This window comes from Streptomyces violaceoruber, from assembly GCF_033406955.1.
GTDB lineage: Bacteria > Actinomycetota > Actinomycetes > Streptomycetales > Streptomycetaceae > Streptomyces > Streptomyces violaceoruber.
The window spans coordinates 8,120,704-8,177,210 of record NZ_CP137734.1 but is presented as its reverse complement, the minus strand read 5'-3'; the positions used below and the strand labels follow the sequence as shown (position 1 = coordinate 8,177,210).

The window sequence follows — 56,507 nt, the reverse complement described above, 5'->3', positions numbered from 1 at the left end:
TTCCAGTGGTCGTCGTGCGTGTTCCACGGGCCGACGTCCCAGACCGGCGCCGTCTCGCAGCGGGCCGGCCCGCACACCTGCACCGAGTACTGGCCGCTGCCGTTCGGCGACAGGGCGCGGCGGGAGGGGAGTGCCACGAAGTGGTCGTTCGCCCCGATGACGTGACCGTTGGCGGTGGTGTGTCCGACGAGGCCCTCGCGGGTGGCGTAGACGCGGGCGGAGAAGGCGGCGGCCCTGGTGGCCGGTGCGGGCTCGGCGGGCGCGGTGCCCGCGTCGTCGGCGGTCAGGGTCAGCGCGCGCACGGCCGCGGTGGGCCCGCCCCTGGCGTTCCACAGGGTGAGCCGGGCCTGGACGTCGACCACCTCGCGGGGCAGTTCGGCGGGGGCGCCGGGCGCCGCCCGCCGCCACTCGGTCCAGGCGCCGTCGGCCGCGCGCCCGCGCACGTCGACCTCGACGCCCGCCGCGTCGGGCACCGTCGCGTCGAGGTCCACGGTGACCCGGTCGACGGGCCGGCCGACGTGGTGCGGGTCCAGTACGGCGGAGGCGTAGCCGCGGTCCCGGCCGAGGGAGGCGGGGCTGAGGGAGCCGTCCCGCACCCGCAGGGCGCCCGCGTCGTACCGGACGTTGACGTCGTCGGTGCCGGTCCTGGACAGGTCCGCGCGCCAGGACACCGGAGCGGGCGGCACGGGGTCCGCAGCCGGGGCGGGCGCGGCGGCGAGCGTCGTACCGGAGAGGGCGAGCAGGCACACCGTGCCGGTCAGGGCGCGTGCGGTGCGGGGTCTGCGCCGCGGGGCGGATCCGCGGCGCCGGGACGAGGGGGTCAGCATGTGGGCGCTCCTGGGGGCCGGGCGTCGTCGACGTCGATGAAGATGCTGGAGACGTAGCCGCCGTGGTCGGGCAGGTGCGACCAGGCGTCGTTGCTGTAGCCGTCGTACTCGACGAGGCCGCCGTGGACCTGGCAGGCCACGCGGACGGACGTCGGTCCGGGCGGACGCGCCACCCGTGCGGAGTCGGTCGTCGGCTGCTGACGGACGCTCACGTCGGTCTCCCTGGTGACGAAGGGGATGCCGGTGACGCCGTCGTCGCCCCGGGCCAGCCCGTGCAGCAGGCCCAGTCCCGGTCCGGGACGGGGAGTCCGACGAAGACGCCCGCGGATGGCGGGAGTTGTCCGCACACCGGTCGTCACATGGTGGACCGCCAGACTTGACGTGGGCAAGTCATTGCACTCTGCGCAAGAGCCTTCACGGCCACCCGTACGGGCCATACATACAGCCAAGGCTGTACAGTTCTGGCTGTGGACATTAGCCTGGAGGCATGAGCGAGAACGAGAGTCCTTCACCGTCGGCGGTCCAGGCCTCGCGGGAGGTCCGCGCGGTCATCAGCCGGCTGCGCCGACGCATCCTCAAGGCCTCCGAGGTCGAGGACCTCACCCTCGGCCAGTCCTCGGTACTGGCCCGGCTGTCCGACCGGGGGAGCGTCACGGCCAGCGAACTCGCCGCGATCGAAGGGGTCAGACACCAGTCGATGACGGCGACGGTCACCGCACTCGCCTCCATGGGGCTGGTCGAGCGGCGCCCCGACCCGGACGACGGACGGCGCCTGCTGATCACGCTGACCCCCGAGGGCGTCCGCCGCGTGGAGGAAGGGCGGCAGGTACGCACGGAATGGCTCGCCGAGCGGTTGCAGGACAGGTGCACCGAGGAGGAACGGCGCACCGTGATCGCGGCCATGGCCGTACTGGAGCGACTGAACCGTGACTGACGCGAAGGCGGGCTGCCCCGAGGCCGGCACGGACAAGCCCGGCTTCGACCGCGGACTGCTGCCGCCGATGCTGCTCGGTTCGGTGCTCAACCCGATCAACTCGACGATCATCGCGGTCGCCCTCGTGCCGATCGGCAGGGCGCTCGGCGCACCGGCCTCGCAGACCGCCTGGCTCGTCTCCGCGCTCTACCTGGCGACGTCGCTCGGTCAGCCGGTCGTCGGCAGGCTCATCGACGTCTTCGGGCCGCGCCGGCTCTTCCTCCTCAGTACCGGCCTCGTCGGCGTCGCCGGTGTCGTGGGCGCGCTGGCTCCCGGCCTGGGGTGCTGATCGGCGCGCGGGTCCTGCTCGGGTTCGGCACCTGCGCCGGCTATCCCGCGGCGATGGCGCTGGTGCGCAGCGAGGCCGAGCGCACCGGACGGGACAGCCCCGGCGGGGTGCTCACCGCGCTGGCCGTGGCCAACCAGACCGTCGCCGTCGTCGGCCCGCTGCTGGGCGGCCTGCTGATCGCGGTGGGCGGCTGGCGCGCCACCTTCGCGCTGAACGTGCCCCTCGCCGTCGCGGCCGTGCTGCTGGGTCTGCTGCGGCTGCCCAGGGCGAAGCCCGAAGCGAAGCCCACCGCGCGGTTCACGGCGAGGCCCACTGCGCAGTCCACGGCGCAGTCCACGGGCGGATCCACACCGCGCGGGAGCCTGGCCGCCCGGCTCGATCTGCCCGGCATGGGACTGTTCGCCGCGATGCTCGTCTCACTGCTGCTCTTCCTGATGAACCCGCACCTGCGCGACTGGTACCTGCTCGCGCTCGCCGCCGCCGCGGGAGCGGCGTTCGCGGTACGGGAACTGCGGGCGGCCACGCCCTTCATAGACCTGCGGGTACTCGGCGGCAACGTCCCGCTCCTGGCCACCTACGGGCGGACGCTCGTCGCCTACGTCGTCTCGTACTCCTTCCTCTACGGCTTCACCCAGTGGACCGAGGAGGGCTTCGGGCTGACCCCCTTCCACGCCGGCCTGGCACAGATCCCCATGTTCCTGCTGGCGACAGGGGTGTCCATCGTCTCGGGGCGCAGCACGAGCGTCCGGGGGAAGCTGCTGCTCGGCGCGGTCGGCCAGATCACCGCGTGCCTGGTGATCCTGCTGCTGGGCGGGGACAGCCCGCTGTGGATGCTGCTGCTGGTCGCCCTGATCTTCGGCGTCCCCCAGGGGCTGAACAACCTGGCCCTGCAGAACTCCGTCTACTTCCAGGCCGATCCGGAGCGCACCGCCTCCTCCGCCGGCCTGCTGCGCACCTTCGCCTACATCGGCTCGATGGTCGCCTCCGCCGCGACCGCGGCCTCCTTCGGGCAGCACGCCGACACCGGCGGCCTGCACCGGCTGGCCTGGGTCATGCTGGGTGCCGGCCTGCTCTACCTGCTGCTCACCCTCTTCGACCGCACGCTCGGCCGAACGGCGGGGACCGGCACGCGGGCCTCGCTCTGAGCAACCCCCGAAGGGGCAGGCCTGAGAGGCCGCAGGCTCAAGAACTGTGTCCCGCAAGTGCATTGACCACAAGGGTGTTTCTGCCTAACGTCCCGGTCAAGCTTCATTGAATCCTTTCAGCGCCCTGGCCGCACGCCCGGGCGGCCCCCACGCGACGTCCCGCGCACCCGCAAGACCGCCATGGCTGGACGCACCTGGTGAACGGTCTTCGGTCGCCGCCTGTCGACTCATCGAAAGAAGCACATGCACAAAACCCCCGCACGCCGTGCCTCCGTACTCGTCGCCGCCGTGTCCTCCCTCAGTCTCCTCACCGCCGGATGCGGCGACGGCGACGGCCCCGTGGACGACGACACGGCGGCGAACGCCAAGAACGCCGAGGCCTCCCCCAACGCGCCCACCAAGACGGGTTTGACCGTCGGCTTCCTTCCCAAGCAGGTCAACACCCCGTACTTCGCGGTCGCCGACCGGGGCGGGGAGCGTGCCGTCGAGTCACTGGGGTCGACCTTCAAGGAGGTGGGCACGGACCAGGGCGCCGACGCCTCCGGGCAGGTGTCGCACATCAACGGCCTCACCGAGCAGAAGGCCGACGCGATCGCCGTCTCGGCGCTGGACCCCGACGCGCTGTGCGACGCCCTCAAGAAGGCCATGGCAAAGGGTGTCAAGGTCGTCACGTACGACTCCGACACGAAGCCCGAGTGCCGCTACGCCTTCGTCTCCCCCGCGAGCGCCGAGGACATCGCCGTACGGCAGCTGGAGCTGCTCGGCGAGCAGACCGGCTACCAGGGCGACATCGCGATCCTGTCCGCCGCGCAGACGGCGACCAACCAGAACGCCTGGATCAGCAGCATCAAGAGGGAGCTTGAGGGTCCGAGGTACAAGGAGATGCGGCTGGTGGACGTCGTCTACGGCGACGACGAGGCCGAGAAGTCGTACCAGAAGGCCGAGGAACTGCTCCGGGAGCACGGGAAGCTGAAGGGGATCATCTCCCCCACCACCAACGGGATCAAGGCGGCCGCGAAGTACCTGTCCCAGTCGGAGTACAAGGGCGAGGTGAAGCTGACCGGGCTCGGCGCCCCCAACGACATGCGTCCCTACATCAAGGACGGCACGGTGGAGGCGTTCCTGCTGTGGGACCCGGCCAAGCTCGGCGAGCTGGCCGGTCACGCCGCGGTGGCCCTGGCCTCCGGGCAGATCACGGGCCGGGAGGGGCAGATGTTCCTGGCCGGGGACATGGGCTGGTTCCAGCTCACCGGGAACGGGGTCATCACCCTCGGCGAGCCGACGGTCTTCGACGCCGGGAACATCGACGACTACGACTTCTGAGGCCCGCGCGCAGCTGCCCGGACGGGTGCCGTCCGGGTGGGTGCCGCCGAGGGAGGCTGCCGGCGGGGCCCGGCACCGCGCTCACCGGCCGTCTCCTCCGGGCGGACCCGGTGCCCCGGAGCCGCCGGCGTTCAGGTGTTGCAGCGCCTCGACCAGCTCGTGGCAGGCGCGCTCCACCGACCGTCTGGTGTTGAGCTGTTCGCTGATCACCGCGGAGAGCAGGAGCGCGGTCAGCCCCAGGGTCCCGTTGAACGCCTGGAGCTTCATCATCGTCTCGATGTCGGTCAGCTTCCCGAAGGAGCCGGCCTCCTGCCGGGCCACGACGGTGGCCGTCACCGACACGAACAGGGCGCACGGGATGCCGCCCGCCAGCTGGAAGCGCAGCGCCGACCAGATCAGGATCGGGTAGGCGAGGAACAGCACGCTGACCGAGCTGTACATGATCAGCGGTACCAGGACGCACACGACCGCGGTGAGCCCGGCGGCCTCGGGCCAGCGCGCGGACGGGGGCGGCAGGCGGGCGCGGTACAGCAGGAGCAGCAGCGGGGTGACCAGGACGACCCCCATGGCATCACCGACCCACCAGGCCAGCCAGACGATCCCGAGGTGGTCGGTGGGGAGTTTGCCCGACAGCAGGAGCATGCCGATGCCCGTGCCCGAACTGATCAGCATCGCGGCCAGCGCCCCCAGGAAGACGAGCGCCAGTCCGTCGCGCAGCCGGCTCAGGCTCAACCGGAACCCCACCGCGCGCAGCAGCAGCCAGGCGCAGACGGGGGCGGCGGTGTTGCCCACCACGATGCCCGCGGCCTCGGGCCCGGGGGCTCCCAGGGAGACGATGACCAGCAGCGCGCCGAGGGCGATGCCCGGCACGCACCACGGTCCGAACAGGAGCAGGCAGGCCACCGCGAGACCGGTGGGCGGCCAGATGGGCGTGACGACCGAACCGTCGGCGGTCAGCTGCTGCGACAGCCCGAGCCGCCCCGCCGCGTAGTAGCAGCCGGCGAGCAGCAGCGTCGCGCAGGTGAGGACGACCGGTCGAGGCCACGCACGGATACCCACCACAGCAGCCATCAGACACCGGTGCCGCCGGGTCGGCGAGGCGAGGGGCGCCCCGTGACGCCCTACGGCGTAACGCCGCGTGCGAGGCCGCGCGTGGCGCCGCGCCCGTCATGGCCGACGACGAGCACGGCCGCGTCGTCCTCGTGACCGATCAGCTCGGCGTTCTTCAGCACGGCGGCCGCCAGCGCGTCCGCCTCCATGCCGACGGCCGCGGCGAGGCTCGCCAGTCGCACCACCCGGTCCAGGCCCTCGTCGACGCTCAGCGAGGGCCCCTCCACCACGCCGTCCGTGACCAGGACGAACACTCCGCCGGTGGCGAGCCGGTACCGGGTCACCGGGTACTCGGTGCCCTCCAGGACGCCCAGCGGGGGTCCGCCCTCGTCCCGGCAGACCTCCGCCCTGCCGTCCGCCGTGGCCCGCACGCAGGGGATGTGGCCGGCCCGGGCGCTCTCCAGCAGGCCGGTCGCCGGGTCGTAGCGCATGAAGGTGCAGGTGGCGAACAGGTCCTTGTTGAGGGACAGGAGCAGTTCGTTCGTGCAGGCCAGCAGGTCGCCGGGCTCGCTGGTCACGGAGGCCAGCGCCCGCAGGCCGACCCGGACCTGGCCCATGAAGGCGGCCGCGTCGATGGCGTGGCCCTGGACGTCGCCGACGGAGAGGCCGATGCGGCCGTCGGGGAGGGCGAAGGCGTCGTACCAGTCGCCGCCCACGTTGAGCCCGGCGTACGCGGGTGAATAGCACGCGGCCAAGTGGATGCCGGGGACGGCGGGCAGGTCCGCGGGGAGCATGTCGCGCTGCAGGGCGATCGCCAGCTCCACCTGCGACCGCCGCAGTTCGGCGAGCTCCTTCGCCCGTGTGGTCAGTGAGGCCAGCCGGGCGAGCAGCTCTTCACCGTCAGGTGCGGGACGCTTGCGGAACATCGACCACTCCCGGCCAGGCCGCCTCTCCCGGCAGGGGCCTCACGGCCCCCTGGACAGTGCAAGTCTGTCACCCGGGACGCAAAAGGTCATGCCGGGGCGGTCCGGGCGCGGTGGCGGGCGGGTGGCGGCGGCGCTCCGCGAGCGGGCGGCGTCGGTGTGCGCTCCGCCACGCCGGGGACGGCGGCGCGTTCCGTACCCTTGCCGCATGCGCATGCGCCCCACTCTGAGCTGGACCCCGGGAGCGGACCTGCCGCCGGGCACCACGGACCTGGCGCCCGTCGCCGACGCGCTGCGGGCCGGCGGGGTGCTGGTGCTCAGCGGGGCGGGCATCTCCACGGAGTCGGGCATCCCCGACTACCGGGGCGAGGGCGGCAGCCTGAGCCGGCACACCCCGATGACCTACCAGGACTTCACCGCCCACCCCGAGGCCCGCCGCCGGTACTGGGCGCGCAGCCACCTCGGCTGGCGCACCTTCGGCCGCGCCCGGCCCAACGCGGGACACCGGTCGGTGGCGGCGTTCGGGCGGTACGGCCTGCTCACCGGCGTGATCACCCAGAACGTCGACGGTCTGCACCAGGCCGCGGGCAGCGAGGGCGTCGTGGAACTGCACGGCAGCCTGGACCGGGTCGTCTGTCTGTCCTGCGGTGTCCTCAGCCCGCGCCGTGAACTCGCCCGGCGCCTGGAGGAGGCCAACGCCGGCTTCTCGCCGGTGGCCGCCGGGATCAACCCGGACGGCGACGCCGACCTCACCGACGAGCAGGTCGGGGACTTCCGGGTGGTGCCCTGCACGGTGTGCGGCGGCGTCCTCAAACCGGACGTGGTGTTCTTCGGCGAGAACGTACCGCCGCGCCGCGTCGAGCACTGCCGCGAGCTGGTGCGCGGAGCGTCCTCGCTGCTGGTCCTCGGCTCCTCGCTGACGGTGATGTCCGGGCTCCGCTTCGTCCGCCAGGCGGCCGAGGCGGGCAAGCCGGTCCTGATCGTCAACCGCGACGCCACCCGCGGCGACCGGCTGGCCGTCACCAGGGTCGCGCTCCCGCTGGGACCGGCACTGACCACCGTGGCGGACCGGCTCGGCCTCCGTGTGGGGGACGCTGCGACGGCCTGACCAGGCAGCCCGCGTCGCGCACGGGACCGGAAATCTCCCCGCGCCACCCCCTTGACCGTGGTCCCGCCACTCCATACAGTCCTCGCACCTCACGAGGTACATCGATTAACCAATCGTTAACCGCTTGGTTGGAGACCACCCCTGTGCGCTCATCGCTGACACGGCGCGAACTGCTCGCCGCCGGTTCCGGTCTGGCCGCGGCCGCTGCCCTGCCCGCTCTGTCCGGCTGCTCGTCGCTGGCGTCGGCGGACTCCGACCCGGACACCCTCGTCGTCCACACCCAGCTCGGCACCACCGCGCCGGGCTCCCCCACGTATCTCGCGGCCGTGGACCGCTTCCGCGAGGAGAACCCGGGGGTGAAGATCAAGAACCTCGTCAACGGCGACGACCTCGCCCAGGTCTACGAGACCTCACGGCTGGCCCGCAAGGAGGCCGACGTCGTGATGGTCAACCTGTACGACAAGACGCTGGCCTGGACGGACGTCGGCGCGACCGTCGACGTCAAGCCCTATCTCGACGACTGGGGGCTGCGCGGGCGCGTCCTGCCCGCCGCGCTGGCCGACTGGACGGACGACGAGGGCCGGGTCCGGGCCTTTCCCTACTTCGCCACCAACTGGCCCGTCGCCTACAACCGCGCCCTGCTCGACCGGGCCGGGGTCGACGCGATCCCCACCACGGGGGACCAGCTGATCGCCGCGGCCCGCAAGCTCCGCGCCAAGGGCATCGCCCCGGTGACCGTGGGCGGCAACGACTGGACCGGCCAGAAGCTGCTGGCGCAGATCATCCAGACGTTCCTCTCCCCGGACGAGGCCCGGCACGTCTACTCCACGGGGGACTTCGGCGTTCGCGGCGCACGCCTGGGCATCGAGTACTTCGCGCACCTGCGCGACGCCGGTGTGTTCGCGGACAAGGCCCAGGGCCTCACGTCCGACTCGATGACCACGCAGTTCAACACCGAGGAGGCGGCCGTCCAGTCGGCGATGTCCTCCGCCCTGGCCAAGGTGCCCGAGAAGGTGGCCGGGCACACGGAGGTCGGCGGCTGGCCGCTGGCCGACGGGGCGGCGCACGACGGTCCCACCGTCATCCGCGCCCACACCCTCATCGGCTTCTGGATCAGCCCCAACGGCGTCCGCAAGATCGAGCAGGTCGAGAAGTTCCTGCGGTTCATGTACCGCCCGGACGTCGTGGCGCGGTTCGTGACGGAGAGCGGGCGGGACATGGCCCTGCGCACGGACGCCGTCTCCACCGGCTTCCCGCTGGTCGGGGCGGCCCAGCGGCTGGGCTCCGAGGTGAGCCAGGTGCTGCTGCCCGACGTGTACGTGCCGCCCGCCGCCGCGCAGCCGCTGATCACCGCGACCAGCACCTCGTTCACCCGGGGCACCAGCCCGGCCCGGGTGCGCGCCGCTCTCGAGTCCGCGTACCGGTCCGTATGACCCGCCCGGACACCGACGGCTCCGCCGCCCGGCTCTCCCTCGTCCCCCTCACCCTCCCTCTCCCCCTCCCCCGTTCCACCCGTTCCCCGGGAGTCACCGCATGACGACGCTCACGACGACGCCGGACGGGAGCGCGGCCCGCAGGTCCGTTCCGCCGCCCTCCCCCGCCCCGGCCGCGGGCCGGCGCCGGCAGGGCGGCACCGTCCTCGCGGTGCCCGCGCTGGTCTGGTACCTGGTCTTCATGGTCGGGCCGCTGCTCGCGATCTTCGTGATCGCGGCCCTGCACTGGCCCGGCATGCTCCAGCCGGTGTCCTTCGCCGGTCTCGACAACGCCCGGGTGGTGCTGGACGACCCGGTGTTCTGGGACGCGGTCCGCAACACCGCCGTACAACTGGCCGTCGCCGTCCCGGTGATGATCGTCTGCGCGTTCATGCTGGGGTACTACGTGGCCCAGCGCCCGCCCGGTCACCGGGTCATCCGGTACCTGCTCTTCATCCCGGGGCTGATCTCGACGCCCGCGAAGGCGATGGTGTTCTACGCGGCGCTGTCGCCGGACGGCCTGCTCAACGGCGGGCTGGAGAGCGTCGGCCTCGGCTCCCTGGCCGACGCCTGGCTGGCCTCGCCGTCGACGGCCCTGGCGTGTCTGATCGCCCTGGACATCTGGGCCGGCATCGGCTTCACCGCCGTCCTGTTCGCCGCCCGGCTGGGCAGTGTGCCGGACGAGCTCGGGGAGGCCGCGCAGCTCGACGGGGCGGGGCACTGGCGGACGATGTGGTCGGTCCACTACCCCGTCATCCGCGACTACGTGGGCGTGGTGACGATGCTGCAGTTCCTGTGGACGCTGTTCGGCTCCGCGCAGCACGTGCTGCTGCTCACGCAGGGCGGCCCCGGCACGTCGTCCACCACGCTGTCCTTCCTCGTCTACCAGAAGGCGTTCATCGCCGCGGACCTCGGCTACAGCCAGACCGTCGGCGTCCTCCTCTTCCTCGCCGGACTCGTCGGGCTGCTGACGATCCGCCGCGTCTTCCGCCAGAACTACTGATCGGAGCAGCACTGATGAAGCTCGGCAAGCGCTGGCTCCCGGCCCACATCCTGGTGTGGACGTACGCGGTGCTGCTCGTCGTCCCGCTGTACTACTTCCTCGCCTCGGCGTTCAAGTCGAACGACGAGATCTTCGCGCACCCCTTCGCGCCGCCGTCCTCCCTGGGGCTCGGAAACTTCCGGACCGCGTTCGAGAGCGCCGACCTCGGGCTCGCGGTCGTCAACTCGGCGCTGGTGACGGTCTTCTCGCTGGCGCTGACCCTGCTGCTGGCGATCCCGGCCTCGTTTGCGCTGGCGCGTTCGACCGGGCGGCTGGCGGGCGCGGTCGAGAAGGTCTTCTCGCTCGGCTTCCTGATCCCGACGTTCGCGGCGCTCTTCCCCACCTTCCTGCTCGCGGCGGCCACGGGGCTGTTCCACACCCGGATCTTCATGGTGCTGTTCCTGCCCGCGACGGCGCTGCCGCTGTCGGTGGTGATCCTGGTGCAGTTCATGCGCACCATCCCGCCGGAGATGGAGGAGGCCGCCCGGCTGGACGGGGCGTCCACCTTCGCGGTGCTGCGGCACGTGTACACGCCGATGTGCCTGCCGGGCATCGCCACGGTGCTGCTGCTGAACTTCCTGACCTTCTGGAACGAGTACCTGTACTCGCTGGTCATCATCGGCCCGGACCCGGCGCAGCGCACGGTCCAGGTGGCCCTGCCCACGCTGAAGTCGATCACCGGCACGGACTACGGCGTACTGACGGCGGGCACGGTGCTGACCCTGGTTCCGGTGTGGCTCGTCTACACCCTGCTCCAGAAGCGCATGCAGCAGGCCCTGGTCAGCGGGGCGGTGAAGATGTGAGCGTCTCCACCGAGCGGGCCGGACGACGGCCCACGATCAAGGCGGTCGCGGCGGCCGCCGGGGTGTCGACCGCCGCCGTGTCCCAGGCCTTCAACAACAAGGGCCGGCTCTCCGAGGCGACCCGCCGCCGGATCCTGGACGCCGCGCTGGAGCTGGGCTGGTCGCCCAGTGCCTCCGCCGCGGCGCTGCGCAACGCCCGCACCCGCAGTCTGGCCCTCGTGGTGCGGCGTCCCACGGACGTGCTGGGCTCCGACCCGCACTTCAGCGAGCTGATCACCGGCATAGAGGGCGAGCTGGCGCCGCGCGGCTACGGACTGCTACTGCATCTGGTCAGCGGTCACCGGGAGGAGAACGCGCTGTACGAGCGGCTCGCGGCCGAAGGCCGGGTGGACGGCGCCGTGCTCACCGACGCCCGCGACGACGACGCCCGTCCCGCGCTGCTCGCCCGCCTGGGACTTCCCGCGGTGCTGCTCGGATCGCCCGACGACACGGCCGTCGTCCCGCGTGTCGGACTGCGTGACCAGGGCGCGGGGATCGCCGAGGCCGTCGCCCACCTGCTGGGCCTCGGCCACCGGCGCGTCGCCTACGTCAGCGGGCCGCCCGAGCTGCAGCACACGCGGGTGCGCAGGGCGGCCTTCGAAGGTGCCCTGCGCGAGGCGGGCCTGCGCCCGTTCGCGGTGCTGCCCACCGACTTCAGCGAGCGGCGCGCCGTCGGTGCCACCGAGGCACTCCTCGACTCCGCCGACCGGCCCACCGCGATCGTGTACGCCAACGACTCGATGGCGGTCTGCGGCATCGGCACCGCGCAGCGCGCCGGACTGGCCGTTCCCCGGGACGTGTCCGTCGTCGGCTACGACAACCTGCCGCTCGGTTCGTGGCTCCATCCCCGGCTGACCACGGTCGACCAGCAGGTGCAGCGGGTGGGCGCGGCGGCCGCGCGCATGCTGCTCGCCCTGTGCGGCGAGGAGGTCGAGGACACCGCCCTCGCCGAACGGCCGCGCCTGGTCGTACGCGAGTCCACGGGGCCCGCCCCCACCTAAAGCACCACCCGGCCGCGGCAGCCCGCGGCCACGCACCATCCGCACCCCCACCACCCGAGAAGGACCATGCGACGCCACAGCGCCCAGCTCATCCACCAGCCCGACGTCCTGCCCTGGCTCGGCGCCAACTTCTGGTCCCGCACCGGCGGCCCGCTGATGTGGCGGAACTACGACCCCGCCGTCGTCCGCGAAGAACTGCGTGTGCTCGCCGGCCACGGCCTCAACACGACCCGTTCCTTCTTCTACTGGCCGGACTTCCACCCGGAGCCCGGCCGCGTCGACGACGAACTGTGCGCGCGGTTCGAGGATTTCCTCGACGCCCATGTGGAGACGGGGATGGGGACCATACCGACGTTCATCGTCGGCCACATGTCCGGGGAGAACTGGGACCCCGTCTGGCGCGGCGACCGCGACCTGTACGAGGACGTGTGGATGGTGGGCCGCCAGGCCTGGTTCGTCTCCCGCATGGCGCGCCGCTTCAAGGACCACCCGGCGGTCACGGGCTGGCTGATCACCAACGAGATGCCCGGCTACGGGCGGATCTACCAGGTCGACCCGCCCTCCACCGACGTGGTGACGGCGTGGGCCCAGGCCATGTGCAACGCGGTCCGGGCGACCGGCGCGACGCAGCCGGTGTCGCTGGGCGACGGGGCCTGGGGCATCGAGGTGACCGGCCGCGACAACGGCTTCTCGCTGCGGGAGACGGCCGAGTACGTCGACTTCGTGGGTCCGCACGTGTACCGCTCGGACACGGACCGGCCGCGCCAGCACTACCGGGCCGCCTTCGAGTGCGAGCTGGCCTCGGTGACCGGACAGCCCGTCGTGCTGGAGGAGTTCGGGCTGTCCACCGACACGGTCTCGGCCGCCAACGCGGGGATCTTCTACCGTCAGACGCTGCACAACTCGCTGCTGGGCGGGGCGACCGGCTGGCTCGCCTGGAACAACACCGACTACGACGACCTGTGGGACCAGTCCCCCTACGACCACCACCCCTTCGAGATGCACTTCGGCATCACCGACTCCACCGGGGCGCCCAAGGAGCCCCTGCGGGAACTGGCCGCCTTCGCGGGGGTGCTGAAGGCGGTGGACTTCCCGCGCTGCTCCCGGACCGACGCGGACGCCGCCCTCGTCGTCCCCGCCTTCCTCGAACGGGGCTACCCCTACAGCCGTCCCGCCGACCGGCCGCTCATCTTCACGTCCCTGCACCAGGGTTACGTCACCGCGCGCGCCGCCGACCTGCCGGTGGCGCTCACCCGCGAGGCCGACGGGATGCCGGGCGAGGCGTCGCTCTACCTGCTGCCCGCCACCCGGCAGCTCACCACCCGCACCCGCAGGGAGCTGGCCCGCCGGGCCGCCGAGGGCGCCACCGTGTACCTGTCGTTCTGCTCCGGCGAACACCCGGTCACCCGCGGTCCCTGGTTCGACGACCTCGACGGGCTCTTCGGCGTGGAGCTGCAGTTGTCCTACGGCGTCGCCGAGCCGATCGAGGACGACGTACTGGAGCTGACGTTCACCGAGGACTTCGGCGACCTGCGGGCCGGCGAAGTGCTGCGTTTCCCGGTGGCCGGCAACGAGGACAGCCGCGCCTACCTGCCCGTCGTACCGCGTGCGGGGCGGGTCGTCGCGGTGGACGCCCACGGGCGGCCGGCCCTGGTCGTCCACGAGACGGGGGTGGGCCGGACGGTGCTGTCCACCTATCCGCTGGAGCACATGGCGGCCCGCACCGCGCGCGTCAACCCCGATGTCACGCAGCGTCTCTACGGCGCGCTGGCACAGCTGGCGGGGGTGCGGCGGCCCGTCACGGTCGCCGACCCGCACGTGTCGGCGGACGTCCTGGTCCACGCCGACGGCCGCCGTTTCGTGTGGCTGGTCAGCCAGAGTCCCGACCCGCTGGTGGTCCGTCCGGCCGCCGAGGGGAAGCTGCACGGCCTGGCCGACGGCGCCCCGGTGCAGGACGTGGCGCTCGACGCGTACGGCGTGGCCGTGCTGGAGCTGCGATGACCCTCCCGCGCTACCGCGACCCGGCGGCGCCGGTGCCGGACCGGGTCCGGGACCTGCTGGGCCGCATGACGCTCGCGGAGAAGGTCGGCCAGGTCAACCAGCGCATGTACGGCTGGGACGCCTACGAGCGCGCCGGGGACGGACACCGCCTCACCGACGCCTTCCGCGCCGAGGTCGCCGCCTTCGACGGCATGGGCGCGCTGTACGGGTTGCAGCGGGCCGACGCCTGGTCCGGCGTCGGCTTCGCGGACGGCCTGGACGCACGGGACGGGGCGCGGACGGCGGCGGCCGTGCAGCGGTACGTCATGGATCACACCCGGCTGGGCATCCCCGTCCTGCTGGTCGAGGAGATGCCGCACGGCCACCAGGCGCTGGACGGGACGGTGCTGCCGGTGAACCTCGCGGTCGGCGCCACCTGGGATCCGGACCTGTACGCCGACGCGGTGGCGGGGGCGGCCGCCGAACTGCGGGCGCGCGGCGCGCACATCGCGCTGGTCTCCGCGCTCGACCTGGTGCGCGACCCGCGCTGGGGACGCAGCGAGGAGTGCTTCTCGGAGGATCCGTACCTCGCCGCGCGGATGACCGAGGCGCTGGTCGAGGGTGCGCGGCGGGCGGGGGTGGCGGTGGTCCTCAAGCACTTCGCCGGGCAGGGCGCCACGGTCGGCGGCCGCAACAGCGCGGCGACGGAGCTGGGGCCGCGCGAACTGCACGAGGTGCACCTGGCGGCGGCCCGGGCCGGGGTGGCCGCCGGTGCGGCCGGGGTGATGGCCGCCTACAACGAGTTCGACGGCCTGCCCTGCGTCGCCAACCGGTACCTGCTGACCGACCTGCTCCGTACCGAGTGGGGTTTCGAGGGTGTCGTCATGGCGGACGGCACGGCGGTGGACCGGCTGGTGCGGCTGACCGGCGATCCGGTGTCGGCCGGGGCGCTCGCCCTGGACGCCGGGTGCGACCTGAGCCTCTGGGACGCCTCGTTCACGCGGCTGGGCGAGGCGGTGGAACGCGGTCTGGTGTCCGAGTCGGCGCTGGACGCCGCGGTGGCGCGGGTCCTCACGCTGAAGTTCCGCCTGGGCCTGTTCGAACAGCCCCTGCCTCCGGCCCGGTCCGAGACCGTGGAGCTCCCGGACCCCGCCGAGCTGGGCGAGCGGATCGCCCGTGCGTCGGTGACCCTGCTCGCCCACGAGGGCGGCGTGCTCCCCCTGTCCCGCGCGGTGCGGCGGATCGCGGTGCTCGGCCCGAACGCCGACTCCGTGGCGCAGCAGATCGGCGACTACACGGCGCCGCAGCGGCCAGGCGGCGGGATCACCGTCCTGGAGGGCATCCGGGCGGCGGTGGCGGCCGGCACCGAGGTGGTCCACGACCGGGGGTGCGCCCTGGTGGGTGACGACGTGTCGGGCGTTCCCGCCGCCGTCGCCCTGGCGGCCGGCTCCGACGTGGCCGTGCTGGTGCTGGGCGGCTCCAGCGCCCGCTCCCCGGACACGGTCTTCGACGCGAACGGGGCGGCCGTCACCGGTACCGGGACGCCGTCCGGCATGACGTGCGGCGAGGGGGTCGACCTGGCGGACCTGGCACTGCCGCCCGGGCAACGGGCCCTGCTGACGGCGGTGTCGGCGACCGGGACCCCGGTCGTGGTGGTGCTGGTCCAGGGCCGGCCGCACGCCCTGACCGAGCTGGACGCGCCCGCGGCGGCGGTGCTGAGCGCCTGGTATCCCGGGCCGCGGGGCGGGCGTGCCGTGGCCGAGGTGCTGTTCGGCGACGCCGAGCCGCGCGGCCGGCTGCCGGTCTCCGTGCCCCGGTCGGCCGCCCAACTGCCCGTCTACTACAACGGGAAGGACCACCGCTACCGCGGATATGCCGACCAGAGTGCCGGGCCGCTGCATGCCTTCGGACACGGTCTGTCGTACACGAGCGTCGTGTACGGGGCACCGCGCCTGTCGCAGGCCCGGGTCGGCACCCGCGCACCGCGCCTGACCTGTCGGGTCACGGTTCGCAACACGGGGTCCTGGCCCGCCGAGGAGACGGTCCAGCTCTACGTGCGTCGGCTGTCCGGGGGTTCGTCCTGGCCGCGCGTGCGCGAGCTGCGGGGCTTCGTCCGCCTGACCATCGCACCCGGCGAGGAGGCCGAGGCCGTTTTCGAGGTGGACCGTGACACGCTGGCCTCGGTCGGGCGCGACCTGCGGCTCGCCGTGGAGCCGGGGCTGGTCGAGCTGGAGACGGGCCCCGCGTCCGACCGGACGACGGGCGTCCGCCTGGAGATCACGGACTCGGAATCGAACGCAACTTAGGCTAGCCTTGCCTTCATGGCGAAGGTTCGGCGGCTCACGCCCCAGCATCCGGAGATGTTCCGCGCCCGCGTCGTGCGGACCCGGCGGGTCTCCCCGTCCATGCAGCGCGTCACGGTCACCGGGCCGGGGCTCGGCGGCTTCCCGTGGCTGGGGTACGACCACTGGTTCCGCCTGTTCCTCCAGCTCCCCCACCAACGGGACCTGCGCCTGCCGGAGTTCACGGGCTCGCAGTGGTGGCAGCCGTACCTCGCCATCCCCGAGGACGAGCGGCCGCACTGCGCCAACTACTCCGTGGCCGACTACCGCCGCGCCGCGGCCGAGCTGGACATCGACTTCGTCGTCCACCGCGGCCCCACCGGCGAGGTCGAGGGCAGGGCCGCGATCTGGGCCTGCGGCGCCCGGCCCGGGGACGCGCTCGCCCTGCTCGACCAGGGCGTCCTCTTCGACTGCCCGCGCGACGCCTCCGAGGTCACCGTGGTGGCCGACGAGACCGGCCTGCCCGCCACCGCAAGCATCATGCGTTCACTCCCCGAGGGCACCGTGGGACGGCTCATCCAGGAGATCCCCACCGACGCCGACCGCCGCGAGCTGAACGCCCCGGCCGGGGTGACGGTCTCCTGGGTGGTGCGGCGGGACGGCACCTCGGTCCCCGGTGCCGCCGCCCTCCGCGAGCTGCGCCGGCTGACCCGCGCCGACGCGTCGGGGTACGCCTTCGTCGTCGGCGAGTCGACCCTGGCCACCGAGGGACGCAGGCACCTGCACCGGCTGGGACTGCCGAAGGAGCGCATCACCTTCTCGGGCTTCTGGAAGCACGAGGCGATGGCGGCGGCCTGACGCCCGGCCCCGCTACACCTACGCCTGGGGCCCCTTGGCGCGCTGGTAGTGCCGCCGGGCCTTCATCCGGTTCCCGCACTCGGCCATGGAGCACCAGCGGGCGCTGTTGGGCTTGCTCCGGTCCAGCAGGAAGCGCCGGCACTCCGGGTTGCCGCACGGCTTGAGCCGTCCCGGCCTGGCCTCCTCGACGTGCGCCCAGGTCAGCACCAGCTCGACGGCCAGGCGATGCGCATCGGGGACCTGAAGCACCCATCGCAGTCCGCCGTCCTCGATGACCGGCAGCCTGCTGACGCCGTGGAGGAACCCGCCCAGGCAGGCGGGGTCCCGCCGGCCCCGGACGACGTCCTGGAGAGCGTCGCGCACGGCGACCAGATGGGCCACCTCCTCGTCCGACCCGGTGCCCCCGTGGCCACGCGCCCACGCGCGGCCTTCGGCAGGCGTCCCCAGGGCGTCGCTCACCGAGCCCCGTACGACGGGAGTCGTGTTGAGCAGCTCCAGGAGGACGTCCTCCGCGGCCCTGTCGGTCACCGCCGTCACCCCTAACCGTTTCATCGACATTGGCAGGTTACAACAACCTGACCTAACCCCTTAAGCGCGCTTGACAGGTTACCTCCGGAGTGCTGGACTCTACCTAACCATTAAAAGCGACCAAAGGGGTTTGCCATGAGCGTCACCGTGCACCACAGGACCGCCACCGTCGACGGCCTGGACGTCTTCTACCGGGAGGCCGGTGACCCGCGGGCACCGGCCGTCGTGCTGCTGCACGGCTTCCCGACCAGCAGCCACATGTTCCGCGGCCTGATCCCGAAGCTCGCGGACACCTACCACGTGATCGCACCCGACATGATCGGGTTCGGGTACTCGGCCATGCCCACGGTCGACGCGTTCGACTACAGCTTCGACTCCCTCACGGACGTGACCGTCGGCCTGCTGGACCAGCTCGGGGTGGAGCGCTTCGCGGTGTACGTGCAGGACTACGGCGCCCCGGTGGCGTGGCGGATCGCCACCCGGACCCCGCACCGCATCACCGCGATCGTCACGCAGAACGGCAACGGCTACACCGACGGCTTCGTCAAGGACTTCTGGGACGGGCTGTTCGCCTACACCGACGACCCGACCCCCGAGACCGAGGCTCCCGCCCGGGCCGCGCTGAGCCCCGGGATGGTCCGCTGGCAGTACCTGAACGGGGTCCGCGACCGGAGCCTGGTCAGCCCCGACACCTGGTCCCTGGACCTGGCCCTGCTGGACCGGCCGGGCAACGACGCCGTCCAGCTCACGCTGTTCCGCGACTATCCGACCAACGTCGGCCTCTACCCGCGGCTCCAGCAGTACTTCCGTGACACCCGCGTGCCGCTGCTGGCGGTGTGGGGAGCGAACGACGAGATCTTCGGCCCCGACGGCGCCCGCGCCTTCCGGCGCGACCTGCCCGACGCCGAGATCCACCTCCTCGACACCGGGCACTTCGCCCTGGAGACCCACCTGGAGGAGATCACCGGTCACATGCGGGACTTCCTCGCCCGGGCCGGGAAGTAGACCTCCGCGCGGTCACGACCCGGCCGGCCGGCCGAGGACGTACGGAGCGAGGATGTCGGCCACCGTCCGGTTGCGCGGCACGGGCACGTCCAGCCGGTCGGCGAGGTCCACCACTCCCCCGCTGAGCCAGGGCAGTTCGAGGCGGTTGCCCTTCTCCAGGTCGTTGTGCATGGAGGAGGTCATGGCCGCGGGAAGGGTGTCGCAGAAGGCGAGCCGGTCCTCGGCGAAGCCGCTGTCCAGCCGCACTCCGGACGCCTGCGCCACGGCCACCGTCTCGGCCATGACCTCGTACAGGAGGCGCCTGCTCCGCTCGTTGGCGCGGACGACTCCCACGGGCTGTCGGACGGTCGCCGTGGTGGCCGACAGGCCCACCAGGAACACGAACTTCTCCCAGATCGCCCGCTCGATGTCGTCGCTGCCCTCCGCGTCGATCCCGGCGTCGCGGAACGCGGCCAGCACGGCCCGGACGGTCGCCGTCGAGCCGGACCGGTACGGGCCGAGCACGACCTTCTGCAAGGGGCCGTTGTGCCGGACCACTCCGGGTTCCTCGATGAACGCGGAGATGAAGCAGACCCCGCCCAGGACCTGTTCGTCCGTCAGCCGGCCGCGCAGGACGTCGTCCTTGTGGACGCCGTTCTGCAGGGACAGCACCGGCGCCCCGTGCGCCGCCGAGGTCCGCAGCTCCTCGGCCACGGCCTCGGTGTCCCACAGCTTCACGGCGACCAGGACCAGATCCGTGGGGCCCAGCTCCGAGATGCTCGCCACGACCGAGTCGGGCGAGGTACGCAGCTCCCCCAGGGGGCTGTGGACGACCAGCCCGGACCGGCGTATGGCCGCCAGGTGCCCGCCGCGGGCCACGAAGGTGACCTCGTTCCCCGCGGCGGCCAACCGCGCCCCGAAGTAGCCTCCGACGCCGCCCGCCCCGATCACCGCGATACGCATGACTCCGCCCCCGCCTTCTTGGTAACCATCAGAACGGTTACTATAGAACCATGGACGCCATGCAGCACCAGCCGCCCCGCACAAGGGTCACCGCCCAACTGCGGGCGCTCCGCTTCGACGCCGGAACGTTGTGCCTGAACCTGGTGGCCACCGTGGGCCGCAGGCCCGGGGTTCCCGTCGAGCGGATGGGCGACGCCGAACGCCTCGAAGCCTGGTGCCGGGGCGTGGGGTTGACGCTGGCGGACGGGTACGACCCCCGGGACGTCCTGTCGTCGCTGCACGCACTGCGCGCGGCCGCCCACGACATCGCCTCCGGTGCCCTCGACGCGCACCGGCCTCGGCAGGAGTCGGTGGACCTGGTCAATCTCCTCGCGCGGCCCGCACCTCCGGCTCCCCGGCTGGAGGTGACGGCCGATGGTGCGTGGGTGGCGGAGGGGCGCCGGGCACTGAGCAAGGAGGCTCTGCTGTCGCTGGTCGCACGGGACCTGATCGATCTCATGACCGACGAGGCACGCCGGTCCCGGCTGACCGCCTGCGCCTCCGAGGTGTGCCGGATGCTCTGCCTCGACTCCGGTGGCGGCCGACCGCGCAAGTGGTGCTCCATGCGACGCTGCGGCAACCGGGCCAAGGCGGCCGGCCGCCGGCTGCGGGAGTCGGCGCCCTGAGGGATCCGGAGGGCGCCACGCGGCCCGGCGGGGCACTCGCTCACAGGCCCCGGGCCAGCAGCAGGGTGACGTCGTCGGGCGGGGGCGTGGCGGGCAGGGTGCCGATCACCGCCGTGCCCAGGTCCTCCAGGGAGGAGGCGCCGCCGGTCAGGGCGCGCCCCACCCGTCGCAGCCCGACCTCGATGTCCTGGTCGCGCTCCTCGACGAGCCCGTCGGTGAACAGGGCGAGCAGGCTGCCCGCGGGCAGTTCCAGCTCCGCGGTGGGGAAGGGCAGCAGGCCGACCCCGAGCGGCAGGCCGTGCGGAAGGTCGGGGAACGAGCAGTCACCGCCCCGGTGCACGACGGCGGGCGGCGGATGCCCGGCCAGGGCCAGCGCGCAGGTCCGGGTCGCGGGGTCGTAGACCGCGTAGACACAGGTGGCGCTCATGGTCGCGACCTCCCCGCCGCCCTCCTCCTCGTCCTCGGTCAGCCGGATGAAGGTCCGGTCCAGCCTGGTCAGCACCTCGCCCGGCGGCAGGTCGAGGTCGGCGAGCGTGCGGATGGCCATGCCCAGGCGCCCCATGGTGGCCGCGGCGTTCACGCCGTGTCCGACCACGTCGCCCACCACGAGGGCGAGCCGTCCGCCCGGCAGCCCGATGACGTCGAACCAGTCGCCGCCGACGCCTTCCTCCGCGTCCGCCGGCAGATAGCGGGCGGCCACCTCCATGGCCGTTCCACCGTGCACCCGGCGCGGCAGCAGGCTGCGTTGGAGGGCGAGAGCGGTGTTGTGCTCCCGGGTGTAACGGCGGGCGTTATCCAGGCTCAGTGCGGCCCGGGCCACCAACTCCTCGGCCAGCAGCCGGTCGTTGTCGTCGAACGGCGTCGGGTTCGAGGTGCGGACGAAGACCGCGACGCCCAGCAGGACGCCCCGGGCGTGGATCGGCAGGATCAGCAGCGAGTGCATGCCGAACTCGCGGATCTTCGCGGCCCTCGCCGGGTCGTCGGCCAGCCAGGCCTCGTGGGAGGGGTCGAGCACGGGGTGCAGGAGGGGGCGTCCCGAGGACAGCACCTGCATGAACGGCGAGGTCTCGGGGACGTAGACGACCTCGCCGTTCAGCCACAGGGACTCCGGTGAGCCGGCGTGGACCGAGGCCCTGCCCGCGCGCCGGAACTTGGGGACGCGCCCCTGGGAGCGGCCCAGCCGGTCGAGCGGCTCCTCGCCGAGCCGCACCGCCTCCGTCAGGTCGACGGTGACGTAGTCGGCGATCAACGGCACGGTGAAGTCGGCCAGTTCCTGTGCCGTGCGCATCACGTCCAGGGTGGTGCCGACCCGGGTGCCGGCCTCGCTGACCACGGCCAGCCGGTCGCCGGCCCACCGCCGGTCGGTGACGACCAGCATCAGCATGCACACACCGAGGATGTGGCCGCCGTCGTCGTGCAGGCGCACGAAGGAGGCCGAGAAGGCGCGGTCGCGGCGGCTGTCCGGCGCCGTCGGAACCCGGTACTCGCGGCCGGTGACACACCGGCCGGTGGCCAGCACCCGCCGTACGAGCGCCTCCAGTTCGCCGGTGTCCCCGGTCAGCGACTCCCGCGGGCGGCGGCCCAGCCGCCGCTCACGGGCGATTCCGTCGTAGCGTTCGAGGGCGCCGTTGACCCAGACGCACCGCAGGCCGGTGTCCCACACGGCGAGTCCGACGACCGAGTCCGTCAGCAGGGCACGCAGGGCCGCACCGGCCTCGCCCTCCGGAATCCCGCTCACGACCGCACCGGTGCTACGACTTCACGAAGGCCAGGAGGTCGGGGTTGAGGACCTCCGGATGGGTCGAGAGCATGCCGTGCGGAAGCCCTTCGTACGACTTCAGGGTGGCGTTCGCCAGGAGTTCGGCCGACTTCGGCGCCGCGTCCGCGTAGGGCACGACCTGGTCGTCCGTGCCGTGCGCGACCAGGACGGGGACGTCGATCCGCTTGAGGTCGTCGGTGAAGTCGGTCTCCGAGAACGCCGCGATGCATTCGTAGTGGGCGTTGGCCGCGCCCATCATCCCCTGGAGCCACCAGTGGTCGATCAGCCCCTGGGAGACCGTCGCGCCCTCCCGGTTGAAGCCGTAGAAGGGACCGGACGGCACGTCGATGTAGAACTGCGCGCGATTGGCGGCGAGAGCGGCGCGGAACTCGTCGAAGACCTCGAGCGGCAGGCCGTCCGGGTTGGTGTCGGACTTCACCATCACCGGCGGGACGGCGCTGACGAGTACGGCCTTGGCGACCCGGCCCGGCTCGGCGCGCGCCACGTAGCGCGCGACCTCGCCGCCGCCGGTGGAGTGCCCGATGTGGACGGCGCCCCGCAGGTCGAGCGCCTCGGTCAGGGCCGCGACGTCGGCGGCGTAGGTGTCCATGTCGTGGCCGGTCGAGGGCTGGTCCGAGCGGCCGTGGCCACGGCGGTCGTGGGCGATCACGCGATAGCCGTGGGAGAGGAAGAACAGCATCTGGTTGTCCCAGTCGTCGGCACTGAGCGGCCAGCCGTGGTGGAAGACCACCGGCAGGCCGTCGCGCGGGCCCCAGTCCTTGTAGAAGATGTTCGTGCCGTCGGAGGTCGTGACGGTGCCCATGACTGATCCTTCCGCGTAGGTGACTGATCCGCGCCAGCCACCTTACGCCGGAAACCGGCATACCTCATTTTTCACCCATAATGACTAGATCATGACGAAGCGGATGGCGGAGGAAGCAATGACGGCGGGACCGCACAGGGTGGTCGTCCTCGTGTTCGACGGCATGAAGCTGCTCGACCTGTCCGGTCCGGCGGAGGTCTTCAGCGAGGCCAACCGGTTCGGGGCCGACTACCGGCTGAGCATCGTCTCGGCGGACGGGTCGCCGGTGCGCTCGTCCATCGGCATGCTGGTGCCGGCGGACACGGACGCGCGGGCCGCCGCCGCCCACGACACGCTGGTCGTCGTCGGCGGCGACGCGCTGCCCGGCTCCCCCGTGGACCCCGTCCTCGGGGCGGCCGCGAAGGAGCTGGCGGAACGGGCGGGGCGCGTCGCCTCGGTGTGCACCGGCGCCTTCGTGCTCGGCGCCGCGGGCCTGCTGGAGGGCCGGCGGGCGACGACGCACTGGCAGCACACCGCGACGCTGGCCCGCCGGTGTCCGTCGACGCGGGTCGAGGCCGACGCGCTGTTCGTGAAGGACGGCAGCACATACACGTCCGCCGGGGTGACCGCCGGCATCGACCTCGCCCTCGCCCTGCTGGAGGAGGACCACGGCCCCGGCCTGGCCCGTCAGGTCGCCCGCTCACTGGTGGTGTACATGCAGCGGGCCGGCGGCCAGTCGCAGTTCTCCGCCTCGCTCCAGGGCCCGGCTCCCCGCACGCCGGTGCTGCGGCTGGTCCAGGAGGCGGTGCAGGGCGATCCGACGGCGGACCACGGCCTGGAGGCGCTGGCCGCCCGGGTGCGGGTCAGCCCGCGGCACCTGACGCGCATGTTCCGGGCCGAGCTGGACACGACGCCGATGAAGTACGTGGAGCTGATCCGCTTCGACATGGCCAAGGCCCTGCTCGACGCCGGGCACAACGCCACCGAGGCCGCCACCCGATCGGGCTTTTCGAGCTACGAGAGTCTGCGCCGGGCCTTCGCCCGGCACCTGGGACTGTCCCCCATCCGGTACCAGCAGCGCTTCGCCACCACCTCCCGGGAGTCGTGAAGCGCGGAAGTCATGACCGGTTCCGAGGGGTTCGTGGCCATCGGGCAGCGGACGCGGTCCGGCCGCCCGGCGCAGGGTGGTACCGACACGACAGGCAACCGTCCCGGGAGGACCACCATGACGGAGACCATCGCCGGAATCGGCATCCCCGACAGCTCGCTGGCGCGGGAGGCGACCGAACTCGTCCGTGACACCACACCGCCGCTGATCTTCCACCACTCGCGGCGCGTCTACCTGTTCGGCAGCCTCCAGGCCGCCGCCCTGGGCCTGCGGCCGGATCCGGAGCTGCTGTACGTCGCCGCGCTCTTCCACGACACCGGCCTGGTGCCGCCCTACCGCGGCGACGACCAGCGCTTCGAGATGGACGGCGCGGACCAGGCACGGGCGTTCCTGCTGGCCCACGGCGTGCCCGAGGCCGACGCGGACACCGTGTGGACGGCCGTCGCGCTGCACACCACCCCGGAGGTCCCCTACAAGCTGGCGCCGGAGATCGCGGCGACCACCGCGGGCGTCGAGACGGACGTGCTCGGTCTGCACCTGGCCCGCATCACCCGGGCGGAGATCGACGCGGTCACCGCCGCCCACCCCCGCCCGGACTTCAAGAAGCAGATCCTCCAGGCGTTCACCGACGGCTTCGGGCACCGTCCGCAGACCACCTTCGGCACGGTGAACGCGGACGTCCTGGAGCACTTCCTGCCGGGCTTCCGGCGCACGGACTTCGTCGAGGTGATCGAGAACTCCGCCTGGCCGGAGTGACTCCTCGCGGGGCTCCTACGGCCTCGGGTTCCTGCGCGGGGAGAGTGTGGCGTTGGGGAGTGCGGGCGCCGGGAGGCGGTCGCCGGGGTAGCCCTCGACCCGGCCGAAGCGCTCCGCCTCGTTCTCCCAGTCCGCTCTGGCGGCCGCGATCTCGTCGTGGGTGCGTCCGACGAAGTTCCACCACATGACGATCTCCTCCGGGAAGGGCGGACCGCCCAGCACCACCAGCCGGGCGGCGCCGGATGCCGCATTGGTCAGTGCGAGGGTCCTTCGTCCCGGTGCGGCGTAGGCCAGTTCGGCGGGGCGCACGACCGTGCCGTCGAGGCGTACGTCGCCGCTGTCGACGAGGACGCCGTGCTCGAAGCCGGGGTCGACGTCGAGGGTCACGGTGGCGCCCGGGGCCAGGGTCACCTCGGCGCCGAGCAGGGGCGTGAAGGTGCCGACCGGTGAGGTGTCCCCCGCGAGCGAGCCGAGGAAGACGCGCGCCTCGCCGCCGTCCAGGGCCACCGGGGCGGGGACGTGGTGCTGGAAGGCCGGAGCGGTGTCGCGGTGCTCCGAGGGCAGCGCCACCCAGAGCTGGACGCCGTACAGGACCGTGGTGTCCGGGGTGGACACCTCGGAGTGGCTGATGCCGTGACCGCCCGTCATGAGGTTCACCTCGCCCGGTCTGACGAGCGCGTGGCTGCCCACGCTGTCCCGGTGCTCGATCTCCCCGCTGAACAGCCAGCTGACCGTCTGGAGGCCGATGTGTGGGTGGGGGGCCACGTCCATGCCGCCGGACCGCGAGACCTCGTCGGGACCGTAGTGGTCGGCGAAGCACCAGGCTCCGATCAGCGTCCGGGCCCGCTGCGGCAGGGTGCGGCGCACCGTCATCGCGCGCGGTCCGCCGAGCGGGACGTCCCGCGCCGTCAGGATCTCCACGCCGGCGGCGGGCGCCCCATCCTCCCCTGCCCCGCACCTGACTTCGGCGGGGTGCGTCTCCGTGTTGCTCACCGCTCGGCCCTCCCACTCGCCCCTGAAAGTTTCAGTTTCAACTTCTATGGTTCGATGATAGGACGTGAGAAACGGTATCGCGCGACGGAGGACACCCCACATGACACAGACGCCTGTACGCGCCGACGCAGGCGCCCCTGGTAGCACCGGCAGCACCGGCGAACGACGTGTGTTCGTCGACAAGCAGAGCCCGGAGGCCTACGCGGCACTGCGTGCCACGGCGGAGGCGGTCCGGGGCGTCGCCGAGGCGGCCGGGCTCGACCGGATCCTCGTGGAACTGGTCAACATCCGCGTCTCCCAGCTCAACGCCTGTGCCTACTGCCTCAACGCGCACACCAGGGCCGCGCTGCGCGGCGGCGAGACCACCCAGCGGCTCGGCGTGCTGCCGGCCTGGCGCGACACCGAGCTGTTCTCGCCCAGGGAACGCGCCGCGCTGGCCCTCGCGGAGGCCACCACGCATCCCGCCGACGCGGGCGCGCAGAGTACCGCGTACGCCGAGGCGCGGGGTGTCCTGTCGGACGACGAGATCTCCGCCGTGATCTGGGTGGCGATCAGCATCAACGCCTTCAACCGGGTCTCCGTACTGAGCAAGCATCCGGTGCGCGGCACCCCGCGCGCCTGACCCCCGGCGGGTGCGGCCGGAGCCGCTGGAGCGGGGACATTCGTACAAGACCCGTGTCCGGCACCGGGCGCACCCTTGCGGCATGAGTCAGTACGACGCCCGTTTCCCGCACGGCATGCACGTGGTCGACGACGGCCCGCCGCAGGCGCCGCCGGTCCTTCTCATCCACGGTTCCGGCGCCTCCGGCGCGTCGTGGAACCGGGTGGTCCCGGCGCTGGCGGAGCAGCGTCGCGTCCTGCGCGTCGACCTCCCGGGCTGCGGCAAGTCGCCGCCCACCCCGTCGTACGACGTGCCGTTGCAGGCGGGCCGGTTGGCAGCGCTCCTGGACGACCTCGGCCTGCGTTCCGTGACCGTGGCCGGCCACTCCAGCGGCGGCTATGTCGCCACGGCGCTCGCGGAGCGGCGTCCCGACCTGGTGGGCGCCCTCGCCCTGGTGAGCACGGGCCCGAATCCGGACGCGCTCCTTCCGCAGCCGATGATCCTCCGGCTGCTGCTGGCCCCGCCCTTCGGCCCGCTCCTGTGGCCGCGGCGCACGGACGCGATGCTCCGCAAGGCGATCGCCGCGACGGCCGCCGGCCCCGTGGAGGTCCCGGCCGAGATGGTCGACGACGTGCGGGGCATCTCGTACCGCTCCTTCCGGACGGTGGCCCGCGGGAACACGGCCTACCTCGCCGAGCGCGGCGTGCCCGAACGCCTCGCCGCCCTCACCGTCCCGGTGCTGGTGCTCTTCGGTGCCGCCGACCCGCGCTGGGACCCGTCTTCGGCGCACCGGTACGAAGCCGTACCGAACGCGCGGCTCGAGCTGCTGCCGGGCGTCGGGCACCTGCCGCCGCTGGAGGCGCCCGGGCCGACCGGCGAGTTGCTGCTCGGCCTCACCGCCCGGGGCGCGGACCTCCCGGCCGCCGGCCCCGAGACCTAGAGTGGCGGCGTGCTGTCCACCGAGACACCGACCGACCCATCGGCCCCCGCACCTGCCGTCGCACCGACCGGGGCGCCGCCGGACTGGTCGATCGTGGACGTCGCGGTCCCGCGGCCCTCGGTCCGGCTCGCGGGGGTCGCCATGGCCGGGTTCAGTCAGCACGTGTCCGCCTTCGTGGACATGGCCATGGTCGCGCATCCGTCCGTCACCCTGCTCATCGACCTGAGCGACGGCGACGGCATCCTGTACAGCGCCCGGGACCGGCACGGGCACGGCAGCTTCGTCGTCGGGCTCGCCCCGGGCGACCTCAGGGCGGCGGGCCGCGTCGGCACGTGCCTGCAGATCCGGCTGGAACCGGCGGTGGCGGCCGCGGTGCTCGGCCCGTCGGCGGGCCTCGGCGGGCGGGTGGAGTCGTTCGAGGACATCTGGGGCCGTGAGGCGGGGCGGGTCCAGGACGAGCTGCGCGCCGCCGGGTCTTGGGACGAGCGGTTCGCGGTCGCGGCGGACGTCCTCCGCCGCCGCACGGCGGACCGGCCTCCGGTCGATCCGGAGGTCGCCCACACCTGGCGCACGACGCTCGCGGGCCGGGGGCGCGTACGGGTCGAGGGGCTGGCCGAGGAGGTCGGCTGGAGCCGCAAGCGGCTGTCGGCCCGCTTCCACGCCCAGCTCGGCATCACGCCCAAGCGGGCCGCCCGGCTGGTGCGGTTCGACCACGCCGCCCACCTGCTCGCGGCCGGCCTGGCCCCGGCCTCGGTCGCCTTCGAGAGCGGCTACGCCGACCAGTCCCACCTGCACCGGGAGGTCAAGGCGTTCACCGGCCTCACTCCCACGGCCGTGGCCGGCGCGCCGTGGCTCGCGATCGACGACGTCGCCTGGCCGGGCTCGTCGCCCGCGCGGTCCGTGAGCGCCGCGGGGTCCGCCCCGCGCCGAATGGCACGGCCCGGCCGTGCGTGGAATCGTGGTCGGACGGCATGGACGGATGCGCACTGACACGGAACGCGCACCGATCGGACGTCTTCCGAAGGAGGCACGCATGTCCTCGAAGCGACGCCGGAAGAAGAAGGCACGCCGCAATCACCCCGCCAACCACGGACGGCGGCCCCAGTCCTAGGGCGGCTGTTCGGTGCGTCCCCCCGGCCCGCGGTGCCGGGGGGACGCGCCCGTCAGTGGCCCGCGACCGTTCCGGACAGCTCGTTGGTGCCCTGCGGCAGGGTCACCGAGGTTCGCTTCCGGCCGGATTCGAGGTCGATGGCGTGCACGGCCTTCTTGCCCGGTTCGGACACGTAGGCGGTGTGGCCGCGGACGAACAGGGTGGGCCGGGCCTGCTGCCAGTCCAGGGGTTCCTGCCACTGACCCACGGCGGGGATCTTCTTCTCGACCGTGCCCTTGTCCGGATCGACGACGTGGATGGCGCCGTCGGTCCCGAGGACGAGCGCCTCGCCGTGCGGTCCACGGGCGAGGGAGCGGAACGAGTAGCTGGTGCCCAGCTCGACCAGGCGCAGCTTCGCCGTCCCGGTGTCGATCAGGGAGATGCGGGTCGGCCGTTCCAGCTCGGCGTCCGGGTCGGACTTGTAGTCGCCGAGGAGCACGGGGGACGCGTCGCTGCCCGCCTGGTTGCCGGTGCGGCCGTAGTCGTCGGGGGCGTCGACCTTGGTGAACCGGCCGTCCTTGTAGATCAGGACGCCGTCCTCGCAGCCCAGGGCGATCGCCTCGCCGCGGGCGGCCGCCTCGCCGTGGACGCCCGGGCAGTTCTCGCTGCGGGCGATCTCCTTGCCGTCCTTGTACACCACCAGGGCGCCGGTGCGTTTCTCCTCGTCCCCGAGGGTGGTGAGGAGCCGGCCGTCGCTCAGCTCGATGGCGACGCCGTGGTGGGCCTCGGCCGACCTGTAGGTGCGCCCGTCCGGCTTCTCGCCGGTGCCCAGGTCGCCCGGCGCGAAGACGTTGACCTCACCGGTGCCGTCGGTGAAGAGCACGGTCTTCCCGGCGTGGCGGACGACGTGGCCGGGCTTCGCGCCCTTGTACTCGATGTCGGTGAGGGCCTGCCGGGTGGCGTTCAGCAGGCGGAAGCCGCGGTCGGTGGAGACGACCACGTGGTCCTTGTCCCCCGCCGGGTTGACTCGGTTGAAGCCGGGCAGGTCGATGGTCCTGGTGAGTTCGAGGCTCTTGCCGTCGAGGATGTACAGGCCGCCGTCGAAGGTGGCCACCAGGGGATCCTGCACCGAGGCCGCGGGCGTCGCCGACGGGGTGCTCCCGTCGCCCTTGGACGTGGCGTCCGACGAGGAGGTGTCGCCGCCGCCGCACGCGGTGAGGACCGCGGACACCGCCAGGGCGAGTGCCGTCCCCGTGACGGCCCTGTTGCGTATGGACGTGTTCAACTGTGCGTTCCTTTCGGGCTGCCGACGGTCAGTCCGTCGGTCATGGCGGTGGTGTTGGCGCGCATCATCTGCAGGTAGGTGGCGGCGCCCTCGTTCTCGGCGGTGAGGGACTCGGAGTACAGCTCCACGACCCGTACGCCGTCGCCGAGTTCGGTACTCAGGACCTCGGCGAGCCGCTTGGGCCGGGAGGAGTCGGCGAAGACCGTCCGGACCCCCGCCCGCTCCATGGCCCGGGTGAGCGAGCGCAGGTCGGAGGAGCTGGGGGAGGCCAGCGTCGTGCCGCTGGGGATCACCGCGCCGATGACGCGGAAGCCGAAGCGGTCGGCGAGGTAGCCGAAGACGTGGTGGTTGGTCACCAGGTTGCGCCGGTCCTCGGGCACCCGGTCGAAGGACTTCTCCATGAAGGCGGTGAGGTCGGCGAGTTGCTCGTCGTACTCGGCGGCGTTGGCCCGGATCGCGTCGTGGTCCACGCCCGTCACGTGCTCGCTCACGCGGTCGGCGATGAGTCCGGCGGCCGTGCGCACGCGGTCGGGGTCGGTCCAGAAGTGCGGGTCGGGCCGGCCCGACTCCCCCTCGGGACCCCCGTCGTCACCGGAGTGGAAGGTGAGCGGGTCGACCGCCCTGCCGACCTCGAAGGTCGCCACACCCGCCTCACGGGCGGCGTCCACGTGCCGCAGGACGTTCTCCTCCAGGCCGAGTCCGTTGAAGACGACGAGGTCCGCGCGTTCCAGCTGGGCGGCCTGCACGGCCGACAGTCCGAAGGAGTGCGGGTCCGCGTCGGGCTTCATCAGGACCGTGACCTCCGCCTGGTCGCCCACGACCTGGCGGGTGATGTCGCCCAGGATGTTGGTGGTCACGACGATGCGGGGTTGTTCGTCCGTGGCGGAGCAGGCCGTGGCGGTGGCGGCCGTGACCAGGGCGAGCAGTCCCACCAGGAGGCGGCGCAGCCGTGCCACCCGGATGCGTGTGCGTACCGTCCCCCTCATCGGCCGGTCTCCGCCATCAGCCCCGGTGCGATGTCGAGGTCGAAGGAGCGCGCGACGCGCAGGGCGTCGTTGTAGTCGATCTCGTACACGCGTTTACCGGTGCGGTCGTTGACGTAGGCGCGGCTGCGGTCGACCTCGACGACCGGTGCTGCCGCGCCGGCGGGGGTTTTCGCGGTTTTGCTCAGGAGGGGCTCGGTCCGAGCCGTGTGCCTGCCGGTGGCGATGTCGTAGCCGTGCAGTGCGCCGTCGCTCTCCAGGACGAGGAGCGGTGAGCCCTCGCCGGCGGTGTTGGCCGCCAGGACCGGGCCGGTCGTCCTCACCCGGGTCCAGTCGCGGTCGGTGACGTCCAGGACCCACACGGCCCGCTCGCCGGCGGGTGCGGTCAGCGTGTCGCTGCCGGCCCGGTGGCGAAAGGCCGTGGCCCGTTCCTTCTCGGGCACGTCCTGTCCGTACGGAATCCTCTCGGCCGTGAACGTCCCGTCCTCGGCGCTCACGAGCAGGGCCCCGTCGGCGCACCCGAGGACGACGCCGCGGCGGGTGACGGCGTCGCCCGCGGGCCGCTCGCACGTCGCGTCGGGCGAGGCGACCCGGCGGCCCGAGCGGTCGTACACGGCGACCTCGGCGGACTCGTCGTCCCCGGCGAGCGCGACCAGGTGCTCCTCGTACGGGACGACGGCGCCGGCGTGCACACCGTCGAGCGTCCGGGCCGGCCCGACCTCGCCCTTCTCCAGCGCCGTCCGGTCGTACAGCGTCGTCCGGCCCTCCGGGTCGGTCGCCGCGGTCACCGCGGCGTCGCTGCGGATCTCGGCGCCGCGGCCGCCCGGCAGGTCGCCGACGTGGCGTATCGCCGCCCGGTAGTAGTGCACGTGGTCGCCGTGGTCCACCGTCCAGGCACCGCCGTCGACCACGTGCGTGCCGCGGTCGGTGTGGAAGAAGCCGAAGCGGCCGTCCGTGCTCAGCCCGTCGGCGCCGGTCACCGGCGCGCTCTCGTGCACCTTGCCGGTGACGAGGTCGAGCACCCGGCTCGCGCCGGTGCCGGGGTCGCCGAGGATCAGCCGGGACTGCTCCTCGGCCGCTTCCCGCGCTCCTTCGACGTAGCCGTGCGGGGTGCCGGACGACTCGGTCGCCGCGGGTTCCCGCCCGTCGTCCGACTGCTCCGAACAGCCCGTGGCGAGCAGTGCGGCGGTGAGGACGAGTGCGGTCGGGAGCCGGCGGGTCGGGTGTGTGCGGACGGTCGGTTCCATCGCCTCGGATTCCTTCAGTCGACTGTCGGGTGGGGGGTGGCGGGGCGCGTACGGAGGTGCCGCAGGCCGGACGCCGTGTGGGAGAGGAAGAACAGGGCCACCGCGACGGCCGAGACGGTCGCGCCGGCGGCGGTGCTCAGGTGCCAGGACAGGAGCAGTCCGCCGAACGTGGCGGTGACGCCGAGGAGTGCCGCGAGGGCCATGACGCCGCGGACGCCGCGCGCCCAGGGCAGGGCCGCGGCCGGCGGCGCGATGAGCAGGCCGAGGACGAGGAGCGTGCCGACGATGTGGAAGGAGGCCACGATCGCGAGGCCCAGCAGGACGAGGAGCACCGCGTGGGCGAGCCGCGGGCGCAGTCCGAGGGTGTGGGCCTTGCGCGGGTCGAACGCGAGGGCGAGGAAGGCCCGGTGGCCGAGCACGGAGACGAGCAGCGCCACCAGCAGTGCCCCGCCCAGTACGAGCAGGTCCTGCTCGCGGACGGCGAGGACGTCGCCGAACAGGATGCCGGTCAGGTCCACGGCGAAGGACTGCGAACGCGACACGATGATCACACCGATCGAGAGCATGCCGACGAAGAGCAGGCCGATGCCGGTGTCCTGGGAGAGTCTCGGGGTGCGCCCGAGCGCGGTGACGCCCGCGGCCATGACGGCAGCGCTGGCCACCGCTCCCAGCAGCAGGTTGCCGCCGAGCAGGGCGGCCAGCGCCACCCCGGGCAGCAGTCCGTGCGACATGGCGTCGCCCAGGAAGGCCATCCCCCTGAGCACGACCCAGGTGCCGGCCAGGGCGCAGATGGCGGACACCAGGATGCCGCCCCACAAGGCTCTTTGCACAAACGTCACTTCGAACGGGGCCGTCAACCAATCCATGCGGAGGACACTACAATGAAAATCATGTTCAACAAATCCCGCCCCTCGCCCCCCGCCGTGCCCGGACGGGCGTCAGGAGTACGTCTGACCGAGCTGTGCGCCGGCTACCCGGGACGACCGGTCCTGAGGCAACTCACCTGCGAGATACCGGCATTGGCCGTCACGGCTCTGGTCGGGCCGAACGGCAGCGGCAAGTCGACACTCCTCGGCGTGCTGGCCGGTGTGATCCGCCCGACATCGGGAGACCTGCACCGGGGCGGCGAGCGGCCGCCCGCCTTCGTACCGCAGCGCGGCGCCGTCGCGGACGCCCTGCCGCTGACCGTCCGGCAGACCGTGGAGATGGGTCGGTGGGCCGAGCGCGGCCCCTGGCGCCGGCTGAACCGCCGGGACCGGCTGATCGTGGACTCGGCCCTGGACCGGCTCGGCATCGCGGACCTCGCGCCGCGTCAGCTCGGGGAGCTGTCGGGCGGACAGCGGCAGCGCGCCCTCGTCGCCCAGGGACTCGCCCAGCAGTCCGACCTGCTCCTCCTGGACGAACCGACCACCGGCCTCGACCCGGAGGCCAGACAGCGCATCACCGCTCTCCTGACGGACCTGGTGGCCGACGGCGTGACGGTCGTGCACGCCACCCACGACCTGGAGGCCGCGCGCTCGGCCGAGGCCTGTCTCCTGCTCCGCGCGGGCACCCTGACGGGACAGGGCCGGCCCGGCCGGGTGCTCACCACCTCGGCCCTGGCCGAGGTCTGGGCCGTTGCCGGACACGCGGGCCCTTGATAGGCAGGTGATGTCCCGGAGGGTCCGGAGAGTCAGCAGGGTTCCGGCCCGCCCGAGCACCTCGTGATCCGACCGCCCGGAACCCACGCACCGGAGATGACCCCATGAAGATCAACCTCACCAGCGTCTTCGTCGACGATCAGGCGCACGCGCTGCGCTTCTACACCGAGACCCTGGGCTTCCTGAAGAAGCACGACGTGCCGGTGGGGGCGGGTGGGGACCGGTGGCTGACCGTGGTCTCGCCCGAGGCTCCCGACGGGACCGAGCTGCTGCTCGAACCGTCCGGTCACCCCGCGGTGGCGCCGTACCGGACGGCGCTGGCCCAGGACGGCATCCCGGCCGCCTCCTTCGCCGTGGACGACGTACGGGCGGAGCACGACCGGCTGCGCTCGCTCGGGGTGCACTTCACCCAGGAGCCGATGGAGATGGGCGCGGTCACCACGGCGGTCCTCGACGACACCTGCGGAAACCTGATCCAGATCATGCAGATCCGGTAGCCGGTGGGGCGCGCCCTGCCGCGCGGGCCGGCTCGGCTCGGGCCGTCCGGCGTCACGCGCCCGGCGGGCGGAACTGGGGGCCGTAGGTGCCCCGGCCGCCCGGGATGCCGGTTTCCATCAGCTCCACGGCGGGGCCCTCCAGTGCGCGCATCGTCCGGACGGCCGAGCCCAGGGTGCGTGCGTCGCCGTGCGCCCAGGCCGCCTCGAGGGTGCCGAGCACCTTGGCGTAGGCGGTGTCGAAACGGTCGAGGAGGTCCCCGACCCGCTGCGAGGGACCGGGCCAGCCACCGGCCGGGACCCGGGCCATGGGGCGCGCGTCGGGGAAGGGCACGGGTGCGCCGGTGAACCGCCAGCCGTCGTCCTCCCGGCGCAGTTGCCGGCCGTGGTAGATCTCGCCGAAGGCGTAGTAGTGGGCCGGGTAGTCGTCGCCGAAGGCGTCTTCGGGAGAGCTGGCGGTGCCCTCTCCCTGTTCCTTGATGATCTCAACAGCCCGCTCGACGCCGTCGAGGTCGGTCACGGGCTCCAGGACGTCGGAGCCGATGCGCTGGGACAACTGCCCGCCGGCCGACAGTGGCGGTGCCGTGGCCCTGAAGGCGCGCAGCAGGCCGTCGTAGAAGTGGCCGATGCCGGGCGAGTTGTTCGCGCCGCGGGCCAGGGGGACCTCCGGGGCTTCGACGGCCATCATCACGTCGCGCACGAAGGGCCTGTTGAGGCCCGAGAGATAGACGTTCACCTCCTCGCGCACGCCGCCGGGCAGCGGGCCGGGGTAGGCGAGGGCGGCGTCCGTGATCCGCGGCCGGCCGCCCACCGCCACCAGCAGGTTGCAGACGACGCCCATGTGGTACATCTCGTCGCCGATGATGCGCCGGATCAGCCGTGCGACGTGGCTCGTGCGGTCGCCCACGGACCACCATCCGCACAGGTAGGGCGGGATGGTGGCGAGTTCGAGTGCTACGGCGACCTGAAGGGCCTCTCTGAGCCAGTCGACACCGCGCCCGCTCTCCGGGACCGCGAGCAGGCGCGCCACGGACCGGCAGCCCGGCGCGGCGGCCTCCGGCAGCCCGGCCGCAAGGGCGGGTGCGGCGGCCGGGACGGACGCGGCGGCCGCCACGACGGCCGACGCCATGAAGGTCCTCCGCCCGAACGGGGCACCCGTCCCCGACGCTTCCTCTCGCACACCAGTCACCCGTACTCCCTCCGCAGGCGGCGCCCGCATCCGACCGGGACGTCCGCATTCGTCCGACGGCTGGCGAAACTAGCAGCGGTGAGGTCGTTTCCCGGGCGGGCGGCACCGAAGGGGGCATCCTCTACCCGGTCGGCCCTACCGGGGACGGCCCTCACGTATCAGCGACAGCAACAGCGCGTGCGTCCCGGCGTCGGCGGCCGCCACGAGACCGCGGCAGGCGGGTCCGACGGGCGCGCCGTCGACTCCGGTGACGACGCAGCCGACCGCCCGGCACAGCGCGATGCCGGCGGCGAAGTGCACGCTTTCGGTCAGGCCGGTGCCGTCGGTGACGTAGGCGGCGCGCTTACCGGCCGCGACTCAGGCCAGGGCCAGGGTCGTGGACAGGACCCGCGGCCGCAGGCGCCGCACGAAGCCGGGGTGGGCGATCAGGTCGACCGCCCGGAACGCGGGCGCGCCCGGGAAGGGCGGGTCCAGGTTCACGTCGACCAGCCGGGTGGCCGCACTGGGCGCCAGCGGTGTGTCGTGGCCGTCGCGCCGGACCCGGGCGGTCTCGCCGTCGGTGAAGAGGACCTCGCCGCCGAAGGGGTCGGCCACGGCCGCCGGGCCGCCGCGCAGCGCCACGTTGACGGCCACCGCCATGGTGCCCGCGGCGTAGTTGAGCGTGCCGCACAGGGGATCCACCAGCCACTGGCGTGCCGCGTCGGCCGCTCCCCGCCGCCCGCTCTCCTCACCGCATGTCGCGTCGTGGGGCCGCGCGGCACGGATGACGCCGAGGATCGCCTCCTCGGCGGCCACGTCCGCGTCGGTGGCGAAGTCCCCGCCGCCCTTGTCGAACCGGGTCAGCCGCCGTCCGTGGCGGGCTCGCACGGTCTCGGCGCCGGCCCGCGCGGCGGCGATCGCGACTTCGGTGTCGTCGTGACGCGCACCGGTTTCGTCATGGGGCACAGGCAAGTTGATCACGGTGTGCAGGGTAACGGCCGAAGCTTTCCGGGCCTCCGGGCCTCCGGTCCACCGGGCCTCCCGACCTCCCGACCTCCCGACCTCCCGGCCTCCCGGCCTCCGGTCCGACGACGCCGGGGGACCCGGGGAGAGGTGCCGGTCTGCTTCAGGAGGTCCCTCAGGAGATCCCGGCGCGGCAGGGCCGGCCGGTGCGGAGGTTCCCCGTGGCGCCGGTGATGACGGAGTCCGGCCGGCCCCGGGTGCCGACCGGTTCGGCGATGCGGCCCTCGACACGCTCCCGCTCGATGGACAACCGGTCGAGCAGTTCGGGCGTGGCCCGGCCGCCGGCCGCGTACGGCACGAGTCCGACGATGGTCCTGCTCTACAGGCCCGGCGCGGCCTGGACGGTCGATCCGTACGTCCTGAGCCCCGGCCGGAGGAGCCCCCTCACCCTCTTCGCAGCGGAACACTTCCTCGGCGGGATCTCCGGCTACGAGGCCGCGGAGACCACCGACGAGAACCCCGCCGCCCACGTCGCCGTGGTCCGACGGGTGCCCCTGGCCCACCTCCGCCACACCCTCGGCGTCGACAGCACCGACTGGACGGCGGCGCGCAGGACCCTGGCCGGAACGGCCCATCCCCTCGGCCGACTCGAAGCCGAGTGAGCCCACTCCGCGAGACAACCCCCGCAACCCCGCGCGACGGACACCGCCGTTGACACACTCTTGACACGGTCACGTCGACCGCTTGTATGGTCTAGTCCAACAGAACTCGCCGCTCCGTTTACGGAGTTGAGCCCTGCCGGGGGTCCCACGCCCCGGCGGGGACGGTGAGTGCGCGTCACCTTCGCGCCTCCTGGCCCCACCCACGAGAGGCCGTACTCGGCGTGCGCGCGGTCCCCCCACACACGGCCGCGCGTGCCCTGGGACGGCCGGATGTGAAGGAGTTCCCATGCACGCACGTCGGAAGACCGCTGCCCTGATCGGCGCGGTCCTCGCCCCTGTCGTGGCCGTGAGCCTGCCCGCCTCCTCGGCGAGCGCGCACGGCTACATCTCCGACCCGCCCAGCCGCCAGGCCCAGTGCGCCGCGGGCACGGTGTCCTGCGGCGACATCACGTACGAGCCCCAGAGCGTCGAGGGCCCCAAGGGCCTGACCAGTTGCAGTGGCGGCAACAGCCGCTTCGCGGAGCTGGACGACGACAGCAAGGGCTGGCAGGTCACCCCGGTGTCGAAGACCACGACGTTCTCGTGGCGGCTCACCGCGCAGCACGCCACCAGCACTTGGGAGTACTACGTCGGAGGTCAGCGGATCGCACTGTTCGACGACGGCGGCGCGAAGCCGGGCTCGGTCGTGAACCACCAGGTCGACTTCGGCGGACTCACCGGACAGCAGAAGGTCCTGGCCGTGTGGAACGTCGCCGACACGTCCAACGCGTTCTACGCCTGCATCGACGTCAACGTCGGCGGCTGACGGGCCGGTCGGAGCGGTCCGGGGAGCGGTCGCACCCTCTTCGAGGGTGCACGGCCGCTCCCCCTCCGCCCGCCGCCTCCGCCCTCCCCCCGACCCTCCCTACCATCGAGCAGGAGCAGATACCGTGCAGCACCGCAAGCTCGCGCTGCTGGCCGCCACCGGTGCGGCCGCCGCCCTGTGCACGCTGACCATGGCGCCGTCGGCCGTCGCCGAGAAGTCCGACACCCGGACCGCCGCCGCCGAATTCGTGGTCAGCGAAGCCCAGTTCGACCAAATGTTCCCGAGCCGGAACTCCTTCTACACCTACAGCGGCCTCACCGCCGCGCTCAGCGCCTACCCGGGGTTCTCGAACACCGGCAGCGACACCGTGAAGAAGCAGGAGGCCGCCGCCTTCCTCGCCAACGTCGGCCACGAGACCGGCGGGCTGGTGTACGTGGTGGAGCAGAACACCGCCAACTACCCGCACTACTGCGACGCGTCCCAGCCGTACGGCTGCCCGGCCGGCAACGACAAGTACTACGGGCGCGGGCCCGTCCAGCTGAGCTGGAACTTCAACTACAAGGCCGCCGGGGACGCCCTCGGCATCGATCTGCTCAACAACCCCGACCTGGTCCAGAACGACTCGGCCGTGGCCTGGAAGACGGGCCTGTGGTACTGGAACACCCAGACCGGACCCGGCACCATGACCCCGCACGACGCCATGGTCAACGGCGCCGGGTTCGGCGAGACCATCCGGTCCATCAACGGCAGCCTGGAGTGCGACGGGGGCAATCCCGGGCAGGTCCAGAGCCGGATCGACAACTACGAGCGCTTCACCCAGCTCCTCGGTGTCGAGCCCGGCGGCAACCTGAGCTGTTAGGACCCGTCCGGCCCGCCCGCCCCCTCGTGCCCACCGGAGTGCCCGGTCGCGAGGGGGCCGCGCCGGCGGCGGAACCAGCGGGCCCGGCCGCGTCGGGACCGGCTAGAACCGCGGCTGGCCGTCCGGCCCGCCTCCGCACCGGTCCCGTCCGGCGCGGCGGGAGCCCATCGCCAGTCGTCGGGCGACAGCAGCGGGGACCTGCGTTCCGCCTGGGCGCGGATCTCGACGTGGGAGGCGTACGCCGTGGTGCGGAACGCCTCCTCGTAGGAGGCGAGGGCCGCGCCCATCGCCCCGCCCGCCAGGCCCCGGCGGCGCACGCGCGACGCCAGCCAGGTGAAGCTGCCGAGGACCGCGGCGAGGCCACCGGCGAGGAGCACGAACGGCAGGAGCGCATCCATGGGCTCGACCCTACCGGCCGGGCGGGCCCCGCTCCCCGGGCAGGCACAGCGGTCCGGGCCCGCGTCACTCGCCGGGTCCGCCGTCCGCTCCGGGCGCACCGAGCCGCGCGAGGTCTTCGGCGTCCGGCTCCTCCAGCAGGAAGCCGGCACCGCCCTCGAGCATGCCGGCGATCTCGGCCGAGCGCGGAAGCATCGTCTTCTCGTAGGTGCGCACGGCATCGTCGACGGTGGCGGACGCCGCGAGGGCGAGCGCGAGTTCCGCGCCGTCGAGCATGGCGAGGTTGACTCCGACGCCGAGCGGGGGCATGAGGTGCGCGGCGTCGCCCAGCAGGGTCACGCCCGGCGTGGGCCGCCAGGTGTGCGGCACCGGCAGGGCGAAGAGCGGACGGTCGACGTACGGGCCGTCGTTCTCGGTGATCATCCGGAGTATCCGGGGTGACCAGCCGGCGTACTCGGCGAGGAGCCGGGCCCGGATGCCGTCGGTGTCGTCCGGACGCAGCCCGCTCGCCGTCATCCAGTCCAGGGCGACCCTCCGCATGACGTAGACGCGCATGTGCCCACCACTGTTCCGCTGCGCGAACAGGCCCCGCTGTCCGTCGGCCACGTGGGCGCTGCCCCGGCCGACCAGTTCGGACAGCTCCGGGTGCGCGGATTCCATGTCGTCGAACCAGGCCTCGAGGAAGCCGACCCCGGTGTAGCGCGGTACCGCGTCGGACACCGCCGCGCGGACGCGGGAGAAGGCGCCGTCCGCTCCGATCACGAGGTCCGTCTCCACGGTGCTCCCGTCGGTGAAGGTGAGCGTCCGCGGACCTTCGGCAGGCCCGCTCACCGATTCCAGGCCGTGTCCCCACCGCACCGTCCCGGCGTCCAGAGATTCCAGCAGGAGTCCCCGGAGCTGGCCGCGGTCGATCTCCGGGCGGGCCGTCTCGCCCTCGTCCGGCAGCCGGCGCCCGAGGAGCCGCCCCGCGGTGTCGAAGCGGCGCTCCTCCTGGCTCTCGCACCTGGCGAGCGCGAAGAACTCCTCCAGCAGGCCCGCTTCGCGGAGCGCGAGCTGACCGTCCTCCTCGTGCAGGTCGAGCGAGCCTCCCTGGTCGCGGGAGGCGGCGTCCGGATCGCGGTCGTACACCGTCACCGCGATGCCGTGCCGGCGCAGCACACGTGCGCAGGTGAGCCCTCCCGGGCCCGCACCGATGATGCTGATCCGCGCGGCGGCGGGTGTCGGAGAGTTCATGGTGGCTTCCTTCCGTTGGCGGGTCCCCCGTGGAAACCACCAAAGCAGAAACGAGTGAGAAACTGCAACTGTTCCAGTTTTTTAGTCACAGCACTTACGGTTCGGGTTCAGTTCCTGTGTCGTTCCAGTCGTGCGTTAGAGTGGCGCCATGCCCGACTCACCGACCCCAGGCCGCCGCGAGCGCAAGAAGGCGGCGACCAGGCAGGCCATCGCCGACGCCGCCCTGCAGCTGTTCCTGGAGCACGGTTTCGACCGGGTCAGCGTCCGCGACGTCGCCGAGCGGGCCGATGTCTCGACGACGACCCTCTTCGCGCACTTTCCGAGCAAGGAGTCGCTGGTCTTCGACCGCGAGCAGGAAGTCGACGCCGCGCTGGCCGCCGCCGTGCGGGAACGGCCCGACGGCCAGGGCGTGGTCGAGGCACTCCGGGCACACGCCCTGGAGTCCTGGGTGCCGATCGTGACCGATCCGCGCCGGGCGCGCTTCACCGCCCTGGTCAGCGACACGCCGGCGCTCCGCGAGTACTCGGAGCGCATGTGGATGCGACACGCCGACACTCTGAGCACCGTGATCGCGGAGGAACTCGACCGGGAGCCGGACGATTCGGCGTGCGCGGCGCTGGCCCGGTTCGTCCTGGAGATCCCCGCCCTGACCACGGGACGGCACGATCCCCGGGCGACCGTGGAGACGGTGTTCGACCTGCTCCTGCACGGCTGGCGGTCACAGGCGGGTCCGCGTCCCCCTCAGGCGGACGGCCGGTAGTCGGGCAGTTCCAGGGAGGAGTGGGCGGCGCGCCCTTCCCGGGCGCTCGTGGTCACCATGGCCCGCGCCGCCGCCTCCGGATCGCGCAGCAGGGCGTTGCGCGCTTCCAACTCCTGCCGTGTCGCCGGGGTGACCGCCGAGCCGCCGCTGGTGGCCAGCGCCTGGTTGCGCTCGGCGAAGGGACGCATCCTGCGCTCGTAGGCGGCGAAGGCCTCCGTGTGGTCCGCGTGCGCGGCCAGTTCGCCGGCCAGGACGTACGCACCGACGAGCGCGACGCTCGACCCCTGGCCGGAGATGAACGACGTGGCGTGCGCGGCGTCGCCGGCGAGGACGACACGCCCGTGGGACCAGGTGCGCAGGTGGATCTGGCTCACGATGTCGAAGAAGAGGTCGTCGGCCTCGCGCATGCCCTCGACCAGCCGCGGCAGGTGCCAGACCCGCTCGGGGAAGCGCGCCGCCACCAGGTCCCGCTGGGCGCGGGGGTCACGGAAGGCGTCGAAGGGCGGGGCTTCGCGGGTGAAGGTGAGGAAGCCGTGCAGCCGGCCGGCGGGCTCGTGGGCGTAGAGGACGGCGCTGCGCCCCGGTTCGTTCCAGATGACGGCCTCGTGTGCGAGTCCGAACTCGTTCGGCAGCGTGAAGCCCGCGAAGACGTGTCCGAGGTAGCGGTGGAACGGCTCCTCGGGCCCGAAGACCAGCCTGCGCGTGTTCGAGTGCAGTCCGTCCGCGCCGACCACGAGGTCGAAGGTGCGGCGCAGGCCGCTGTCGAAGACGACGTGCACGGCGTCGCCGGTGTCGTCGAGGGTGGCGATCGAGTCCTCGAAGAGGAACTCGACCCGATCCCGCAGCGGGGCGTAGAGCGCGTCGGCCAGGTCGCCGCGCCGGACCTCGAGGTCGACCCCCGCCTCTCCCCCGGTCAGCTGCTCGGGCTGGAGCGAGCCGACCGTCTCCCCCGCCGCGTCCACGAAGGTGATCCGCTGACTGTCGACGTGCGCCTCGGTCAGCGCCGGCAGCAGACCCATGCGGTCGACGGCCTCGCGGGCCGTGCCGCGCACGTCGATCGCGTAGCCGCCCCCGCGGACGGCGGCCGCCTTCTCGACGACGGTCACCTCGAAGCCGTACCGGTCGAGCCAGTGCGCGAGCGCGGGGCCCGCGATACTTGCCCCGGAGATCAGTACGCGGCGAGCGGGACGGGATGTGTGGACCATGGCTTCTCACCCTTCCACCGGGACGAAACCCGGGAAGACGGAGGCACGTGTCGCGCGAGCGACATACATACGTACCTTAGGTATCTTTATGGCGGCCATACGGCGCCCTCCCGGACACCGGCCACCCCCCACGATATAGATACCTAAGTCAGGTATGCAAATGGAGACCTCATGACCCCCGAAGCCGCCGAACCCGCCGGACCGGACGATCCGCACGACGACCTGCTCACCGTGCTGCCCCGACTCACCCAGCTCAGTGCCGCGTTCAACAAGGGGCGGCTCACGGAACGCGCCGCCGAGGCGGCCGGACTCGCCCTGGACCGCCCCGCCATGGGCGTGCTGGTGACCCTGCGCACGGCCGACCAGCCGCTGCGGATCGGCGAGATCGCCGACCGGATGCAGGTAGTGGGCCCGCACGTCACCCGCCAGGTGCAGGCGCTGGAGAAGCGCGGTCTGGTACGCCGGGTCGCCGATCCCCACGACCGCCGCGCGAGCCTCATCGAACCGACCGGGGACGGGCTGGACGCCGCCAACCGGTACATGACGTCCCTGCTCGGCTGGTTCGCCGAGGCGCTCGCCGACTGGCCGCCGCAGGACCGCGAGGACCTCACGCGTCTGCTCACCCGTCTCGCGGACGACGTGACGGCACGGCTGGCCCGGCTCGACGCGGAGGACTGAGCGCTCGGCAACCGTCGTCACATCCCTTGATGCGGTCCACAGCGGGTGCATAGGATCGTGAAGCGAGCGGTTGAAACGTTTCAAGCGCAAAGGCGGACCCACATGAGCGAGGAAACAACCGAGGGATCGACCGAGGGATCGACCGGGGAGTCCACCGGGAACGGAACCGAGGGGTGGAACCGGAGAGTCTTCCTCCGCGGCACCGTGACGACCGCGGGTGTCGCGGGCGTCACGGCGCTGACCGGCCGCGGCGCGGTCGCGGCGGCCGGCTCCGGAACGGGAGACGGCCCGGCGAAGACGGGGACGACCGGGACCGGTCTGCGCGTCGTGCGGACCGGCGTCGAGTACACGGAGAACCTGCTCGGCACGGACGTCGAACGCCCGCGGCTCTCCTGGGAGCTGGCCGCCCCCGGGCACGGTGCCCGGCAGACCGCCTACCACGTCCGGGTCACCCGGGACTCCGGTGGCCGGGGCCCGCGCACCCGCACGGTGTGGGACTCCGGCAAGGTCGCCTCCGACCGCAGCGTCGGCATCCCCTACGGCGGGCCCGCGCTGCTCCCCCGCACCCGCTACCACTGGCAGGTCCGGGTCTGGGACGCCGCCGGACGCCGTTCCCGCTGGAGCGAGACCCGCTGGTGGGAGACCTCGCTGCCGGCCGACGGCTGGCGGGCACGCTGGATCGGCGCCGGGGAACCGCCCGCGCCGCCGTCCCTGGACGGCGCATCCTGGATCTGGTCCCCCGGCGCGACCGCCTCGGACGCCCCGGAGGGCGAACGCCGGTTCCGCGCCACGCTCACCCTGCCCGCGGGCTCCGTGGTGAAGCGTGCGGTGGTGAGTGCCACGGCCGACGACGACTTCACCCTCTACGTCGGCGGGCAACAGGTGCTCCACGCACCGTTGCAGACCGACGGCTGGCGCACCGGCCGCACCGCTGACGTGACCGAGCAGGCACGCTCCGCCGACGGCGCGATCCTCGTCGCCGCCCTCGCCACCAACCGGCCCGGGGCCAGTGTGAACCCCGGCGGTTTCCTCGCCCGCCTCCTGGTCGAGACGGAGGACGGACGCACCCGTGAACTGCGCACCGGCGACGGCTGGCGGACCAGCGGCACGGCGCAAGAGGGCTGGGAAGGGCCTCGGTTCGACGACGGCGACTGGGAACCGGCCGCCGTACTGGCCCCCTACGGCCAGGGGCCCTGGGGCGGCAACGTCACCGTCATCGGCCCCGAGGCGCCGGCCCCGCTGCTGCGCCGCTCCTTCACCGTCCACGGCCGCGTCGCACGCGCACGCCTGCACATCAGCGGGCTCGCCTACTACGAGGCGGAGATCAACGGTCGGCGCGTCGGCGACCAGGTTCTCGACCCCGGATTCACCGACTACGACGAGACGGTGCTGTACGCCGTCCACGACGTGACGGAGTTGCTGCGGAGCGGCGAGAACGCCATCGGGGTCGCCGTCGGGCGCGGCTTCTACGGCATGACGACGCCCAACGTCTGGAACTGGCACCGCGCGCCGTGGCACGGCGAGCCCCGGCTGCTCGCGCAGTTGGAGATCGACCACCCGGACGGGACCCGCACCACCGTCGCCACGGACGGCGACTGGCGCATCACCGAGGGTCCCACCCTGTCCAACTCCCTGTACGCAGGGGAGACCTACGACGCCCGGCGGGCACCCGAGGGCTGGTCCCGGGCCGGGTTCGACGACTCGGGGTGGCGGTCGGCCGGAGTGCGCGAGGCGCCGGGCGGCACGCTCCGCGCGCAGCCGCACGACCCGATCGGGATCGTCGACACCGTCCGCCCGAAGGCCGTCGGGGAACTGCGCGACGGCGTGTACGTCGTGGACATGGGCCGCACCATGGCCGGCTGGACCCGGCTGACCGTGCGCGGGGCCGCCGAGGGCACGGTGGTCCGCCTCGTCCACGGCGAGAAGCTCGAGGACGACGGCAGTGTGCACGCCGAGACCGGGCACGTGCCGGGCCGCTTCCAGACCGACGAGTACGTGTGCGCCGGCCGGGACGAGGAGGTGTGGGAGCCCAGCTTCTCGTACAAGGGCTTCCGGTACGTCGAGGTCCACGGCCTGCCCGCGCGGCCCGCCCCGGAGGACGTACTGGGACGGCTGGTGCACTCCCGCGTGGACGAGGTCAGCTCGTTCTCCTGCTCGGAGCCGTTCTACGAGTGGCTCGACCGGGCCATGCGGCGCACCGTCCTGAACAACCTGCACGGCATCCCCACCGATACGCCGATGTACGAGAAGAACGGCTGGACGGGCGACGCCCAGCTGGGCACGCCGGTCATGACGTACGCCTTCGGGATGCAGCGCTTCCTGTCCAAGTGGCTCGGCGACCTCGCCGACAGCCAGAACGACGACGGACAGCTCCCCGTGATCGTGCCCAGCGGCGGCTGGGGCTACGGCGACCTCGGGCCCTCGCCCGAGTGGACGACCGTGTATCCCTTCGTGGTGCGCGAGTTGTACCGGGTGTACGGGGACGAGCGTGCGGCCCGGGAGCACTGGGAGACCCTCACCCGCTATCTGGACTGGGAACTCGGCCGACTGCGGGACGGCCTGGCCGTCACCGCTCTCGGTGACTACCTGGCACCCGGCTACGGCGGCAACCCGCCCGAGGACACCCGGCTGACCGCGACGGCGTACCTGTACCGGGCGCTGCTGCACACGGCGGAGCTGGGCGAGGCGCTGACCGGGCTGCCCGGCGACAACGATGTCCCCGGCCGCTACCGGGCCGCCGCCGAGGAACTGCGGAAGGCGTTCAACGAGGCGTTCCTCGGACCGGACGGGCACTACCGCACGGCCAAGGACCCGGACTACCGGCAGACGTCCAACGCGATACCGCTGGCGTTCGGGCTGGTGCCGCCAGGAGCGCGGGCCACGGTGCTGGAGAGCCTGGTCGCCGACATCGAGGAGCGCGGCAACCACCTCAACACCGGCGCCCTGGGCACGAGCGTGCTGCTGCGGGTCCTGTGCGCCCACGGCCGCCCGGACGTCGCCCATGCCGTGGCCACCCGACGCACGTACCCCGGTTGGGGCTACTGGCACGACAACGGTGCCGACACCATGTGGGAGATGTGGCCGCTGGACTCCCGCTCGCGCGACCACTACTTCCAGGGCACCGTGGCCCAGTGGCTGTACGAGAACGTGGCCGGGCTCAGGCCGGGCGACGCGGGGTGGCGCACCCTCACCGTGCGCCCCGACGCCCGTACGGGGGTGGAGTGGGCGCGCACCTCGATCCGCACCGTGCGCGGGGAGGCGGCCGTGGCGTGGTCCGCCGTCGACGGGAGGCTGCGGCTGACGGTCCGCGTGCCCGTCGGGTCGCGGGCGGAGGTCCACGTGCCGGTGTCCGAGGGCGGACGCGCGACCGTCCCTCGCGGGGCGGAGTTCGTGCGGTCGGTGCCCGGCTTCGACATCCTCCGGGCCGGCCACGGCAGTTGGGAGTTCACGGGCGACGCGTGATGGGGCTCGGCCTCAGGCGTCCGCGGTCCGGGCGAGGGAACGTGGGCGCAGGTCGGTCCAGTTGGCCTCGACGTAGGCCAGGCAGGCGTCCCGGGTGTTCTCCTCGAACACGGTCGTCCATCCGCCCGGCACCGCCGCGAAGGCCGGCCAGAGCGAGTGCTGGCCCTCGTCGTTCACCAGGACCAGAAAGCGGCCGTCGGCGTCGTCGAAGGGGTTGGTGCTCATACCCGGTACCTCCCAGTGGATTAGGTTAGGCTCGCCTAATGAGCGATGAGCTTAGTCTTCCGGATTTCCGCTCCACAAGGGGACGTTCATGAGGTGGGCGGGGGCGGAGGACGCCTTCGCCCCGTTCGGGCTGACCGCCGTGCCCGGCACCGACGCCTTCTGGGACGGTCTGACGACACCGCGGTCGATACCCGACGGCGACGGGTGGACGACCCTGTTCCTGCGGCGCGGACCCCGGGCGGCGAGCATCGTCTTCGAGAGCTGGTCGGCGCCGGTGCCCCTGCGGCGCTGGCGCGACACGGACTGCTGGTACGCCGAGGTGCGCATGCCGCCGCGGCTGCGGGTGACGTACCGGTTCGTCGTGGGCGAGGAGGCGTACGCCGACCCGTACAACCCCGCGGGCGCGGGCGGCGAGCGCTCCGTCGCCGCGACCCCGGACGCCCCGGCCCAGCCGCACTGGCCCCTGGTCGGCGCCGGCGACGTCCTGCCCCTGCCCCGCGTCCGGCTGCGCTGGACCAGCGAGCGGCTCGGCGGGCGGCGCACCGTGCGGGTCCATCCGGTGGGCGGGGGCGGGCCGGTGGTCCTGCTGCTCGACGGGGACGACTGGCTGTACCTGCACCCGGCGACGTCCGCCTTCGACTCGGCCGTCGCGAGCGGCGAGATGCCTCCGGTCACCCTGGTCTTCCTCCCGGCCGGGGACCGCGGCGCCGAGTTCGGGTGCCGGCCCGCGCTGTGGGAGACGGTGCGGGACGAGTTGCTTCCCCTGGTGGCCGGGAGCGGCGTGCGGGCCGACCCGGGCCGGACGGTGGTCGCGGGGCAGAGCCTCGGGGGTCTGAGCGCGCTGTACGCGGCGCTGGAGTTCCCGGAGCTGGTGTCGCGTGTCGCCTGTCAGTCGGCGTCGCTGTGGTGGACGCCCGGCGCCGCGGATCTGCCGGACCCGCTGGGCGGCCCGGTCGGCGGCGCGATCGCGGCGCGGCTGCGTGCGCGTCCCGACCTGTCCGGGCTGCGGATCGCGTTCGACGTGGGGGAACACGAGCGGCGGATGCTCCCCCACTGCGCCCTCGTCGAGTCCCTGACGGAACAGGCCGGTGCGACCGTGCGGGTCTCCAGGTCGGCCTCGGGCCACGACCGCGCGGGCTGGCGGCACGCGTTGCTGCGGGACGTGGCCTGGGCCCTCGCGTAGGGGGGCCGCGACCGGGCCGGCGGGCCCCGGTCCGCCCGATCCCGGTCCGCCCGATCCCGGTCCGCCCGATCCCGGTCCGCCCGATCCCGGTCCGCCCGATCCCGGTCCCGCCCGGTCCCGGTCGGCCCGGTCACCGCGTCACCGCGTCACCGCCACGCAGTACGCCTCGTCGGTGGCGAGGAGGTTGCGGTGCGTGTCCTCGGCGGTGATGACGCCCTCGTCCAGGACGAGGACGCGGTCGGCGGCGTCCAGCAGGGCGGGGCTGCTGGTGATCACCAGGGTGGTGCGGTCCCGGCGCAGCTTGGCGACGCCCCGCGCGATGAGCTGTTCGGTGACCGCGTCCACGGCCGTCGTCGGGTCGCGCAGCACCAGGACCTCGCTGTCGGCGGCCAGGGCGCGGGCCAGGGACAGCCGTTGGCGCTGCCCGCCGGAGAGGTTGGCGCCGCGGTCGCGGACGGCGTAGTCGAGTCCCTCGCGGTGCAGGGCGACGACGTCGGTCAGCATCGAGGCCTCGACGGCTTCGGGGACGGTCCGGCTGGTGCCCGAGGGGTCGATGTTGGAACGGAGGGTGCCCGCGAAGATCTCGCCGTCGTAGGGGTTGACCAGCAGGTGCTCGCGGACCTCCTCGACCGCCAGTTCCGCGAGGTCACGTCCGCCGACCCGGACCGTCCCCTCGTAGGTGTCGGGCGGGACGTTCAGGGCCAGGACCGCGGCGAGATCGGCCGCCGCGAGCGGCTGGTACGCCGCGACGGCCACGAACTCGCCGGCGCGGACCCGGAACCGCACCTTGCGCAGTGCCCCGTGCCGCACGCCGTCGACCTCCAGGTCCCCGCCCGCGGCCGGTCGCCCCGTCCCCGGTGTCGTCACCGGCGGCGCGGCGAGGACGAGCGCCATCCGTTCGGCCGAGGCACGCGCGATCATCACGTACTTGGGCATCTCCGAGAACAGCTTCAGCGGTTCCATGATGAACTGCGCGAGGCCCACGGCCATGACCAGCTCGCCGATGCCGATCCGGCCCCGGAAGGCCAGCCAGCCCGCCGTGAGGGTGACCGCGGCGGCGAGCACCGCGTTGAGGGCGAGCGCCGTGCCCGCGTAGACGCCGCTCACCCGGGCGACGGTGACGGACTGGCGCTTCGCCTCCGTGCTGATCTCGCGGTAGGAGCGGAACGCCGCGTGGTTGCCGCCGAAGCCGTGCAGCGGGCGCAGGCCGATGATGAGGTCGGCGACCTTGGCGCCGGCCCGGGCCACCCGGGCCTGCTGCTCGCGGGTGCTGGAGCCGATGCGCCTGGACATCACGCTCAGGACGGACAGGATCGCGACGGTGCCCACGATGACCAGCAGTCCGAGCCGGACGTCGGCCAGCCCCAGCGCCACCGCCGCGATCACCACCGCCACCAGCGAGCTGATCAGCAGCGGCACCACCTCGATGATGTCGGCGGTCTGGTCGGCGTCCTCGGTGGCGATGGTCAGCACCTCGCCGGACTTGAGGTCGACGTCCCTGGCCACCGGCTGGAGTCCGCGGCCCGCGACCCGGACCCGCCAGTGGTGCGCCTCCGTGGTGTTGGCCTTCTGCAGGATCCGCATCCCGAACCGCCAGGACAGGGACACCGTCGTGATGATCACGGCCAGGGCGGCGACGGAGACGCCGAGCGCCTGCGGGCTCCGGTCCCGCATGGTGTGCTCGACGATCAGGCCGAGCGCGATGGGGAAGGCGGTCTCACCGGCCTGGTAGAGACCCATGAGGAGGGTGCCCCACGCCATCGCGCCGACGTTGCGCCGCAGGGCGGTGCGGAGGATGTGGGACCCCGCGCGGGGCCGCTGTGTGTCAGGAGTGGTCATCGAGGTGGCGGGCAATCGCTTCCGGGGTTCGCAGGGTGAACAGATCTCGGATGGTGATCACTGGACCGTACTCCCGGCGGAGCAGCCCGGTCAGCCGCACCGCCAGCATGGAGTGGCCGCCGAGGGCCACGAAGTCGCTCACGGCGCTCACCTCGTCGTCGTCCAGGTCCAGGGCCTCGGCGAAGAGTGCGCACACCGTCGTCTCGGTCTCCGTCCGCGGCGCGCGCTCCCCCGCCGTGGTCAGCGCGCCCAGCGGCCTGGCCTCCGGGAGCGCCTTGGTGTCGGCCTTCCCGTTCACGGTCAGCGGGATGCGGTCGACCTGGGCGTAGTGGGTGGGACGCAGGAAGTCCGGCAGCGAGGCGCCCACCTGGGCGGCGACCTCGGCCAGATCGGCACCGTCCAGCACGAGGTAGGCGGCCAGCCGGTGGGCGCCGTCGACCTGCGGGTCGGGCTGGGCGACGGCGGCCACGAACCGCACCGCGGGGTGGGCGGCGAACGCGGCCTCGACCTCGCCGGGTTCGACCCGGTGGCCGCGGATCTTGACCTGCTGGTCGGTGCGGCCGAGGTACATCAGGTTGCCGTCGGGGCGTCGCACCACCAGGTCACCGGTGCGGTACATGCGCTCGCCGGGTGCGCCGAACGGGCAGGCGACGAAGCGGTGCGCGGTCTGGGCGGGCTGCCCGAGATAGCCGCGCGCGATGCCGACCCCCGCGACGTACAGCTCGCCGGGCACGCCGTCGGGCAGCGGCCGCAGCCACGGGTCCAGCACGTACACGTCGGTGTTGTCGATCGCGACGCCCACCACCGGGTCCGGGCACTCGAAGGTGCCGACCCCAAGGGTGTTGATGGTGTATTCGGTGGGGCCGTACAGGTTGTAGCCGACGGTGCCCTCGGTCGCGGCCAGCCGCTTCCACAGTGCGGGGGTGACCGCCTCGCCGCCCAGCAGCACCAGCGCGGGCCGGCGGGCCGGGTCGTCGAGCAGGCCCTCGGCGAGCAGTTGCTGCGCGTAGGTCGGGGTGACGTTGACGACGTCGATCCCGTGCTCCAGGCAGTACGCGACCAGCCGGGGTGCGTCGCGGCGCAACTCCTCGTCGCAGACGTGCACTTCGTGGCCGTCGGCGAGCCACAGCAGCTCCTCCCACGACATGTCGAAGGCGAAGGACACGGTGTGGGCGACGCGGAAGGTGCGGTGACCGTGCCGCGCCAGGACCGGTTCGAAGATCCGGCGCCGGTGGTTGACGAGCATGTTGGTGAGTCCGGCGTACTCGGTCACCACGCCCTTGGGCCGGCCGGTCGAGCCGGAGGTGTAGATCGTGTACGCGGGGTGCCGCAGCCGGTCGGGGTCGTCCGGCGCGAAGGTCACGCACGACTCGGCGTCCGGCAGCGGCCGGTCCAGCTCGATCAGGTCCGGGCCGCCGGTGAGCCGGGGCGTCACGGCGCTCACCGTGAGTACGGCGTCGGGGCGGGCGTCCGCGACGATGGCGGCGATCCGCTCGTCGGGGTGGTCCAGTTCCAGCGGCACATAGGCGGCGCCGGTGCGCAGTACGGCGAAGAGCGCCACGATCGAGTCCAGGGAGCGCGGGAGGGCGAGGCCCACCGTCGCCCCGGGGCCGATGCCGCGCCGGGCCAGCACACCCGCCACGGCCCGGCTGCGGTCCCGCAGGTGCGCGAAGGTCATGGTGGAGCCGTGGGCGACCAGCGCCGTCCGGTCCGGTTCCCGGTCGGCCGCCCGGTCGAAGCGGTCCACGACGGTGTCCGTGCCGATCCCGGTGCGCGGCGCGGGCTCGGGGGCGGGGGCCAGGCCGGGCAGGGCGCCGATCGGCGCGCGGGACTCGGCGGCCCCGCTGCGTCCGGCCAGGTCGTCGAGCACCCGGAGGTAGTCGTCGAGGAGGGCCCGGGCGTGGGCGGTGTCGTGGTCGCGGTACTCCAGTTTGACGGTGAGCCGGTCGCCGGGGGTGACCACCCAGGTGAAGGGATAGTGGGTGGAGTCGTCGGCCCGCACCGAGGTGATGCCGTGCCGGGCGTTCATCTCGGCGAAGGCGTCCAGGTCCAGGAAGTTCTGGAGGACGAACAGGTTGTCGAACAGTGTGTCGTGGCCGCTGGCCCGCTGGATCTCGCCGAGCCCGAGGTGTTCGTGCTCCATGGCGTCGACCCTGGCCTCCTGCACGGCCGTGAGGTAGGCGCGGACGGTGTCGTGCGGCCGGGCCCGGGTCCACATGGGCACGGTGTTGAGCAGTACGCCGACGATGTCGGCCAGCCCTTCGCCCTCGCGGCCGGAGACGGTCACGCCGAAGACGGCGTCCGCACGGCCGGTGCGGGCGCCCAGGAGGAGGCCGAAGGCGCCCGTCAGCACCGAGTTCAGCGTGACGCCGTACGTCCTGGCGGCCGCCCTCAGCGCGTCCGACCGTTCGGCGGTCAGCGTGTGCGCGAGTGCGCGCGGCAGGTCGTCGGGGAGGGCGGGCGCCGGTCCGGCGAGCAGGGTGGGGCCGGACAGGCCGGCCAGGTGCCGTGCCCAGAAGCGTTCCGAGGGGGCCGGGTCCCTGGCGGCCAGGGCCCGGGCGTGGTCCTCGAAGCCCGGCGCGGCGGGCCCGGGGTCGAGGGGCTCGCCCGCCAGGACGGCACGGTAGGCGTCGAACAGGTCGCGCAGCACGATCTCGCGCGACCAACCGTCCCACAGCAGCAGGTGGTAGCTGAGCAGCAGGCCGTCGCGGTCGTCGGGCAGGCGCACCACGGTCAGGCGGATCAGCGGCGGCTCGGCGGGGTCGAATCCGCGTTCCCGGTCCCCGAGGCGCAGGGCGTCGACCTCGGCGTCCGTCGCCGCCTCGACCGTGTGGACGTCGATGCGGCGGCCCGCGGCGAGGACTTGGACGGGGTTGCCGTCCTCGTCCGTGGTGAAGCCCGCGCCGGCGGCCGGGTGCCGGGCGAGCACACAGGCCGCCGCCCGGGACAACGCGTCCGGGTCCAGGCGCCGTTCGAAGGTGAAGTAGCTCTGGGCGACGTAGTGTCCGGCCGGGCCCGTGAGCTGGGCCTGGAAGTACAGGCCCCGTTGGAGGGGAGTGACGGGTGCCGTGCGCTCGGCCGTCGCGGCGGCATCGGCGATCCGTTCCAGTGCGCGGTGCCAGTGCTCGGTGATCTCGTCCGGGACGCCCTCGGCGAGGGTGAAGGCCGCGTGCAGGCCGCCGGTGGCCGCGTCGGTCCAGGCGTTCACCTCGACGGCGTACGGGCTGCCCGCGTCGGCGCCGGTGAGACGCGGTGCGTCCGACTCGGCACCGCGGCCCAGGTAGTTGAACAGCGCTTGCGGCCGGGCGGTGCCGAGCAGCGGCGCGGTCTGCGGGTTGAGGTACCTGAGGCCGCCGTAGGCCACGTGCGCGTGCTCGTCCGGCCGGCGTGCGGTGACCTCGCGCGCCGCGGCGACGGGGTCGGTGTGCGCGGTGAGCCGTACGGGCGCGATGGCGGTGAACCAGCCGACGGTGCGGGTGTAGTCGTGGTGGTCGAGAGCCGGGACCCGGCCGTGCCGTTCCAGGTCGATCGCGAGATCGGTGGGCGTCCGCTGGACGCGGGTCAGCGCGGTGCGCAGCGCGCCGCACAGCAGCTCGGTGAGGCCGAGGCCCAGTGCGGCGGGTGCGGTGCGGGTCACGCGGTCGCTCACGTCGGGGGCGAGGACGACTGTCGTCTCGCGCCGCTTCCCGGCGGCGGGCAGCGGTGCGGGGGCGCCGAGCGTGCTGATCCAGTGGTCCAGGCCGTCGGTCTGCTGTGCGGCCCGGTGCGTGAGCGCCCGTGCGTACTCGGCGTAGGGCGTGGTCGGCGGTGCCGGGACCGCCCCGCGCATCGCGGCGGCCAGGTCGTCCAGCAGGATCAGCCAGGACACGGCGTCGACGGCGAGGTGGTGTACGGCGACCACCAGGGTGCGGCTGGTCTCCAGCCAGGTGAACGCGACGATGTCGCCGTTCTCCGGATCGAGCCGCCCGGCCGCCTCGTCGGCCGTCTGCGCCACGTCGGTTCCGGACCCGCGGGTCACCGCGACCTCGCGGGCGGGTTCCGTGCTCAGCGACCACACCCCGTGCTCGACGCGGAGCCGCAGCCGCAGGGCCGGGTGGGCGGCGACGACGGCGCGCGCGGCGCGTTCCGCGTCGGCGAAACCGGTTCCTTCGGGTGCGGACACTGTCCTGGCCTGGGCGAACCGGGCGAGTGATCCGCCCAGTTCGCGTTGGCGCAGCATGATCGGTGTCGGTGGCAGCGGGCCGTCCTGGTGGCCGGTGGGCGCGGAGGAAGCCTCGGGCGGCGGTGTGCGCGTCGCCAGGTGCTCCGCGAGCGCGCGGGGTGTCCGGAGCAGGAACACGTCGCGGGGTGCGACGGGCAGGCCGGCCGCCCTGGCCCGGTTGATCACGGTGATGGCGACGATGCTGTCGCCTCCGGCAGCGAAGAAGTCGGTGTCGGCGTCCGGTGCGGAGCCGGGCAGCGTCTCGGCGAAGAGGCCGACGAGTGTGGCGAGTACGGAGTCGTTCCCGCCGTGCGGTGCGGGCTCCGCGCTCGGCGTGCGTGTCGCGCGCTCGGCCAGTGCCCTGCGGTCGAGCTTGCCGTTGACCGTCAGCGGCAGGGCGTCCACGGGCAGCACCCGGCCGGGCACCATGTGCGCGGGCAGCTTCGCCGACAGGAGTCCGGTGAGGTCCGCGGGCACCCGGCCCACGACGTGCGCGACCAGATGGTCGTCGGTGTCCGCCACGGTGACGGCGGCGTCCACCACGCCGTCGAGGTCGCGGATCGCGGACTCCACCTCGCCCGGTTCGATGCGGAAGCCCTTGAGCTGCACCTGGTCGTCGGCGCGGCCGGCGAACTCCAGCTGCCCGTCGAGGGTGCGGCGGGCGAGGTCGCCGGTGTGGTACATCCGGGATCCGTCGGCCGTGAACGGGTTCGCCACGAACCGGCCGGCGGTGAGCCCGGGCCTGCCGAGGTAGCCGAGCGACACCTGGTCGCCGGCGACGTAGATGGCGCCCACCCGGCCCGGCGGCACCGGGCGGAGCCGGTCGTCGAGCAGGTGGGTGACGAGGCCGGGTACCGGGCCGCCGATCGGGCTGGCGGCACGGTCGCCGGGGGCGAAGTCGGCGGCGGTCAGCACGCGGTGGGTGACGTGGACGGTGGTCTCGGTGATGCCGTACATGTTGACCAGTTCCGGCGACTCGGTGCCGTGCCGTGCCACCCAGTCGCGCAGCCGTGCGAGGTCCAGTCCCTCGCCGCCGAAGATGATCCTGCGCAGTGCGGGCAGCGGCTCGCCCGCGTGCCGGTCGGCCTCGGCGAACCGGTGGAAGGCCGACGGGGTCTGGTTGAGCACCGTGACCCCGCGCTCGCGGACCAGGCGGTGGAAGTCGACCGGGGAACGGGTCAGACCGTAGTCCGGCACCAGCAGCTCACCGCCGTGCGTGAGAGCGCCCCACAGCTCCCAGACGGCGAAGTCGAAGGAGAAGGAGTGGAAATGGACCCACACGTCGTCCGGGCCGAAGTCCATGACGGGCCGGGTGTTGGCGAGCAGCGTCACCACGCTGGAGTGGGGGACGACGACGCCCTTGGGCCGGCCGGTCGATCCGGAGGTGTAGATCACGTACGCGGGGTCGTGCCAGCGGGCCGCGGGTCCGGGCTCCGCGGCGGTGGGCGGGGGCTCCTCCCCCAATACGAGCAGGCGGGCCGGCACGTTCGCGCGGTCCAGCAGCCGCGCGAACCGGTCGCGCTGCTCCGGGGTCACGAGGACGACCTGCGGGGCGGAGTCGGCGAGGACGTACTCCAGTCGCTCGTCGGGGTACGCCAGGTCCAGTGGTAGGTAGGCGCCGCCCGCGCCGACGACGGCGACCAGGGCGACGACCTGCTCGACGGAGCGCGGCACGGCGACGGCGACCCGCTTGCCGGGACCGACCCCGGCCGCCCGCAGGACGGCGACCAACTCATCCTTGGCCAGGGACAGTTCACCGTAGGTCAGGGAGCGGGTGGCGCCGTCGAGGGCGCACTGGGTGACGGCGGCGGCGGCCGGGTCGCGGCGCGCCGCGGCGTCGAACAGTTCGCCCAGGGTGGCCGGCGAGACCGGCTCGACCCGCCCAGTGCCCTCGGACGCCAGGCCGCCGACCGGTGCCTCCGGCCGGGTGAGCAGATGGGTCAGGGTCCGGGTGAAGGTGCGCAGGATCTCGCGGACCTCGGGTTCCCGCAGCAGCTCGGCGTCATGGATCAGGTTGAAGCGCGGGCGGCCGTCCGGTGTGCGCTCGACCACCAGCGTCAGCGGGTAGTGCGGGGCGCCCTCGTTGACGATGCCGGTGACGGCGAGGGGGTCGCCGGGCCGCCGCAGTCCGGCCACGTCGGTCGCCACGTCGAACACCACGAGGGTGTCGAAGAGCGCTCCGGCCCCGGCCCGGCGGGCGATGCGCGCCAGCGAGACGTGCTGGTGCGGCAGCACCGCGGCCTGGTGCGTCCTGACGGCGGTCAGGAGTTCTCGCGCGGTCGTGGTGTCGGCCCAGCGGGCGCGCAGGGGTATCGTGTTGATGAACAGGCCCACCATGTCCCCGATGCCGGGCACGTCCGCGTCGCGCCCGGACACCGTGGAGCCGAACACCACGTCGTCGCGGTGCAGGATGCCGCCCAGGGTGAGGGCCCAGGCGCCGTGCACGGCGACGCTCAGCGGCACACCGGCCGCCCGGGCGGACGCGTCGACGTCGGTGTCCGCCGTCGTCGCGGTGTCGGCGAAGTGCGCGGAGGGCGGGTGCCCCTCGGCGATCAGCGACGGGCCGGGGAGGTCCGCCAGTTGCTCGTCCCACACCCGGTCGCTCGCGGCGCCGTCGCGTGCGGCGAGCCGGCGCACGTGCTCGGGGAAGCCGCCGAGCGCGTGTCCGGAGCCCGGTGCCCGGTATTCGGCCAGCAGGGTGCGCAGCATGGGCGGCACGGACCAGCCGTCGGCGACGATGTGGTGCACCGTCTGCACCAGGACGTGTCTGCGGGCTCCCGAGCGGATGAGGGTGTAGCGCATCGGCGGGCCGGTGGCCAGGTCGAATCCGGCGCGGCGGTCGTGCTCCGCGTGGGCGCGGATCTCGTCGTCGGTGATGCCGGGGCGGTCCAGGACGGTGAAGGGCGCCTCGCGTC

General features: G+C 73.1%; 49 protein-coding genes and 1 pseudogene (2 of these 50 only partly in view). 28 read left to right on the top strand and 22 right to left on the bottom strand.

Annotated features, from left to right (window positions below; genetic code table 11):
• Both R2E43_RS36910 and R2E43_RS36905 read right to left on the bottom strand, forming a co-directional pair.
• Positions 1-827: the 5' portion of a hypothetical protein gene (locus R2E43_RS36910; protein WP_011027122.1), read on the bottom strand. Its footprint begins 469 nt before the window's first position; only the first 827 of its 1,296 coding nucleotides appear in the window; it begins with the start codon at positions 825-827; its stop codon lies beyond the left edge, outside the window.
• Positions 821-1,216 (bottom strand): hypothetical protein, encoded by a 396-nt coding sequence (locus R2E43_RS36905; RefSeq protein ID WP_234328588.1) that lies wholly within the window; start codon positions 1,214-1,216, stop codon positions 821-823. The genes R2E43_RS36910 and R2E43_RS36905 overlap by 7 nt, the downstream gene beginning before the upstream one ends.
• A gap of 98 nt (positions 1,217-1,314) precedes the next feature.
• Between R2E43_RS36905 and R2E43_RS36900 the strand changes: the two genes are divergently transcribed.
• From R2E43_RS36900 to rhaS, 4 genes are all read left to right on the top strand, one after another.
• Positions 1,315-1,761 (top strand): MarR family winged helix-turn-helix transcriptional regulator, encoded by a 447-nt coding sequence (locus R2E43_RS36900; protein WP_003978419.1) that lies wholly within the window; start codon positions 1,315-1,317, stop codon positions 1,759-1,761.
• On the top strand, positions 1,754-2,089 hold the full coding sequence (locus tag R2E43_RS39055; RefSeq protein ID WP_375336295.1) for an MFS transporter: 336 nt from the start codon (positions 1,754-1,756) through the stop codon (positions 2,087-2,089). Before R2E43_RS36900 ends, R2E43_RS39055 begins: the two co-directional genes overlap by 8 nt.
• Positions 2,083-3,234 carry an MFS transporter gene (locus R2E43_RS36895; protein ID WP_375336296.1) on the top strand — a complete coding sequence of 384 codons (1,152 nt, stop codon included), beginning with the start codon at positions 2,083-2,085 and terminating at the stop codon, positions 3,232-3,234. The genes R2E43_RS39055 and R2E43_RS36895 overlap by 7 nt, the downstream gene beginning before the upstream one ends.
• A gap of 243 nt (positions 3,235-3,477) precedes the next feature.
• Entirely contained in the window at positions 3,478-4,557 is a 1,080-nt protein-coding gene (gene rhaS / locus R2E43_RS36890; protein WP_011027125.1) for a rhamnose ABC transporter substrate-binding protein, read from the top strand.
• A gap of 81 nt (positions 4,558-4,638) precedes the next feature.
• Here the strand turns inward: rhaS and R2E43_RS36885 are convergent, their stop codons facing one another.
• Both R2E43_RS36885 and R2E43_RS36880 read right to left on the bottom strand, forming a co-directional pair.
• A complete protein-coding gene (locus R2E43_RS36885) occupies positions 4,639-5,628 on the bottom strand; it encodes an MASE1 domain-containing protein (RefSeq protein ID WP_003978416.1) in 990 nt (329 codons plus the stop codon).
• Positions 5,629-5,678: 50 nt separating this feature from the next.
• Positions 5,679-6,533 carry a PP2C family protein-serine/threonine phosphatase gene (locus R2E43_RS36880; protein ID WP_003978415.1) on the bottom strand — a complete coding sequence of 285 codons (855 nt, stop codon included), beginning with the start codon at positions 6,531-6,533 and terminating at the stop codon, positions 5,679-5,681.
• A 205-nt stretch (positions 6,534-6,738) separates the two neighbouring features.
• On the opposite strand from R2E43_RS36880, the gene R2E43_RS36875 reads away from it, so the two are divergent.
• The 8 genes from R2E43_RS36875 to R2E43_RS36840 all read left to right on the top strand — a co-directional run bounded on the left by R2E43_RS36875 (position 6,739) and on the right by R2E43_RS36840 (position 17,115).
• On the top strand, positions 6,739-7,638 hold the full coding sequence (locus R2E43_RS36875; RefSeq protein ID WP_332057015.1) for an NAD-dependent protein deacetylase: 900 nt from the start codon (positions 6,739-6,741) through the stop codon (positions 7,636-7,638).
• A 143-nt stretch (positions 7,639-7,781) separates the two neighbouring features.
• Positions 7,782-9,071 (top strand): ABC transporter substrate-binding protein, encoded by a 1,290-nt coding sequence (locus tag R2E43_RS36870; protein ID WP_332057014.1) that lies wholly within the window; start codon positions 7,782-7,784, stop codon positions 9,069-9,071.
• A gap of 100 nt (positions 9,072-9,171) precedes the next feature.
• The gene (locus tag R2E43_RS36865) at positions 9,172-10,113 is read left to right on the top strand and encodes a carbohydrate ABC transporter permease (RefSeq protein WP_332057013.1); all 942 of its coding nucleotides are present in this window, start codon (positions 9,172-9,174) and stop codon (positions 10,111-10,113) included.
• A gap of 14 nt (positions 10,114-10,127) precedes the next feature.
• The gene (locus R2E43_RS36860) at positions 10,128-10,955 is read left to right on the top strand and encodes a carbohydrate ABC transporter permease (RefSeq protein WP_106517142.1); all 828 of its coding nucleotides are present in this window, start codon (positions 10,128-10,130) and stop codon (positions 10,953-10,955) included.
• A complete protein-coding gene (locus R2E43_RS36855) occupies positions 10,952-11,995 on the top strand; it encodes a LacI family DNA-binding transcriptional regulator (protein ID WP_003978410.1) in 1,044 nt (347 codons plus the stop codon). Before R2E43_RS36860 ends, R2E43_RS36855 begins: the two co-directional genes overlap by 4 nt.
• Positions 11,996-12,061: 66 nt before the next feature.
• Positions 12,062-13,996 (top strand): glycoside hydrolase 5 family protein, encoded by a 1,935-nt coding sequence (locus R2E43_RS36850; protein WP_030862585.1) that lies wholly within the window; start codon positions 12,062-12,064, stop codon positions 13,994-13,996.
• The gene (locus R2E43_RS36845) at positions 13,993-16,281 is read left to right on the top strand and encodes a glycoside hydrolase family 3 N-terminal domain-containing protein (RefSeq protein ID WP_136207328.1); all 2,289 of its coding nucleotides are present in this window, start codon (positions 13,993-13,995) and stop codon (positions 16,279-16,281) included. Before R2E43_RS36850 ends, R2E43_RS36845 begins: the two co-directional genes overlap by 4 nt.
• Positions 16,282-16,296: 15 nt before the next feature.
• Positions 16,297-17,115: a siderophore-interacting protein gene (locus tag R2E43_RS36840; RefSeq protein WP_003978407.1), complete on the top strand. Its 819-nt coding sequence runs from the start codon at positions 16,297-16,299 to the stop codon at positions 17,113-17,115.
• Between the two features lie 18 nt (positions 17,116-17,133).
• On the opposite strand, the gene R2E43_RS36835 is transcribed toward R2E43_RS36840, so the two are convergent.
• Complete coding sequence (locus tag R2E43_RS36835) at positions 17,134-17,643, bottom strand: CGNR zinc finger domain-containing protein (protein WP_003978406.1); 510 nt, start codon at positions 17,641-17,643, stop codon at positions 17,134-17,136.
• Between the two features lie 135 nt (positions 17,644-17,778).
• Here R2E43_RS36835 and R2E43_RS36830 point away from each other — a divergent pair, with 135 nt between their 5' ends.
• Positions 17,779-18,648 (top strand): alpha/beta fold hydrolase, encoded by an 870-nt coding sequence (locus R2E43_RS36830; protein WP_003978405.1) that lies wholly within the window; start codon positions 17,779-17,781, stop codon positions 18,646-18,648.
• Positions 18,649-18,660: 12 nt separating this feature from the next.
• Here R2E43_RS36830 and R2E43_RS36825 read toward each other — a convergent pair whose 3' ends face one another.
• On the bottom strand, positions 18,661-19,590 hold the full coding sequence (locus R2E43_RS36825; RefSeq protein ID WP_003978404.1) for a ketopantoate reductase family protein: 930 nt from the start codon (positions 19,588-19,590) through the stop codon (positions 18,661-18,663).
• A 50-nt stretch (positions 19,591-19,640) separates the two neighbouring features.
• Between R2E43_RS36825 and R2E43_RS36820 the strand changes: the two genes are divergently transcribed.
• Positions 19,641-20,255: a CGNR zinc finger domain-containing protein gene (locus R2E43_RS36820; protein WP_016325125.1), complete on the top strand. Its 615-nt coding sequence runs from the start codon at positions 19,641-19,643 to the stop codon at positions 20,253-20,255.
• 40 nt (positions 20,256-20,295) lie between these two features.
• On the opposite strand, the gene R2E43_RS36815 is transcribed toward R2E43_RS36820, so the two are convergent.
• Together R2E43_RS36815 and R2E43_RS36810 are read right to left on the bottom strand one after the other, a co-directional pair.
• Positions 20,296-21,993, bottom strand: coding sequence for a SpoIIE family protein phosphatase (locus R2E43_RS36815; protein ID WP_332057012.1), 1,698 nt, complete (start codon positions 21,991-21,993; stop codon positions 20,296-20,298).
• Positions 21,994-22,006: 13 nt separating this feature from the next.
• Positions 22,007-22,837 carry an alpha/beta fold hydrolase gene (locus R2E43_RS36810; protein ID WP_003978401.1) on the bottom strand — a complete coding sequence of 277 codons (831 nt, stop codon included), beginning with the start codon at positions 22,835-22,837 and terminating at the stop codon, positions 22,007-22,009.
• A 103-nt stretch (positions 22,838-22,940) separates the two neighbouring features.
• Here R2E43_RS36810 and R2E43_RS36805 point away from each other — a divergent pair, with 103 nt between their 5' ends.
• Both R2E43_RS36805 and R2E43_RS36800 read left to right on the top strand, forming a co-directional pair.
• Positions 22,941-23,924 (top strand): GlxA family transcriptional regulator, encoded by a 984-nt coding sequence (locus R2E43_RS36805; RefSeq protein ID WP_011027138.1) that lies wholly within the window; start codon positions 22,941-22,943, stop codon positions 23,922-23,924.
• Between the two features lie 117 nt (positions 23,925-24,041).
• Positions 24,042-24,680, top strand: coding sequence for an HD domain-containing protein (locus R2E43_RS36800; RefSeq protein ID WP_030862601.1), 639 nt, complete (start codon positions 24,042-24,044; stop codon positions 24,678-24,680).
• Positions 24,681-24,695: 15 nt separating this feature from the next.
• Here the strand turns inward: R2E43_RS36800 and R2E43_RS36795 are convergent, their stop codons facing one another.
• Entirely contained in the window at positions 24,696-25,673 is a 978-nt protein-coding gene (locus tag R2E43_RS36795) for a pirin family protein (RefSeq protein WP_332057011.1), read from the bottom strand.
• A 100-nt stretch (positions 25,674-25,773) separates the two neighbouring features.
• Here R2E43_RS36795 and R2E43_RS36790 point away from each other — a divergent pair, with 100 nt between their 5' ends.
• The 3 genes from R2E43_RS36790 to R2E43_RS36780 are packed head-to-tail and all read left to right on the top strand — an operon-like array spanning position 25,774 to position 28,204.
• Positions 25,774-26,295 carry a carboxymuconolactone decarboxylase family protein gene (locus R2E43_RS36790; protein ID WP_332057010.1) on the top strand — a complete coding sequence of 174 codons (522 nt, stop codon included), beginning with the start codon at positions 25,774-25,776 and terminating at the stop codon, positions 26,293-26,295.
• Between the two features lie 10 nt (positions 26,296-26,305).
• Complete coding sequence (locus tag R2E43_RS36785; protein ID WP_011027142.1) at positions 26,306-27,214, top strand: alpha/beta fold hydrolase; 909 nt, start codon at positions 26,306-26,308, stop codon at positions 27,212-27,214.
• Between the two features lie 9 nt (positions 27,215-27,223).
• Complete coding sequence (locus tag R2E43_RS36780) at positions 27,224-28,204, top strand: helix-turn-helix domain-containing protein (protein WP_093455397.1); 981 nt, start codon at positions 27,224-27,226, stop codon at positions 28,202-28,204.
• Between the two features lie 173 nt (positions 28,205-28,377).
• Here the strand turns inward: R2E43_RS36780 and aztD are convergent, their stop codons facing one another.
• From aztD to aztB, 4 genes are read right to left on the bottom strand one after another with little or no spacing between them, the layout of a single operon-like run.
• Entirely contained in the window at positions 28,378-29,589 is a 1,212-nt protein-coding gene (gene aztD, locus R2E43_RS36775) for a zinc metallochaperone AztD (protein WP_332057009.1), read from the bottom strand.
• Positions 29,586-30,575 carry a zinc ABC transporter substrate-binding protein AztC gene (gene aztC / locus R2E43_RS36770; protein ID WP_030862613.1) on the bottom strand — a complete coding sequence of 330 codons (990 nt, stop codon included), beginning with the start codon at positions 30,573-30,575 and terminating at the stop codon, positions 29,586-29,588. The genes aztD and aztC overlap by 4 nt, the downstream gene beginning before the upstream one ends.
• Positions 30,572-31,819 carry a hypothetical protein gene (locus R2E43_RS36765; protein WP_030862615.1) on the bottom strand — a complete coding sequence of 416 codons (1,248 nt, stop codon included), beginning with the start codon at positions 31,817-31,819 and terminating at the stop codon, positions 30,572-30,574. Before R2E43_RS36765 ends, aztC begins: the two co-directional genes overlap by 4 nt.
• A 14-nt stretch (positions 31,820-31,833) precedes the next feature.
• Positions 31,834-32,685, bottom strand: a complete 852-nt coding sequence (gene aztB / locus R2E43_RS36760) for a zinc ABC transporter permease AztB (protein ID WP_003978391.1) — start codon at positions 32,683-32,685, stop codon at positions 31,834-31,836.
• Between the two features lie 15 nt (positions 32,686-32,700).
• On the opposite strand from aztB, the gene aztA reads away from it, so the two are divergent.
• Positions 32,701-33,459 (top strand): zinc ABC transporter ATP-binding protein AztA, encoded by a 759-nt coding sequence (aztA, locus tag R2E43_RS36755; protein ID WP_191848929.1) that lies wholly within the window; start codon positions 32,701-32,703, stop codon positions 33,457-33,459.
• Positions 33,460-33,563: 104 nt separating this feature from the next.
• Positions 33,564-33,956 carry a VOC family protein gene (locus tag R2E43_RS36750; protein ID WP_332057008.1) on the top strand — a complete coding sequence of 131 codons (393 nt, stop codon included), beginning with the start codon at positions 33,564-33,566 and terminating at the stop codon, positions 33,954-33,956.
• Between the two features lie 52 nt (positions 33,957-34,008).
• Here the strand turns inward: R2E43_RS36750 and R2E43_RS36745 are convergent, their stop codons facing one another.
• From R2E43_RS36745 to R2E43_RS36735, 3 genes and pseudogenes are all read right to left on the bottom strand, one after another.
• Positions 34,009-35,082, bottom strand: a complete 1,074-nt coding sequence (locus R2E43_RS36745) for a ferritin-like domain-containing protein (RefSeq protein ID WP_016325132.1) — start codon at positions 35,080-35,082, stop codon at positions 34,009-34,011.
• A gap of 195 nt (positions 35,083-35,277) precedes the next feature.
• A pseudogene (locus tag R2E43_RS36740) lies at positions 35,278-36,087 on the bottom strand (inositol monophosphatase family protein).
• A 172-nt stretch (positions 36,088-36,259) separates the two neighbouring features.
• Complete coding sequence (locus R2E43_RS36735) at positions 36,260-36,442, bottom strand: hypothetical protein (RefSeq protein ID WP_078652962.1); 183 nt, start codon at positions 36,440-36,442, stop codon at positions 36,260-36,262.
• A gap of 10 nt (positions 36,443-36,452) precedes the next feature.
• On the opposite strand from R2E43_RS36735, the gene R2E43_RS36730 reads away from it, so the two are divergent.
• From R2E43_RS36730 to R2E43_RS36720, 3 genes are all read left to right on the top strand, one after another.
• Positions 36,453-36,746 (top strand): hypothetical protein, encoded by a 294-nt coding sequence (locus R2E43_RS36730; protein ID WP_016325134.1) that lies wholly within the window; start codon positions 36,453-36,455, stop codon positions 36,744-36,746.
• A 286-nt stretch (positions 36,747-37,032) separates the two neighbouring features.
• Entirely contained in the window at positions 37,033-37,551 is a 519-nt protein-coding gene (locus tag R2E43_RS36725; protein ID WP_003978384.1) for a lytic polysaccharide monooxygenase auxiliary activity family 9 protein, read from the top strand.
• Between the two features lie 124 nt (positions 37,552-37,675).
• A complete protein-coding gene (locus R2E43_RS36720; RefSeq protein ID WP_011027151.1) occupies positions 37,676-38,410 on the top strand; it encodes a chitinase in 735 nt (244 codons plus the stop codon).
• Here R2E43_RS36720 and R2E43_RS36715 read toward each other — a convergent pair.
• Both R2E43_RS36715 and R2E43_RS36710 read right to left on the bottom strand, forming a co-directional pair.
• Positions 38,407-38,808: a hypothetical protein gene (locus R2E43_RS36715; RefSeq protein ID WP_003978382.1), complete on the bottom strand. Its 402-nt coding sequence runs from the start codon at positions 38,806-38,808 to the stop codon at positions 38,407-38,409. The two genes, R2E43_RS36720 and R2E43_RS36715, sit on opposite strands and share 4 nt — an antisense overlap.
• Positions 38,809-38,872: 64 nt before the next feature.
• Positions 38,873-40,039, bottom strand: coding sequence for an FAD-dependent oxidoreductase (locus R2E43_RS36710; protein WP_003978381.1), 1,167 nt, complete (start codon positions 40,037-40,039; stop codon positions 38,873-38,875).
• 148 nt (positions 40,040-40,187) lie between these two features.
• On the opposite strand from R2E43_RS36710, the gene R2E43_RS36705 reads away from it, so the two are divergent.
• The gene (locus R2E43_RS36705; protein WP_003978380.1) at positions 40,188-40,799 is read left to right on the top strand and encodes a TetR/AcrR family transcriptional regulator; all 612 of its coding nucleotides are present in this window, start codon (positions 40,188-40,190) and stop codon (positions 40,797-40,799) included.
• Here R2E43_RS36705 and R2E43_RS36700 read toward each other — a convergent pair.
• Positions 40,781-42,004 (bottom strand): FAD-dependent monooxygenase, encoded by a 1,224-nt coding sequence (locus R2E43_RS36700; RefSeq protein ID WP_003978379.1) that lies wholly within the window; start codon positions 42,002-42,004, stop codon positions 40,781-40,783. The genes R2E43_RS36705 and R2E43_RS36700 overlap by 19 nt on opposite strands.
• A gap of 171 nt (positions 42,005-42,175) precedes the next feature.
• Here R2E43_RS36700 and R2E43_RS36695 point away from each other — a divergent pair, with 171 nt between their 5' ends.
• On the top strand, positions 42,176-42,682 hold the full coding sequence (locus R2E43_RS36695) for a MarR family winged helix-turn-helix transcriptional regulator (protein WP_003978378.1): 507 nt from the start codon (positions 42,176-42,178) through the stop codon (positions 42,680-42,682).
• Between the two features lie 102 nt (positions 42,683-42,784).
• On the top strand, positions 42,785-46,144 hold the full coding sequence (locus tag R2E43_RS36690) for a glycoside hydrolase family 78 protein (protein ID WP_030862635.1): 3,360 nt from the start codon (positions 42,785-42,787) through the stop codon (positions 46,142-46,144).
• 12 nt (positions 46,145-46,156) lie between these two features.
• Here R2E43_RS36690 and R2E43_RS36685 read toward each other — a convergent pair whose 3' ends face one another.
• Positions 46,157-46,369, bottom strand: a complete 213-nt coding sequence (locus tag R2E43_RS36685) for an MbtH family protein (protein WP_003978376.1) — start codon at positions 46,367-46,369, stop codon at positions 46,157-46,159.
• Positions 46,370-46,457: 88 nt separating this feature from the next.
• On the opposite strand from R2E43_RS36685, the gene R2E43_RS36680 reads away from it, so the two are divergent.
• A complete protein-coding gene (locus tag R2E43_RS36680; RefSeq protein ID WP_030862637.1) occupies positions 46,458-47,552 on the top strand; it encodes an alpha/beta fold hydrolase in 1,095 nt (364 codons plus the stop codon).
• Between the two features lie 138 nt (positions 47,553-47,690).
• Here R2E43_RS36680 and R2E43_RS36675 read toward each other — a convergent pair whose 3' ends face one another.
• Positions 47,691-49,391, bottom strand: a complete 1,701-nt coding sequence (locus tag R2E43_RS36675; RefSeq protein ID WP_319230411.1) for an ABC transporter ATP-binding protein — start codon at positions 49,389-49,391, stop codon at positions 47,691-47,693.
• A protein-coding gene (locus R2E43_RS36670; RefSeq protein ID WP_332057007.1) for a non-ribosomal peptide synthetase crosses the window boundary here: on the bottom strand, positions 49,378-56,507 show its 3' portion. The gene runs 3,826 nt beyond the window's last position; only the last 7,130 of its 10,956 coding nucleotides appear in the window; its start codon lies beyond the right edge, outside the window; it ends in the stop codon at positions 49,378-49,380. The genes R2E43_RS36675 and R2E43_RS36670 overlap by 14 nt, the downstream gene beginning before the upstream one ends.

Excerpts from the sequence above, each read along its gene's own strand:
- R2E43_RS36900 (WP_003978419.1), top strand. The coding sequence starts at position 1,315 with ATGAGCGAGAACGAGAGTCCTTCACCGTCGGCGGTCCAGGCCTCGCGG.
- rhaS (WP_011027125.1), top strand. The coding sequence starts at position 3,478 with ATGCACAAAACCCCCGCACGCCGTGCCTCCGTACTCGTCGCCGCCGTG.
- R2E43_RS36885 (WP_003978416.1), bottom strand. The coding sequence starts at position 5,628 with ATGGCTGCTGTGGTGGGTATCCGTGCGTGGCCTCGACCGGTCGTCCTC.
- R2E43_RS36880 (WP_003978415.1), bottom strand. The coding sequence starts at position 6,533 with ATGTTCCGCAAGCGTCCCGCACCTGACGGTGAAGAGCTGCTCGCCCGG.
- R2E43_RS36875 (WP_332057015.1), top strand. The coding sequence starts at position 6,739 with ATGCGCATGCGCCCCACTCTGAGCTGGACCCCGGGAGCGGACCTGCCG.
- R2E43_RS36865 (WP_332057013.1), top strand. The coding sequence starts at position 9,172 with ATGACGACGCTCACGACGACGCCGGACGGGAGCGCGGCCCGCAGGTCC.
- R2E43_RS36860 (WP_106517142.1), top strand. The coding sequence starts at position 10,128 with ATGAAGCTCGGCAAGCGCTGGCTCCCGGCCCACATCCTGGTGTGGACG.
- R2E43_RS36850 (WP_030862585.1), top strand. The coding sequence starts at position 12,062 with ATGCGACGCCACAGCGCCCAGCTCATCCACCAGCCCGACGTCCTGCCC.
- R2E43_RS36845 (WP_136207328.1), top strand. The coding sequence starts at position 13,993 with ATGACCCTCCCGCGCTACCGCGACCCGGCGGCGCCGGTGCCGGACCGG.
- R2E43_RS36840 (WP_003978407.1), top strand. The coding sequence starts at position 16,297 with ATGGCGAAGGTTCGGCGGCTCACGCCCCAGCATCCGGAGATGTTCCGC.
- R2E43_RS36830 (WP_003978405.1), top strand. The coding sequence starts at position 17,779 with ATGAGCGTCACCGTGCACCACAGGACCGCCACCGTCGACGGCCTGGAC.
- R2E43_RS36825 (WP_003978404.1), bottom strand. The coding sequence starts at position 19,590 with ATGCGTATCGCGGTGATCGGGGCGGGCGGCGTCGGAGGCTACTTCGGG.
- R2E43_RS36820 (WP_016325125.1), top strand. The coding sequence starts at position 19,641 with ATGGACGCCATGCAGCACCAGCCGCCCCGCACAAGGGTCACCGCCCAA.
- R2E43_RS36810 (WP_003978401.1), bottom strand. The coding sequence starts at position 22,837 with ATGGGCACCGTCACGACCTCCGACGGCACGAACATCTTCTACAAGGAC.
- R2E43_RS36805 (WP_011027138.1), top strand. The coding sequence starts at position 22,941 with ATGGCGGAGGAAGCAATGACGGCGGGACCGCACAGGGTGGTCGTCCTC.
- R2E43_RS36800 (WP_030862601.1), top strand. The coding sequence starts at position 24,042 with ATGACGGAGACCATCGCCGGAATCGGCATCCCCGACAGCTCGCTGGCG.
- R2E43_RS36790 (WP_332057010.1), top strand. The coding sequence starts at position 25,774 with ATGACACAGACGCCTGTACGCGCCGACGCAGGCGCCCCTGGTAGCACC.
- aztC (WP_030862613.1), bottom strand. The coding sequence starts at position 30,575 with ATGAGGGGGACGGTACGCACACGCATCCGGGTGGCACGGCTGCGCCGC.
- R2E43_RS36765 (WP_030862615.1), bottom strand. The coding sequence starts at position 31,819 with ATGGAACCGACCGTCCGCACACACCCGACCCGCCGGCTCCCGACCGCA.
- aztB (WP_003978391.1), bottom strand. The coding sequence starts at position 32,685 with ATGGATTGGTTGACGGCCCCGTTCGAAGTGACGTTTGTGCAAAGAGCC.
- aztA (WP_191848929.1), top strand. The coding sequence starts at position 32,701 with ATGAAAATCATGTTCAACAAATCCCGCCCCTCGCCCCCCGCCGTGCCC.
- R2E43_RS36750 (WP_332057008.1), top strand. The coding sequence starts at position 33,564 with ATGAAGATCAACCTCACCAGCGTCTTCGTCGACGATCAGGCGCACGCG.
- R2E43_RS36745 (WP_016325132.1), bottom strand. The coding sequence starts at position 35,082 with ATGGCGTCGGCCGTCGTGGCGGCCGCCGCGTCCGTCCCGGCCGCCGCA.
- R2E43_RS36730 (WP_016325134.1), top strand. The coding sequence starts at position 36,453 with ATGGTCCTGCTCTACAGGCCCGGCGCGGCCTGGACGGTCGATCCGTAC.
- R2E43_RS36725 (WP_003978384.1), top strand. The coding sequence starts at position 37,033 with ATGCACGCACGTCGGAAGACCGCTGCCCTGATCGGCGCGGTCCTCGCC.
- R2E43_RS36715 (WP_003978382.1), bottom strand. The coding sequence starts at position 38,808 with ATGGATGCGCTCCTGCCGTTCGTGCTCCTCGCCGGTGGCCTCGCCGCG.
- R2E43_RS36710 (WP_003978381.1), bottom strand. The coding sequence starts at position 40,039 with ATGAACTCTCCGACACCCGCCGCCGCGCGGATCAGCATCATCGGTGCG.
- R2E43_RS36705 (WP_003978380.1), top strand. The coding sequence starts at position 40,188 with ATGCCCGACTCACCGACCCCAGGCCGCCGCGAGCGCAAGAAGGCGGCG.
- R2E43_RS36700 (WP_003978379.1), bottom strand. The coding sequence starts at position 42,004 with ATGGTCCACACATCCCGTCCCGCTCGCCGCGTACTGATCTCCGGGGCA.
- R2E43_RS36695 (WP_003978378.1), top strand. The coding sequence starts at position 42,176 with ATGACCCCCGAAGCCGCCGAACCCGCCGGACCGGACGATCCGCACGAC.
- R2E43_RS36690 (WP_030862635.1), top strand. The coding sequence starts at position 42,785 with ATGAGCGAGGAAACAACCGAGGGATCGACCGAGGGATCGACCGGGGAG.
- R2E43_RS36685 (WP_003978376.1), bottom strand. The coding sequence starts at position 46,369 with ATGAGCACCAACCCCTTCGACGACGCCGACGGCCGCTTTCTGGTCCTG.
- R2E43_RS36680 (WP_030862637.1), top strand. The coding sequence starts at position 46,458 with ATGAGGTGGGCGGGGGCGGAGGACGCCTTCGCCCCGTTCGGGCTGACC.
- R2E43_RS36675 (WP_319230411.1), bottom strand. The coding sequence starts at position 49,391 with ATGACCACTCCTGACACACAGCGGCCCCGCGCGGGGTCCCACATCCTC.